51 protein-coding genes and 1 pseudogene (1 of these 52 running past the window's edge) are annotated in these 57,671 nt (G+C 70.8%); 16 read left to right on the top strand and 36 right to left on the bottom strand.

The window, feature by feature from the left end:
* The 4 genes and pseudogenes from ACIA8L_RS50330 to ACIA8L_RS50315 all read right to left on the bottom strand — a co-directional run.
* Positions 1 to 1,035: the 5' portion of a B12-binding domain-containing radical SAM protein gene (locus ACIA8L_RS50330; protein WP_395916473.1), read on the bottom strand. It extends 273 nt beyond the left edge of the window; the window shows 1,035 of its 1,308 coding nt (coding positions 1–1,035); it begins with the start codon at positions 1,033 to 1,035; the stop codon falls past the left edge of the window.
* A gap of 328 nt (positions 1,036 to 1,363) precedes the next feature.
* The gene (locus ACIA8L_RS50325) at positions 1,364 to 1,579 is read right to left on the bottom strand and encodes a hypothetical protein (protein WP_395916471.1); all 216 of its coding nucleotides are present in this window, start codon (positions 1,577 to 1,579) and stop codon (positions 1,364 to 1,366) included.
* 205 nt (positions 1,580 to 1,784) lie between these two features.
* Positions 1,785 to 2,138: a sensor histidine kinase gene (locus tag ACIA8L_RS50320; protein ID WP_395916639.1), complete on the bottom strand. Its 354-nt coding sequence runs from the start codon at positions 2,136 to 2,138 to the stop codon at positions 1,785 to 1,787.
* A 131-nt stretch (positions 2,139 to 2,269) separates the two neighbouring features.
* A pseudogene (locus ACIA8L_RS50315) lies at positions 2,270 to 2,425 on the bottom strand (histidine kinase dimerization/phospho-acceptor domain-containing protein); the annotation flags it as partial.
* A gap of 29 nt (positions 2,426 to 2,454) precedes the next feature.
* Here ACIA8L_RS50315 and ACIA8L_RS50310 point away from each other — a divergent pair.
* On the top strand, positions 2,455 to 2,733 hold the full coding sequence (locus ACIA8L_RS50310) for a hypothetical protein (protein WP_395916469.1): 279 nt from the start codon (positions 2,455 to 2,457) through the stop codon (positions 2,731 to 2,733).
* 189 nt (positions 2,734 to 2,922) lie between these two features.
* On the opposite strand, the gene ACIA8L_RS50305 is transcribed toward ACIA8L_RS50310, so the two are convergent.
* From ACIA8L_RS50305 to ACIA8L_RS50270, 8 genes are all read right to left on the bottom strand, one after another.
* Complete coding sequence (locus tag ACIA8L_RS50305) at positions 2,923 to 3,909, bottom strand: BTAD domain-containing putative transcriptional regulator (RefSeq protein ID WP_395916468.1); 987 nt, start codon at positions 3,907 to 3,909, stop codon at positions 2,923 to 2,925.
* 470 nt (positions 3,910 to 4,379) lie between these two features.
* Positions 4,380 to 6,680: an NB-ARC domain-containing protein gene (locus tag ACIA8L_RS50300; protein ID WP_395916466.1), complete on the bottom strand. Its 2,301-nt coding sequence runs from the start codon at positions 6,678 to 6,680 to the stop codon at positions 4,380 to 4,382.
* Between the two features lie 167 nt (positions 6,681 to 6,847).
* Entirely contained in the window at positions 6,848 to 8,146 is a 1,299-nt protein-coding gene (locus ACIA8L_RS50295) for a hypothetical protein (protein WP_395916464.1), read from the bottom strand.
* Entirely contained in the window at positions 8,143 to 10,383 is a 2,241-nt protein-coding gene (locus ACIA8L_RS50290; RefSeq protein ID WP_395916462.1) for a LysM peptidoglycan-binding domain-containing protein, read from the bottom strand. Before ACIA8L_RS50290 ends, ACIA8L_RS50295 begins: the two co-directional genes overlap by 4 nt.
* 288 nt (positions 10,384 to 10,671) lie before the next feature.
* A complete protein-coding gene (locus ACIA8L_RS50285) occupies positions 10,672 to 11,796 on the bottom strand; it encodes a glycoside hydrolase family 88 protein (protein WP_395916460.1) in 1,125 nt (374 codons plus the stop codon).
* Positions 11,793 to 13,892, bottom strand: coding sequence for a glycoside hydrolase family 2 protein (locus ACIA8L_RS50280; RefSeq protein ID WP_395916458.1), 2,100 nt, complete (start codon positions 13,890 to 13,892; stop codon positions 11,793 to 11,795). Before ACIA8L_RS50280 ends, ACIA8L_RS50285 begins: the two co-directional genes overlap by 4 nt.
* Before the next feature lie 84 nt (positions 13,893 to 13,976).
* Positions 13,977 to 14,975 carry a LacI family DNA-binding transcriptional regulator gene (locus ACIA8L_RS50275; protein WP_395916456.1) on the bottom strand — a complete coding sequence of 333 codons (999 nt, stop codon included), beginning with the start codon at positions 14,973 to 14,975 and terminating at the stop codon, positions 13,977 to 13,979.
* A 294-nt stretch (positions 14,976 to 15,269) separates the two neighbouring features.
* Complete coding sequence (locus ACIA8L_RS50270) at positions 15,270 to 15,515, bottom strand: hypothetical protein (RefSeq protein ID WP_395916454.1); 246 nt, start codon at positions 15,513 to 15,515, stop codon at positions 15,270 to 15,272.
* A 200-nt stretch (positions 15,516 to 15,715) separates the two neighbouring features.
* Here ACIA8L_RS50270 and ACIA8L_RS50265 point away from each other — a divergent pair, with 200 nt between their 5' ends.
* Together ACIA8L_RS50265 and ACIA8L_RS50260 are read left to right on the top strand one after the other, a co-directional pair.
* The gene (locus tag ACIA8L_RS50265) at positions 15,716 to 15,958 is read left to right on the top strand and encodes a GntR family transcriptional regulator (RefSeq protein ID WP_395916452.1); all 243 of its coding nucleotides are present in this window, start codon (positions 15,716 to 15,718) and stop codon (positions 15,956 to 15,958) included.
* A gap of 718 nt (positions 15,959 to 16,676) precedes the next feature.
* Positions 16,677 to 17,942 carry a PP2C family protein-serine/threonine phosphatase gene (locus ACIA8L_RS50260; RefSeq protein ID WP_395916451.1) on the top strand — a complete coding sequence of 422 codons (1,266 nt, stop codon included), beginning with the start codon at positions 16,677 to 16,679 and terminating at the stop codon, positions 17,940 to 17,942.
* 10 nt (positions 17,943 to 17,952) lie between these two features.
* Here ACIA8L_RS50260 and ACIA8L_RS50255 read toward each other — a convergent pair whose 3' ends face one another.
* Positions 17,953 to 18,333 (bottom strand): ATP-binding protein, encoded by a 381-nt coding sequence (locus tag ACIA8L_RS50255; RefSeq protein ID WP_395916450.1) that lies wholly within the window; start codon positions 18,331 to 18,333, stop codon positions 17,953 to 17,955.
* 158 nt (positions 18,334 to 18,491) lie between these two features.
* On the opposite strand from ACIA8L_RS50255, the gene ACIA8L_RS50250 reads away from it, so the two are divergent.
* Together ACIA8L_RS50250 and ACIA8L_RS50245 are read left to right on the top strand one after the other, a co-directional pair.
* On the top strand, positions 18,492 to 19,340 hold the full coding sequence (locus ACIA8L_RS50250; protein WP_395916448.1) for an MEDS domain-containing protein: 849 nt from the start codon (positions 18,492 to 18,494) through the stop codon (positions 19,338 to 19,340).
* On the top strand, positions 19,337 to 20,305 hold the full coding sequence (locus ACIA8L_RS50245) for an anti-sigma factor RsbA family regulatory protein (RefSeq protein WP_395916446.1): 969 nt from the start codon (positions 19,337 to 19,339) through the stop codon (positions 20,303 to 20,305). Before ACIA8L_RS50250 ends, ACIA8L_RS50245 begins: the two co-directional genes overlap by 4 nt.
* A gap of 306 nt (positions 20,306 to 20,611) precedes the next feature.
* Here the strand turns inward: ACIA8L_RS50245 and ACIA8L_RS50240 are convergent, their stop codons facing one another.
* From ACIA8L_RS50240 to ACIA8L_RS50200, 9 genes are all read right to left on the bottom strand, one after another.
* Positions 20,612 to 21,880 carry a low temperature requirement protein A gene (locus ACIA8L_RS50240; RefSeq protein ID WP_395916444.1) on the bottom strand — a complete coding sequence of 423 codons (1,269 nt, stop codon included), beginning with the start codon at positions 21,878 to 21,880 and terminating at the stop codon, positions 20,612 to 20,614.
* Between the two features lie 98 nt (positions 21,881 to 21,978).
* Positions 21,979 to 22,563 carry a TetR/AcrR family transcriptional regulator gene (locus ACIA8L_RS50235; protein ID WP_395916443.1) on the bottom strand — a complete coding sequence of 195 codons (585 nt, stop codon included), beginning with the start codon at positions 22,561 to 22,563 and terminating at the stop codon, positions 21,979 to 21,981.
* Positions 22,556 to 23,392, bottom strand: coding sequence for an alpha/beta fold hydrolase (locus ACIA8L_RS50230; RefSeq protein WP_395916441.1), 837 nt, complete (start codon positions 23,390 to 23,392; stop codon positions 22,556 to 22,558). Before ACIA8L_RS50230 ends, ACIA8L_RS50235 begins: the two co-directional genes overlap by 8 nt.
* A gap of 431 nt (positions 23,393 to 23,823) precedes the next feature.
* Complete coding sequence (locus ACIA8L_RS50225; RefSeq protein WP_395916439.1) at positions 23,824 to 26,841, bottom strand: fibronectin type III domain-containing protein; 3,018 nt, start codon at positions 26,839 to 26,841, stop codon at positions 23,824 to 23,826.
* Positions 26,842 to 27,077: 236 nt separating this feature from the next.
* Complete coding sequence (locus ACIA8L_RS50220; RefSeq protein ID WP_395916437.1) at positions 27,078 to 27,230, bottom strand: hypothetical protein; 153 nt, start codon at positions 27,228 to 27,230, stop codon at positions 27,078 to 27,080.
* A gap of 388 nt (positions 27,231 to 27,618) precedes the next feature.
* Positions 27,619 to 29,694 (bottom strand): ATP-binding protein, encoded by a 2,076-nt coding sequence (locus ACIA8L_RS50215; RefSeq protein WP_395916435.1) that lies wholly within the window; start codon positions 29,692 to 29,694, stop codon positions 27,619 to 27,621.
* 355 nt (positions 29,695 to 30,049) lie between these two features.
* Positions 30,050 to 30,208, bottom strand: coding sequence for a diguanylate cyclase domain-containing protein (locus ACIA8L_RS50210; RefSeq protein ID WP_395916433.1), 159 nt, complete (start codon positions 30,206 to 30,208; stop codon positions 30,050 to 30,052).
* A gap of 9 nt (positions 30,209 to 30,217) precedes the next feature.
* Entirely contained in the window at positions 30,218 to 30,376 is a 159-nt protein-coding gene (locus ACIA8L_RS50205) for a hypothetical protein (RefSeq protein ID WP_395916431.1), read from the bottom strand.
* Complete coding sequence (locus ACIA8L_RS50200; protein ID WP_395916429.1) at positions 30,331 to 30,960, bottom strand: hypothetical protein; 630 nt, start codon at positions 30,958 to 30,960, stop codon at positions 30,331 to 30,333. The genes ACIA8L_RS50205 and ACIA8L_RS50200 overlap by 46 nt, the downstream gene beginning before the upstream one ends.
* Between ACIA8L_RS50200 and ACIA8L_RS50195 the strand changes: the two genes are divergently transcribed.
* Positions 30,949 to 31,515 (top strand): glycosyl hydrolase 53 family protein, encoded by a 567-nt coding sequence (locus tag ACIA8L_RS50195; protein ID WP_395916427.1) that lies wholly within the window; start codon positions 30,949 to 30,951, stop codon positions 31,513 to 31,515. The two genes, ACIA8L_RS50200 and ACIA8L_RS50195, sit on opposite strands and share 12 nt — an antisense overlap.
* Positions 31,516 to 31,626: 111 nt before the next feature.
* Here the strand turns inward: ACIA8L_RS50195 and ACIA8L_RS50190 are convergent, their stop codons facing one another.
* Positions 31,627 to 32,370: a carbohydrate-binding domain-containing protein gene (locus ACIA8L_RS50190; protein WP_395916425.1), complete on the bottom strand. Its 744-nt coding sequence runs from the start codon at positions 32,368 to 32,370 to the stop codon at positions 31,627 to 31,629.
* Positions 32,371 to 32,632: 262 nt separating this feature from the next.
* Here ACIA8L_RS50190 and ACIA8L_RS50185 point away from each other — a divergent pair, with 262 nt between their 5' ends.
* Positions 32,633 to 33,655 (top strand): LacI family DNA-binding transcriptional regulator, encoded by a 1,023-nt coding sequence (locus ACIA8L_RS50185; protein WP_395916423.1) that lies wholly within the window; start codon positions 32,633 to 32,635, stop codon positions 33,653 to 33,655.
* A gap of 57 nt (positions 33,656 to 33,712) precedes the next feature.
* On the opposite strand, the gene ACIA8L_RS50180 is transcribed toward ACIA8L_RS50185, so the two are convergent.
* Genes ACIA8L_RS50180 through ACIA8L_RS50160 form a run of 5 tightly spaced genes read right to left on the bottom strand, consistent with a single transcriptional unit; the run spans position 33,713 to position 38,741 of the window.
* On the bottom strand, positions 33,713 to 34,996 hold the full coding sequence (locus ACIA8L_RS50180) for an ABC transporter substrate-binding protein (protein WP_395916421.1): 1,284 nt from the start codon (positions 34,994 to 34,996) through the stop codon (positions 33,713 to 33,715).
* Positions 34,997 to 35,037: 41 nt separating this feature from the next.
* Positions 35,038 to 36,036: a glycoside hydrolase family 5 protein gene (locus tag ACIA8L_RS50175; protein ID WP_395916419.1), complete on the bottom strand. Its 999-nt coding sequence runs from the start codon at positions 36,034 to 36,036 to the stop codon at positions 35,038 to 35,040.
* A gap of 37 nt (positions 36,037 to 36,073) precedes the next feature.
* Positions 36,074 to 37,027 carry an ROK family protein gene (locus tag ACIA8L_RS50170; protein WP_395916417.1) on the bottom strand — a complete coding sequence of 318 codons (954 nt, stop codon included), beginning with the start codon at positions 37,025 to 37,027 and terminating at the stop codon, positions 36,074 to 36,076.
* Complete coding sequence (locus ACIA8L_RS50165; protein WP_395916416.1) at positions 37,024 to 37,890, bottom strand: carbohydrate ABC transporter permease; 867 nt, start codon at positions 37,888 to 37,890, stop codon at positions 37,024 to 37,026. Before ACIA8L_RS50165 ends, ACIA8L_RS50170 begins: the two co-directional genes overlap by 4 nt.
* Positions 37,887 to 38,741: a carbohydrate ABC transporter permease gene (locus ACIA8L_RS50160; protein ID WP_395916414.1), complete on the bottom strand. Its 855-nt coding sequence runs from the start codon at positions 38,739 to 38,741 to the stop codon at positions 37,887 to 37,889. The genes ACIA8L_RS50165 and ACIA8L_RS50160 overlap by 4 nt, the downstream gene beginning before the upstream one ends.
* 335 nt (positions 38,742 to 39,076) lie before the next feature.
* On the opposite strand from ACIA8L_RS50160, the gene ACIA8L_RS50155 reads away from it, so the two are divergent.
* A complete protein-coding gene (locus ACIA8L_RS50155) occupies positions 39,077 to 40,138 on the top strand; it encodes a LacI family DNA-binding transcriptional regulator (protein ID WP_395916412.1) in 1,062 nt (353 codons plus the stop codon).
* 7 nt (positions 40,139 to 40,145) lie between these two features.
* Here the strand turns inward: ACIA8L_RS50155 and ACIA8L_RS50150 are convergent, their stop codons facing one another.
* The gene (locus tag ACIA8L_RS50150; protein ID WP_395916410.1) at positions 40,146 to 41,969 is read right to left on the bottom strand and encodes a cellulase family glycosylhydrolase; all 1,824 of its coding nucleotides are present in this window, start codon (positions 41,967 to 41,969) and stop codon (positions 40,146 to 40,148) included.
* A gap of 325 nt (positions 41,970 to 42,294) precedes the next feature.
* Between ACIA8L_RS50150 and ACIA8L_RS50145 the strand changes: the two genes are divergently transcribed.
* The gene (locus ACIA8L_RS50145; RefSeq protein ID WP_395916408.1) at positions 42,295 to 44,400 is read left to right on the top strand and encodes a LacI family DNA-binding transcriptional regulator; all 2,106 of its coding nucleotides are present in this window, start codon (positions 42,295 to 42,297) and stop codon (positions 44,398 to 44,400) included.
* A 15-nt stretch (positions 44,401 to 44,415) separates the two neighbouring features.
* Here ACIA8L_RS50145 and ACIA8L_RS50140 read toward each other — a convergent pair whose 3' ends face one another.
* The 7 genes from ACIA8L_RS50140 to ACIA8L_RS50110 all read right to left on the bottom strand — a co-directional run bounded on the left by ACIA8L_RS50140 (position 44,416) and on the right by ACIA8L_RS50110 (position 51,230).
* The gene (locus tag ACIA8L_RS50140) at positions 44,416 to 45,345 is read right to left on the bottom strand and encodes a zinc-binding alcohol dehydrogenase family protein (RefSeq protein ID WP_395916407.1); all 930 of its coding nucleotides are present in this window, start codon (positions 45,343 to 45,345) and stop codon (positions 44,416 to 44,418) included.
* Positions 45,342 to 45,839, bottom strand: a complete 498-nt coding sequence (locus ACIA8L_RS50135) for a flavin reductase family protein (protein ID WP_395916406.1) — start codon at positions 45,837 to 45,839, stop codon at positions 45,342 to 45,344. Before ACIA8L_RS50135 ends, ACIA8L_RS50140 begins: the two co-directional genes overlap by 4 nt.
* 52 nt (positions 45,840 to 45,891) lie before the next feature.
* Complete coding sequence (locus ACIA8L_RS50130; RefSeq protein ID WP_395916405.1) at positions 45,892 to 47,157, bottom strand: MFS transporter; 1,266 nt, start codon at positions 47,155 to 47,157, stop codon at positions 45,892 to 45,894.
* A gap of 111 nt (positions 47,158 to 47,268) precedes the next feature.
* Positions 47,269 to 48,495 (bottom strand): cytochrome P450, encoded by a 1,227-nt coding sequence (locus ACIA8L_RS50125; RefSeq protein ID WP_395916404.1) that lies wholly within the window; start codon positions 48,493 to 48,495, stop codon positions 47,269 to 47,271.
* Complete coding sequence (locus tag ACIA8L_RS50120) at positions 48,495 to 49,223, bottom strand: VOC family protein (protein WP_395916403.1); 729 nt, start codon at positions 49,221 to 49,223, stop codon at positions 48,495 to 48,497. Before ACIA8L_RS50120 ends, ACIA8L_RS50125 begins: the two co-directional genes overlap by 1 nt.
* The gene (locus ACIA8L_RS50115) at positions 49,223 to 50,455 is read right to left on the bottom strand and encodes a cytochrome P450 (RefSeq protein WP_395916401.1); all 1,233 of its coding nucleotides are present in this window, start codon (positions 50,453 to 50,455) and stop codon (positions 49,223 to 49,225) included. Before ACIA8L_RS50115 ends, ACIA8L_RS50120 begins: the two co-directional genes overlap by 1 nt.
* A 121-nt stretch (positions 50,456 to 50,576) precedes the next feature.
* Positions 50,577 to 51,230, bottom strand: a complete 654-nt coding sequence (locus ACIA8L_RS50110) for a TetR family transcriptional regulator (RefSeq protein WP_395916400.1) — start codon at positions 51,228 to 51,230, stop codon at positions 50,577 to 50,579.
* Positions 51,231 to 51,332: 102 nt separating this feature from the next.
* On the opposite strand from ACIA8L_RS50110, the gene ACIA8L_RS50105 reads away from it, so the two are divergent.
* The 7 genes from ACIA8L_RS50105 to ACIA8L_RS50075 all read left to right on the top strand — a co-directional run bounded on the left by ACIA8L_RS50105 (position 51,333) and on the right by ACIA8L_RS50075 (position 57,631).
* Positions 51,333 to 52,331, top strand: a complete 999-nt coding sequence (locus ACIA8L_RS50105; protein ID WP_395916398.1) for an amidohydrolase family protein — start codon at positions 51,333 to 51,335, stop codon at positions 52,329 to 52,331.
* A gap of 3 nt (positions 52,332 to 52,334) precedes the next feature.
* Positions 52,335 to 53,801, top strand: coding sequence for an LLM class flavin-dependent oxidoreductase (locus ACIA8L_RS50100; protein WP_395916396.1), 1,467 nt, complete (start codon positions 52,335 to 52,337; stop codon positions 53,799 to 53,801).
* A gap of 109 nt (positions 53,802 to 53,910) precedes the next feature.
* A complete protein-coding gene (locus tag ACIA8L_RS50095) occupies positions 53,911 to 54,837 on the top strand; it encodes a LysR family transcriptional regulator (RefSeq protein WP_395916394.1) in 927 nt (308 codons plus the stop codon).
* A gap of 148 nt (positions 54,838 to 54,985) precedes the next feature.
* Complete coding sequence (locus ACIA8L_RS50090) at positions 54,986 to 55,441, top strand: nuclear transport factor 2 family protein (RefSeq protein ID WP_395916393.1); 456 nt, start codon at positions 54,986 to 54,988, stop codon at positions 55,439 to 55,441.
* A 59-nt stretch (positions 55,442 to 55,500) separates the two neighbouring features.
* Positions 55,501 to 56,601 (top strand): LLM class flavin-dependent oxidoreductase, encoded by a 1,101-nt coding sequence (locus ACIA8L_RS50085; RefSeq protein ID WP_395916392.1) that lies wholly within the window; start codon positions 55,501 to 55,503, stop codon positions 56,599 to 56,601.
* Complete coding sequence (locus tag ACIA8L_RS50080; protein WP_395916390.1) at positions 56,598 to 57,119, top strand: NADPH-dependent FMN reductase; 522 nt, start codon at positions 56,598 to 56,600, stop codon at positions 57,117 to 57,119. The genes ACIA8L_RS50085 and ACIA8L_RS50080 overlap by 4 nt, the downstream gene beginning before the upstream one ends.
* Positions 57,116 to 57,631: an FAD-dependent oxidoreductase gene (locus ACIA8L_RS50075; protein ID WP_395916388.1), complete on the top strand. Its 516-nt coding sequence runs from the start codon at positions 57,116 to 57,118 to the stop codon at positions 57,629 to 57,631. Before ACIA8L_RS50080 ends, ACIA8L_RS50075 begins: the two co-directional genes overlap by 4 nt.
* Positions 57,632 to 57,671 lie beyond the last annotated feature (40 nt).

Raw genomic sequence — 57,671 nt, 5'->3', positions numbered from 1 at the left:
ATCCCGGTACGCCCGCCAGTACCCCTCCTCCAACTGCTCGGCGGTCATCCCGCGCGGCTGGTACACGACGTGCCGGGTGTCGTACCGCTCCCAGTCGCGGTGCACGATGCGCCCCTCGGCCTCGATCCGCCGGAACAGCCCGGTGCCCGGGTAGGGCGTCATGATGTGGAATGTGGCGGTCTCGATGCCCTGTTCGACCGCCCACGCGACGGTCCGGTCGAACACGTCGGGCTCGTCCTCGTCCATGCCGACCACGAAGCTGGCGTTGACCATCGCCCCCGCATCGTGCACGCGCCTGGCGACGGCCGCGTAGTCCCGCCCTACGTTCTGCCGCTTGCGCTGCGCCGTGAGGTTGCCCGCGTTGATCGTCTCGAAGCCGACGAACACGCTGCGCAGCCCGGCCTCGACCGCCGCCTCGAGCAGGTCCGGGGCGAGCAGCGCGTCCACTGTGGACGCCGCCTGGAAGACGCGGCCCGTCCCGCGCATCCCCTCGAACAGCTCGGCCGCGAAGCGCCGGTTGCCGAGCAGGTGGTCGTCGAGGAAGTACAGGTGCTTGCCCGGCAGCCGCTCGATCTCCGCGAGCGCGTCGTCGACGGCCTGGGTGTAGAACGACTTGCCCCCTTCGAAGAAGGCGTCTTTGTAGCAGAAGTCGCAGTGGTGCGGACACCCCCGCGTCACCACGATGGAGTTCGGAACCAGGTAGCGATGGCGCTGGATGAGGTCCCGACGGATCGGCGGCAGCTTCGCCAAGGACCGTTCCCGCGAGGTGTACCGCTCCCGCGGCGCCCTGCGCCGCCAGTCTTCGAGGAACACCGGCCACGTGTCCTCGCCCGGCCCCAGAAAGATCACGTCGCCGTGGCGGGCCGCCTCGTCCGGCAGCGACGTGACGTGCAACCCCCCGAGGGCGACGAAGACCCCGCGGGCCCGATACCAGTCCGCGAGCACATACGACCGTCGCGCCGACGTGATGTACACCTGGATAACCACGAGATCCGGCAGCGCCTCGCCGTCGTCCGGCTCGAACCGGCTCCACATGCTCGTCGACGATCCGTACGTCGGCGTCGCCGGGTAGGTAGGCCGCGAGCGTGGCCAGCCCCAGCGGCGGGAAGAGCGCGTACTTGATGGGCCGGAAGAGCGGACTCGTGGCCTCGGTCGGCGCCGGGAGGATCATCAGCACCCGCATGCCCTGACCGTAGGCGCCGCGGCCGGTGCATCGGGTGGTCGATCGGTGCAGATTCCGTGATGATCGCGCAGACCGCCTGCAGGCGCCGGCATCGTCGGTGTCGACGCAGCGACGGTCGTGCTCGGCGCCGGTCACCGATGCCGGCCGCGTACACTGGCGAGTTCCACCCGCGCCGGAGCGTCAGTGGCCTGAGAGGTGCGTGCGGTACCTGGACCAGATGAGGCCGAAGAGTATCAACGCCAGCCCGGCCGCTGCGAGGACGTACCACGGCCGCCATTCGTCGTCAGCCTGGAAAGCCCCGACGATGAGGTACGCGATGACCAGCACTTCCGCAACGACGAACGCGGCGAAGGCCCATCGCTTACGGGCCGCAGTCTGCAATTCCGAGCCGGCCATATTGCCGTCCTCCCCATGCGCCGATGCCTACGGTAAGCCTCGATACCCCAACCGTCGTGGATGCACACGCCGGGAGGCCACACCATGGTCTACTCGCGCCGATCAAGATCGATCGGCGCCGAGGGTTCCGCGGTCCCGGGCCCGACCGGTCGGTTGTACCGCGCGGTACCAGCGTTGTCGCCGAGCCGGGTCCGATGGTGGGTGCTTAACGAATTGCTGGCTGCGGCGTGATGCCGGCAGCGCGGGCGGCCATGCCGCGGGAGGCATCCCGAAGGACGTGGACAACGAACCGGGAACCGCGGGGCCGGTTCGGGGTGTAAGCGATACGCAGGCCGCCGGCTCCGGCGAGGCGGGCGACGAGGTAGAGGCCGAGGCCGGTGCCGGGTTTGGTGGTGGCGACACCGGTTACGGCGCGGGCGAACCGGTCGAACAGGTGCGGCACGAACGATTCCGGGAGGCCTTCCCCGCCATCGCACACCTCGACCCGGATCTCGTCCTCGCCGTTGACCACAACGATCTCGATGGGCGGGGCGCCGTACTTGGTGGCGTTGCCGAGCAGGTTGCCGATGACCAGCTACAGATGACCGTGATCCGTTCGCCGCCGACGCTGGTGTGCGCGGTGGCCGCCTGGCGCACGGCGTGCGCGAGGTCGAGGCGGATCGGCCGGGCGACCAACGCACCGGCGTCCAGCTGGGCGAGGGTGAGGACCTCGGTGACCAGGCCGGCGGCTCGGTGTCCGGCTGCGGTCATCCGCCGAACGTATTGCTGCCGGTCCGGTTCGTCGACGGTGTCCCAGTCGTCGAGGAGCACTTCGCCGAACGTGACCACGGTGGTGAGCGGGGTGCGTACGTCGTGGCATCGGTTTCGTTTCGACGGTGGTGTATTTCATCAACGCCCCCGTCCGCGACGAGTCCGTCCCCTCGAGCCTGCAGGGCCCACCGGGCTGGCTGCTGCTCCTGGGCACGATCGGCGCCCCACTCGTACTCATCGCCGCGTTCTCGTTCTTCGTCACCTACGACGGTGTGCGCATCCGGGGGCTGCCCCGCCGCAGGCACGCGGTCACCGCGAAGGCCCGCCACGTCAACGCGGCCCGCGAGCAGAAGGCTAACAATCCGGCCAAACCGCAGAACCGGCAGCGCCGCACTGACACATAGGCCTCACGCGCCGTCCGCGCCGGCGCGGACCTCCCGGTGTCAGCCGCGGTGAAGCCGCCGACATCGGGATGGCCGATGAGCGCTGATCACTTGATGGTGCACCGCAGCAGTGCAGTGGCAAGAAGATCTGGGCTGCGGCCCGGGCGACACCGCCTTCGGGCTCACCGCCCGGCACGGCGCGGCCGCCTCCTACGGCATCAGCAAGGCCGCCTCGAACGCACTGACCGCCACCGTCACCGCCGAACTGGCCGGCACCGGCATCCCGTCAACGCCGTCTACCCCGGCCTTACCGCGATCTGGCCCGGCGCCGAGGCCTTGGGCCGCCGCCCGGTCACCGACAGCGCCACCGGCGCCGTCTGGGCCGCGACCCCTCCCGCGACAGCCCAACCGGCGGGCTCTTCCGCGACGGCGAAACCGTTGGCCTGGCAGACGCGTTCCCCTAGGCGCAGTTCCCTGGGCTCGGCGGGCCTCGCCGTGCCGGCCCGCGGCGCTCAGCAACCGCACCAGGTCCAGATGGGCCCGCTCGTCATACGCGTCGTGGTGCAGCAGCCGCAGCAGGTACCGGGCGGCCTCGTCGACCCGGCCCGCGTGCCGCGCCAGCTCGGCCAGCTCGCGCACGACGTGCAGGTACGCCGCCCGGGCCTCCTCCCGGGCCGGGCCGGCCCAGTCGCCATACGGTTCGTCGGCCAGGAAGTCGCCGGTGTAGCGCTGCTCGGTCGTGGCCAGCACCGTGCGGGCCGCCTCTGGGTCGCCGTGCTCGCGCAGCCGCAGCCCGTACGCGGCGCCGGTCAGGAACGTCTCCAGGTCGACCGTGAGGTGGGTGACGTCCAGGGCCAGGCTGGCCTGGTCGGCCAGGACGAAGTGGTCGGCCGGGGCGAGACGCCGGGGGTCGAGCACAGCGCGGACGGTCGAGAGGGCCACCGACAGCCAGTGGGCCAGCCGGGCCGGCTCCTCCTCGTCGCCCCACAGCAGGTCGGTGAGCCGCTCCCGGGGTACCGCGCGGCCCCGCCGGCTGATCAGGATCCGCAGCAGGTCGCGGGCCTTGCGGGAGCGCCACTCCGGGGTCGGGACCGCGGCGCCGTCCACCAGGACCTCGAACCGGCCCACGGTCCGCACGGCGGCGCCGGGGGCCGGCTCCTGCGCCCGGCACCGCAGCGGCGTCTCCAGACCGCTCACGCCCACCGCCCTGTCCCTACGCTCAGGCTGATGATTCCCACCCTCCGCTGCGCGAACACGGTCACTGGGTGTGGGTAGTTGCTCATAGACTGACTGCATGCTGCGGCGTACGCGTCGGTTGATCTGGGTCGGACGGGCTTTGTGCATCGTGCTGGTCGCTGGGCTTGCCGTGTATCTGGTCGCGGTTGGCGTCGATCGAGCAGACAAGCTGGGGAGCGGCATATCGGCAGTCCTGGCCCTTGCGGCCTTGGTTGCGCCGTACCTGCTGCCGAAGCCTGAGCCGCAGTCGCGGTCGGTTACGGCAAGCGGGACGGGCTCTGTCAGTATCGGGAAAAGCAATTTCGGTCGTGTCAGTACCAGTGTCGCGGGGCCGGCCGAGCCCGGACCCGCCGCCGACAGCGGAGTGACGGCGTCCGGTGTTGGGTCCGTCGCAGTCGGCGAAAGCAATGCGAACTCGATCCGCACAGAGGTTACCGGCTCTGGAGACGGGCCAGGTAGCCCTGCGCCTTCACCGTGAGCGGGTGCTCATCGCCGAGCGTCTGGCGAAGTTCGACGATCAATGAGCGGAAGTCGTCCTGCACGGGCTGCCCCGCCTCGCCACACCATCTGGTGTGATTCAGCCTTGTTGTCAGTACATTCAAATTGCCCGGGCTCATGACCGCGTTCATGTCGACGAGGAGCTGTCCGAATGCCGCGGCCGCACCGGCGACGTCCCCGGCTTGTCCCTGGAAGAAGGCCAGAGTGCCACGAGCGGCAAAGGTGTCCGGGTGATGCGGTCCCAGCACCCGCTCGGCTTCGGCGACCCGCTCCTCCAGGGCGGTGATATCGCCTGTCTCGGCACGCCATCTGGCGAGTTGCGCGCGGGCGAGCAGAGTATGCGGGTGGTCGGGTCTGAGCAGGTCGGGGAGCTCGCCGACCAGTTTCGTGAGGTCGGCGGCGGCCGCTGCGGGATCGCCGGCTTCACCGCGCCACATCGCCAGGTCATGACGGCCGGTCAGCGTGTCGATGTGGTCGGGTCCGAGCGCGTTGGTGAGGTCCGGCAGCAGGTCGGCCAGGGCATCGCGGGCGGCCGCGGGATCGCCGGCTGCCCCTATCGATCGAACGAAGTTCGATCGGGCTATCAAGGTGGTCCGATCGTCTGGACCGAGTATCCGGATGCAGTCCGCTACGAGTGCTCGGAGGGCGTCGGAGGAGGCCGCCGGTTCGCCGGCGTACATGAGCCACAGGGCCGCTTCGAGCCGTGCGCTGAGCGTCTTGCGGTGCTCCGGGCCAGACACCCGTAACCGATCATCGACGATGCCGGCGAAGGCTTCCGCAGCGCCGCGGGCGTCACCGGCTTGTCCGCGCCATTTGGCGATTTCGTGGCGGACGGTCAACGTGTCGTCGGTGTCCGGGGCCTGCGATCGCTGCAGCGCGGCCAGCAGCGTCTCCAGGTCGTCGATCGCCTGGGAGAACATGTCCGCATCACCGTAGCTCTGCGATGTGCGCAGCAGGACCTGGTGAGCGGCAGGTTGCAGGAGGACCTCCCGGCCGACCTGGAACAGTGCCGTCGCGTTGGCGCGGAGCACTTGGCTGTATTCGGCGTCGCGTTCGACGTCGGGCCAGATCGCCTCCAGCGCGTCGGCGGCTGTCCGGACGGCCGCCGTGAACTGTTCGGACTCGAGTTCGTCTCGCACGGCTCGCTGGACCAGGACGTGGATCGCCACGGAGTCGGTGTCGGCGCTGAGCAGGCTGAGGCGGTGCAGGGATCGCAGTGCCGATCGGACGAGTGCGGGGTCGCCGGCCTCGGTGATCCGGTCGACGACTGCGGTGGTTTCGAAGAGCGCCGCCGGGATCGTGGTCCCCAGCGTGGCAGCTACGGCGAGAACCGCTCGGGCGAGATGGGGGCGGGTCCGGTCGGCCGCGTCGATGGCCAGCGACATGGTGGCGGGGATCGTGCGGCTGTAGTCGTCGGGGAGACTCTCTGGCTCCGGTACCAGCGCTTCGAGCGGTGTTCGACGCTCGGCGAAGCGCCGCCGGTACTCCGTGCAGGTGACCTGTTCGTCGATCATGAACGCGGCCGCCTGAGACAGTGCCAGCGGCAGTCCGCCAAGATCGCGTGCCACCCCGGCCACGTCGTCGGCGAGTTGCTTGTCGCCGGCCAAGCAGTGGTGCAGGTACCGGCCGGCTTCGTCATGGGTGAACGGCGGAATGACGATGCTGTCGCCGCCCGGCCGAGTCAGCGCTGCGTTCTGCAGCTGGGTGGTGACGACGATTCGGCCGGTCGGGTGAGTCGGCGGCCACAGACCCTGCAGATGGCCGGCGGCGACGACATCGTCGAGGACGATCATCCATCGCCGCGATGTGCCGGCGAGCCATCCGTGAAACTGTGCTGCGGCGTCTTCCGGCTCGCACGTCGGCAGTGCGATCGCGGCTGCGGCGTTGGCGTAGCCGGCGAGCAACGCGGCGCGAGAGGGCACTGTGATCCACACCAGCAGGTCAAGCTCGCCTTCGGCCATTGCCCGCGTTGCCAGGGCAGCAGCGAGCTGCGTCTTGCCGACCCCGCTGAGGCCGCACAGCACTGTCGTGTTCGTCGAGGCGGACACCACGCGCTCCTGGAAGGACGCCGCGCGCCTGGGAAGAATACCGACGCAGACCGGCCACGAAATCTCTGGCGGTTGGTTGATGGTGACCGGCGCTTCGTTGTTGCCGCCGATCGCCACGGACGCCGGCCCAGAGGCGACGACCCGCGGATCCGTCTGGCGCTTGCCGATAGGCACATCCGATTGCACCACAGAGTCCGCTCAACGCGGGAGCGGTTACCCGGCCGGATGACCACGCTCGCGGTGAAATCCCGGTCCTCTCCCTCCACCCACCACGGTGCAGGCCGCTCTTGGACGCCCCGCGACCAGGTCAATACGGTTTGACGGGTTCCACCAGTAGTCCCTCGGTCGCCCGATCATGTTGGCGGCGGTACCGCCGGGTCCACGTTGCGCTCCGGCCAGATGTCGACCGCGACGAGCGCCGGGTTGAGCCGGTAGTGGCCGCCGCTGTTGACGACCGGCTCAAGCCGCTGCGGGTCAATCGATCCGACGTTGTCGGCTGTCGCAAGCACGCCGCGGATGACGCTGCGCAGGTTGCTGAGGCATGTGAACAGCCGCTGGATCGCACGCTCCGGATCAACGTCAGGCCAGATGTGCGCGACGATCGCCGAGAGCTCCGCGCCACCGGGGCGGCCGGCCAGGTACACCATCACCTCGATGCTCTTGGCTCGCAGCCCTGGGACGGGCTGGCCGGTGCCGTCCAGGACAGCAGCCTCGCCGCTGGCGCGGATGCGTACCGGATCGACGACGGCCGGCGTCCGCTGCATCGGCGACGACTTGACGCGTCGTGGCCATCGTTTCCGCAGGTGTCTGGTGCCGCCGGCGGCTGAGCTGCTCCCGGCTGGGCCGAGGACGCGGTCGACGGCGAGTTCGGCGGTCAGTGCTGCGGTGTAGCCGTCGTAGTCGGCGCTGCCACGAAGGCGTTGCGCGACGGCGTCGATGTCCATCGTGTGCACAGCGATCCGGGCGAGCCGCCGGCCGGCCGTCCGGCGAATCCGCCGGCGCAGCACCGTGGCGAGGGCCCGGTTGCGGCGTTCGCGACTGATCACCACGGCGGCCGCCTGCAGGGAGCCGTAGACACCGAGTTGCGGGTAGGCGCGGGCGATACTGCGGGCTCGGATGGTGACGATGGGCCGGTGCAGCCAATGCTCGAACAGGTCATAGCGGGGCGGAGGCGGGGGCAGCTGTCCGTGGGCGCGGAGCCGGTCACGTCGCTGGTTGTCGCTGTCGAGCCACCAGGTGACGAAGCCGAGGATGCTCATCAGCGCGAAGAACCCGCCGAGCAGCCGGTCGGGGTGCGTCATGACGTTGAACGCGGCGGCCGCGACGGCGATGGCCGCGCCGAGCAGCCGGGATGTGCTCGCGGACTCGCCGAGGCGGCGGCGGGTGTCGGCGTTGGCGAGGAACACGGCCCCGCCGAGCTCGAGGGAGCCGACGGCGCCGACGGCGATCCACCACGGCAGGTGGAACGCGGCCGCGGCGCCGGTGGCGCTGCCGTACAGGGCGACGATCAGCACGGCGAGGTAGAAGCCGAGCCGCAGCCGTCGGGTGCGACGGACGGCGGCGGTCAGGTCGGTGTCAAGCTCAGCGGCCGCCTGTGGCACCAGGGGTGGCGTGAGCTGCTGCAGCAGGTCCGGTTCGAGGGCGGTGATCACGTTCCCTCCCCCGGTACCGCCGCGACCGTGCCGATCAGGGCGAGGGTCTCCGGTTCGGGTTCTTCGTCGATCTCGGCGAGCGTTGCGCTCAGCACCTGCCAGCGGGCCTGCACACGCGGGTCGTCGCCGACAGCGGTGAGGGCTTTGATCGCTTCGCGGGCGAGCTCGTCACTGGCCGGGTCAAGGTCCGCGGCCTGGTCGAGTAGGTCGGCACTCGTGCGTGGGTCGGTGTCCGGGTGTACGGCGAGGAGGGTTCGGGCGCGGATCGCCTGCCGGCGCAGTGCTTCGCGGGACGGTTCGATCCAGTCGCTGGTGAAGTCCGCGGCGAACCGGCCGGCCGGGACGGCGACAGCGGCGCGGAGACGTACCAGCCGTGCCGGGTCGTCCGCGCCGTGACGCTGGACGGTGTTGGCGGTGATCGCGTCGGCGAGATTCCAGGCGTCGACGTCGACGACATCTGGATCGAGCCGGTAGCGGCCGCCGGGGTTGAGGACCGGCTGGATGTGCGAGTCGCCGGCGGCGGTGCGGATGCCACGGCGCAGATTGCTCACATCGGTCTGCAGCCGTTGCTGGGCGCGGGCGTAGCTGGCGTCGGGCCAGAGCGCTTCAAGGATGTCGGGCAGGTCCGCGCCGCCGCGGTGGGCGACGAGGTAGGCGAGGAGTTCCCGGGCGTGCTGGCGGAGACCACCGACCGGGTGGCCGGTCTGATCATGGACGGTCACGCGGCCCAGCACCGTGATCCGGACCGGCACCGCCGGTGTGGTTTGGGTGTCGGCCACCGGCTCCGGGTCCGGTGCTTCGTCGTCACCTGACGGGCGCGTTCGGCGGGCCGGTTCGAGCAGGATGCCGTGGAGGTCCAGGTGTCCGGCGAGATCGAGCGATGCCGTCACGGTCGTGTCGAGGTCCGGGGCCAGTTCGGCGATGAGGACGATCGGGCGTAGCTGCTCATCGGTGTCGGGGTCCGGATGGTGGGCGCCGCAGCAGTGGTCGGTGTCGTACTGCTCGACCAGCCGGGCCCGGTGCAGGAGGAGCTCCTCGAGCAGCCGCAGCGCGGCGGCCAGGTCGGCGGTGACGGTGATCCCCGGGATCGGCTGGCTATGGCCGTTCGACGGCCGGACGCGTTGCCAGACTGGTGCTGGCACGATCAACTGGGCGGTGGCCGGCTCACCGGCGGCATGACCAGCGATGGCATCGGCGACGAACGCCGCGACGGCGCGACGGCCGGGCTCACCCGCGACGACCGCCGGATACAGCAGCGGATGCCGCAGCAACGCGCCGCAACCCGGATCGGTGGTCTCCTCCCCCGCCAGGGCCGCATCGGCCGCCTCTCCTCGCGGCGGCCTCGGCCGAGCGGCCCGGCGGGCCCGCAGCCGGTATGCGAGGACGCCGAGCGCGAGGAGCCCCGCGCCGAGAGCGGCCTCGGCCCACAGCGGGGACTCGGATGCGGGTGCGTGGGTGCTGGACGTCGGTGCTGGCGTCTCCGCGGCAGCGGTGGCGGACGGCCCGGCCGATGGTGGGGCGACGGAGGGCGCCTGCATAGTTGGGGAGGGTGCGGGCGGCGCTGGATCGTCGGCCACGCTGTCGTCCTCCTGTGCCGGACCGGCTGCCGGCGGCTGCGCCTGCGCAGATGGAGGCGGCAGATGCAGCTGCCAGCCCGGGAAGATCCGGTTCGGGTTGGTCAGCGTCCCCCCGACACCCGGGAAATGGCGACCTTTGTTGATCTCGAAGATCGCCGGCCAGGCGTCTCGGTCGCCGAGCTGCTCACCAGCGATCCGGGACAACGTGTCACCGCGGCGCACCGTATACGTCCGGTCGGTCTGGGCCATATCGACCGCAGGCAGGACCACCCGCGTCACCTGCGAGACCTGCCCACTCGGCAGGTCGACCGCAACGGCGGCAGCCGCGGGCACAGCCGGTGCGGCAGCACCCGCGGCCGCAGGTTGCACAAGGAGTGCCACGGCGCCGGCGATACTACTGACCAAGCCGGCCAGCGGCGCCGGCAGCTTCGGCACGACAGCAGCCCGGCGCACCGCTGCCAGTACGTCATGAACGACCGCGGCGACGAGCCACAACCAGGTGATCCACAACCCGCCCAGGACCGCGGCCACCAACAGGACCACATTGCCGTCGGCAACCGCCTCAGCCCAGTCGACGTCTGCCAGTACCACCCCCTGCACCCGCCACAGCGCCACCGGCGCACCGGCCAGCGCGGTCACCGCCAGAACCGCGACGAGCACGGCTCGCACGGGCCGGCGCCGTTGTCGGCGGCGCGCCCGCACCAGCGCCGAACGCTGCCGCCCAAGCCCAACACGTCGCCTCGAGCGTGCTCTCGTCTCGATCATCAGCGGGCCTCCGTCGTCGGACCAACACCTCCGACCGACCGTACGGATGGCCGTTCCACACCGCGTTCACAACAGTTCACACGACTTAACACCCCAGCTCAGACCGGGCACGACGAAGTACCAGCGCCGCCTGCGGGCGGGCACTGGGCCACCCGCGCAACGAAAGGATGGGCGAGCGCGGCGTCAGGAGGTGAGTGTGGCGACCTCGGCTCCGGCCATGAGGAACGCGCCCACTGCGTAGTCGGCGGTCCGGCCCGGGTCGACCGCGGCCGGTGCGGCCCCGACGTCCTGGCAGTAGCCCAGGAAGCCGTCGGCCCGCACCGCGGTCGTGACCATGCCGTTCCAGGCCCGGGCCAGGATCGGCAGGTACGTCGCCCGGTCGAGCAGGCCGGCGCCGATGCCGTAGGCGATGCCGAACGCGAAGAACGCGGTGCCGCTGGTCTCCGGGCCGCCGAAGTGGTCGGGGTCGGCGAGGTTCACGTTCCAGAAGCCGTCGGTGCGTTGCAGCGGGGCCAGGGCCGCGGCCATGGAGCGCAGCGTGTTCGCGTACTCCGGCCCGCGCTTGTTCGAAAGCGGGATCACCTTCAGCACCTTCGCGTGCGCGGCGATGGCCCAGCCGTTGCCCCGCGACCAGAGGACCGGCTTGCCCGACGGGCTCGCCTGGGCCGAGCCGTCGACGGTGTAGGCGCTGTCGCGGTACCACAGCGCCGTCGCCTCGGAGGCCAGGCCGGTCACCCGGCCCTGCTGGTCGGGCTGGAGCCGCTTGGTGGAGTGGTACAGCTGGTACATCGTCAGCCAGAAGCCGGTGTCGTTGCGCAGCGCGCCGAGCCGGGCGAACGGCGGCATCGCCATGTGCAGGGCGTCGACCCACCACCAGTCGTCGCGGGCGGTCGAGCTCACCATCCGGCGCAGGCTGTCCTCGATCGCGGCGATCTTGTTCGCGCCGCCCAGCAGTTCGTACAGGTCGAGGTAGGTCTGGCCGGCGCAGTGGTTGTCGGCGATCCGGGTCGCGTTGCCACCGTTGAGGCCGTAGGCGCTCTGCTCGGCCCAGGCCACCGCGTAGTCGAGGTACTTGCGCGTCCCCGAGGCCCGGTAATGGGCCATGTTCCCGGAGAAGTAGGTGGCCCGGGCCCACTGGTTGTTGCCGGGGTTGGTGTTGGCGGCGATCCAGTAGTCGTTCACCCGCTGCATGACGGCGAGCACCTGCGCCCGCGTCGGCAATGCGCTGGACGGGGCGGCCAGCGCCATGCCGGGGACGGCCGCGAGCCCGAGCGCGGACCCGGCCGCCAGGAGTGCCCTGCGGTTCATCCGAGCCTCCAGGTGACGGTGTCGGTCTGCGCGGTGCCATTCACAAACACGGTGACGATGTTGTCGCCCGGGCCCAGGGTCACGCCGGTCCAGGTGAAGATCCGGTCGGTGCTGGACCGGCTTCCCAGAACAACACCGTTCAGCGTCGCGGTGACCGTCGACGCATTGGAGTACACCTTGATTTCGGTCTCTGCAGAAGTGCGCCGCGTCCACCGCCGGCTCGTGATGTAGAGCGTCGGCGTGCTCGCCCAGTTCGCCTTGTACCAGTAGTAGGCGTCCTTGCGGATGAGGCGGTCGCGGGTGACCAGTCCCTTGTCGTTGATCCCCGGCTGGGCGCCCTCGTTGCGCCCGTCGGAGGCGAAGTCGAACATGTTCCACACGAACGTGCCCCAGATGTACGGTCGCGACGCGAGCTGCTTCCAGGAGGCCTCGTGCAGCAGCGACTGGTACTCCTCCGGATGCCACTGGCCGTCGGTCTGCGGCTTCGCCGGGTTGAGCTCGTGCTGGGTGACGTTGGCCCCGGCGCCGTACTCCGACAGCGCGATCCTCTGGGCCGGGTTCGCCGCGTGGCGGGCGTCGGCCCAGCCGCCGAGGTTGCTCGTCGTGCCGTCGTACCACCCGAAGTACTTGTTGTAGCCGGTGGTCTCGGCGTGCCCGGCGACCGCACTGCCGTCGGCGACGCAGCAGCTCGCGTACGTGGAGATCCGGTCCGGGTCCTCGGTGTCGGCCAGGCCGGCGAGCCGGTCGAGCAGTGAGTTGGTCGCGGCGTTGTCGGTGCGCTGCTCGTTGCCGATGCCCCAGAACACGATCGACGGGTGGTTGTAGTTCTGCCGGATCAGCTCGCGCAGCTGCTGCTCGGCGTTGGCGACGAACGCGGCCGAGGCGGTGTTGGCGTCCACGACCGGGATCTCGGCCCAGACCACGAGGCCCATCTGGTCGGCGAGGTCGTAGTCCTTCTGGTCGTGCTGGTAGTGCGCCATGCGGACCGCGTTGGCGCCCATGTCCCGGATCAGGGTCAGGTCCTCGGTGTGGTCGGCGTCGTTGATAGCCCAGCCCTTGCCGGCCCGGTCCTGGTGCAGGTTGACGCCGTGCAGCGCCAGGTGCGAGCCGTTGAGGGAGAAGCCGGTCGCGGCGTCGACGGCGTACGTGCGCAGGCCGAGCGGCTCGGTCACCACGTCGGCGACCCGGCCCGTGGCGGCGTCGATGAGCTCGACGTTCACCCGGTACAGATAGGGGTCGGCGGTGCCGTTCCACCGGTGCGGAGCGGGGATCGTGACGTTCTGCACGGTGATGCCGCCCGTGGCCGCCGCGAAGGTCTGCGCCGCGGCGCTCTGGTCGGCGACCACGACACCGCCGGCGTCGGTGACGACGGTGCGGACCCGGACCGAACGGGAGGCGGAGACGTTGTTCCAGAACTTCGTCGTGACTTCAACAGCAGCGGTGGTACTGCCAATGCTCCGTTGGCGCACATAGACGCCCGGACCGGCATTGTCGAGCATCCGGATGTTCAGCGGATCGACGGCCCACAGGCTCACGTTGCGGTAGATGCCACCCTGGAAGCTGTAGTCCGCCTGCAGCGGCGGGATGTCGGGGTTCGCGGCGTTGCTGACCCGCACGGCGATGACGTTGTCGCGGCCGACGCCGAGCGCGGACGTGGCGTCGAACCGGAAGCGGGAGTAGCCGCCTCGGTGCACGCCGAGGTACGTGCCGTTGACCCACACGTCGGCGACCTGGTCGGCCCCGGCGAACTGCAGGAAGAGCATCTTGCCGGCGAGCGCGGCGGGCACCGTGTAGTGGCGGCGGTACCACCCGGTGCCGCGGTAGTAGTCGCCGCCCCCGTCGCCGGCATCGGCGGCGTTCCAGGTGTGCGGGACGGTGACCGACGACCAGGCGGAGTCGTCGAAGCCGGGCGCCTCGGCCCCGGCGACGTCGCGTTTGACGAACTTCCAGCCCGCGTTGAGGTCGACGCGCTGGCGGGCCGCCGGCGGGGTGTAGGTGGCGGCCGAGGCCGGCGCGGCCGAGCTCAGCACCGCCCCGGCCAGGGCGGTGATGACGAGGGTCGCGGCGGCGACCCACCGTCTGACGGCGATTCGCATGCGGTGCGCTCCAGATGTTCCGTATCGAAGGCCTCCGATGGGTTCTTCGTGGATGCAAGGGTGGGCGACGGACTGGCAGGTTAGCTATCTGTTGCCATAAGTTGCCGCGGCGGTGGAGCCGCGGACCACCAGCCGGCACGGCAGGCTGACCGGTTCGAGGACCGGCGAGCGGGTGCCCCGCACGATCGCCAGCAGGTGCTGCACCGCCGTCGCACCCATCGCCCGCAGCGGCGCCGCCACGGTGGTCAGGCCGGGCGTGACCAGGTCCGCGGCGAAGATGTTGTCGAAGCCCACGACACTGAGCTCAGCCGGGAGGCGGACACCGGCGCCCGCGAGGCCCCGGATGATCCCGATCGCGATGAGGTCGTTGTACGCCACGACGGCCCCGACCGGCCGGTTTCTTAATTCGGCGGCCGCGCCGGCGCCACCGGCGACGGTCGGCGAGAACGGCCCGATCCGCCGGGCGCGCACGCCGAGCTCGGCCGCCGCCTCGCGCAGCGACCGCCAGCGGATGCCGTCGGCCCACGACGCCTCCGGCCCGGCCGCATACGTCACCCGCCGGTGCCCCAGCCCGGCCAGGTGCTCCACGGCTTGCCGGATCCCGTGCCGATTGTCGGTGATCACGGACGGCACGTCGGCGACGGCCCGATTCAACACGACGACCGGCCGCTGCTTGGCCATCACCCGGATCGCCGAGTCCGGCATCCGGGACGTGGCCAGCACGATTCCCGCAAGGCTCGGCAACGCCCGCTCCAGCGTCCGCCGCTCAAGCGCACCGGACTCCTGGGCGTCGGCGATCAGCACCGTGTAGCCCGCCTCCGCCGCCGCAATCTGGGCACCCAGGATGATCTCGTTGTAGAACGGGTTGCCGATGTCGGAGACCATCACGGCAATCATCAGCGACGCCCCGACCGGCGCGACACCGGCCAGCGAACTGCTGCGGTAGCCGAGCGCGGCCGCGGCTTGCCGGACCCGCTCGGCCGTGGCCGCGTTCACCCGACCCGGGCGCGAGAACGTCCGGGACACGGTCGAGGAGGCGACACCGGCCGCCTTCGCCACGTCGTAAATCGTCGGCGGCCGCATGCTTCGAACTCTATGCCCGGGCAAGCCGCCCGCGCCTACCAAGGACGACGCAGGCCAGCGCGCGGACGATCTTAATTTAGTGCTGCCCAACAGCTGTCCGTCCCCGGCTCGAGCCACCTGGGTGGCAGATGCCGTTGTCACCGCTCCGTCCGAGAATGTCTCGCCAAGCAACTGACCGGCACAGCCGTCTGGCCTCGCTTTCCGCGGCCGCTGAGACCGTCTAGGAAGCAGGTCAAGTTTCGACTTTCGCAGCCGCGTTCCCGTCATCCTGTCGGCCGACAGGATGCGGGAGCATCAGGCCAAGGCTGCCAGCGCATTTCGCGCGGCATCTGCCGACGCATGTGGGATGAGAATTTCGCGGCCACCGATCGGCTCGGTGAGGTACCAGACTTCCTGCGGGGGCGCCTCGAGCTTGGCGACGGTCACGAATTCGCCCGTGCCGTCCGGATCGGCCGTGCGGTACAGGTACAGGGCCGTGGCTCCATCACCGCTCGCGATCACCACTGGCTCCGACCGGTGCACCGGCTCCATGTCTTCCAAGTAGGCAGTGCACGCGTTTCTCGAGCACCAGCCCGGATGCGTCTCAGCGGTCATCGTTCCCCCTGTCAGCGGTAGAGGCACGCACAAGCAGGTCGGACTCCGCCGCCGCTCCCCCGCCTACGATAACGCAACTCGTTCCTACTCGTCCATACTCGCCCCGTGGCGATTAAAGACGGGTGGCGACGAATAGTTTCCTGGTCATGGTCGATCCCGACGGCCCTACACCGCTCTATGTGCAGCTCGCCGATCTCATCGAGGGCTTGATCCGGGACGGCACGATACCGGCCAACCGGCCTATCCCTTCCGAGACGACGCTGCAGCAGCAGTACGGCGTTGCCCGCGGCACCAGCCGCAAAGCCGTTGAGCTGCTCCGCGAGCGCGGGCTTGTCTTCACCGTGCACGGTAAAGGCACCTATGCCGTCGAGACACTACCGCCGGCCTGACCGAACAGCCGGGTCGCCGAGTTAGAACGGATACCACTTGAGGGTGCCGTCGCCACTCGTGGTGCGGTAGCCGAGCGCGGCCGCGGCCCGCCGGACCCGCTCGGCCGCATGCTCCGATCCCTATGCCCGGGCAAGTCGCCCGCGCCTACCACAAACGGCGCAGGCAGTGCGCGGACGATCTTCAGTGCCGCCGCTCAGTGAGCTGTCCGTCTCGGCTCGAGCCGCCCACCCATCGGTAAGGCCGACCGCGACGGCATACCAGCGCAGCCAGACATACACCGCGGCGCGGCTGAGCCCGATCCGTTCCCGGCCGAGGCAGCCCGGCGCGGCGTCAGCTGCTGCGGAAGGTCCGGATCGGGCCGGTCGACCAGCCCCCGCGGAACCCGGCCGGCAGCGATGCGGCGGGCCCGCCGCCCTCACGGCCCAGCGTCGGGCCCAGGGCCCACGATGAGGCTATACCGCCTTGGACCTGAGCGTCACCGTGCCATGATCGACAGCGAGCACACCGGTCCACGACAGCCGCCGAACGGGTGATGCCGCAGGCGGCTGTTCGGGCGGAATACCTCGTCGTTCGCCTTGCGCCGCGCATCATGTGCGCAAGTCCGCTCCGCCGCAGTTGGGGTTTACCGAGCGGCGTGCGCACTATGGGACGCTGGCACACCCCGGGCCGGCTCCGAACCCGCGCCACGACACGAGAGGCACGATGGACACGGCAGGCATGAGCGCCCTGAACACCCTCGCCGGGCGACTGCACCACGCCAAGCCGGAAGACCTGCCAGGCATCGCCGAGGACGCGGCGATCAGCCTCGGCGCTACCGCCACCACCCTGTACCTCGTCGACTACAGCCAGGTCGACCTGCTGGCGCAGGTCCCGGCGAACCGGCCGGCACCCGACCCGATCCCGATCGACGGCACGGTCGCCGGGCGCGCGTACAGCACTGGCGTCCCGACCCGCATTGCGGACCTCCAGACGGGTGGCGATCAGTTGTGGCTGCCTGTCGTGGACGGCGCTGAACGCGTCGGTGTCTTCGCGGTGACCTTGAGTGCTGCAGCGGCCGCCGACCCTGCTGTCCAAGCCAACCTGCAGACCTTGACCACCCTGCTCGGACAGATCCTCGCTGCCCGGCACGGCTACGGCGACGCCCTGGAGCGCACCCGCCGCCGCCTGCCCATGCAACTCGCCGCCGAGATCATCTGGACCCAGCTGCCGCCACTGACCTTCGCAACCGACCGCGCCACCGTGGCCGCGATCCTCGAGCCTGCCTACGACGTCGGCGGCGACGCGTTCGACTACGCAGCCAACGGCGACACCCTCCACGTCGCCCTGTTCGACGCCGTCGGCCACGGCATCGAGGCCAGCTCGCTGACCGCCCTGGCGCTCAGCGCCTACCGCAACGCCCGCCGCTGCGGCCTCGACCTCAGCGATACCTACCGTTCCATCGACAAGTGGGTCAACGCCCAGCACCCCGGCAGCTTCGTGACCGCCGTCCTCGCCGAACTCGACACACCGAACGGCACCTACCGCAAAATCAGCGCCGGACACCCCGGCGAGCTACTGCTGCGCAACGGCCGGTGCATCGCCGAACTCCCGGCTCCGACCGCCATGCCCCTCGGCCTGGGCAATCTCGTCGACCCAATCCCCGGCATCACCGAGATCACGCTCGAGCCCGGCGATCAGCTGCTGCTTTACACCGACGGTGTCGTCGAGGCCCGCACCGACGCCGGCGACCTCTTCGGGGTCGAACGCCTCACCGACTTCGTCACCAAAGCCCTCGCCGACCAGCTCCCCGCCGCAGAAACCATGCGCCGGCTCGTCCACGCCATCCTCGCCCACCAACACGAGCGACTCCAGGACGATGCCACCGCCGTCCTCGTCGAATGGAACGGCGCGCCGGTGCCCGCCGCCACCGATGCGCCGCCTCCGAGCTTGATCAGCAACCGATCCCTCCCGGCCCCTGACGCGCTGACCGTCCCGTCGCACTAGCAGGTGCGGATCACGGGCAGGGCGGCAGCCGGACCCAGACCTGCTTGCCGTAGGCGCGGTGGGCAGCACCCCAACTGCTGCTCAGATGATCGACGATCCACAAGCCGTGGCCCTTGGCGCGATCCGGTCCAAACAGTTGCGGTCGGTGCCGGGAGGGGTCGGCAACCGCGACGGTCACCGAGCCGGCCGTGAGGCCGACCGACACGGACAGGCAGCCGCCCGCGTGCTGCACCGCGTTGGACACCAGCTCCGACACGATGAGCTGCACCTGATCCAGCCAATGCTGGTCAACGCATCCCCGGGCGCGCAGGGCGGCCACCGCAGCATGCCGGGCAGCGCCAGGGGCACCGGCCCCGGCGGCACAGTCCAGGTGAATGTCGATCCACGGCACAGCGCATCAGATCCCGGAAGATACGAGGAGCGGACCCCTGCACCGTACCGCCGGGCAGCGCCGTGCAGCACGTCCAAGCGCCCCGGACCGGCATCGTCGCTCGGCTCGGGTGCCGCCGCCGAGAATCGGTCGGGCCGTGGTCGATGTATCGTCGATGCGTGGAGATATCGTCCACTGCGCCGACGACCCCGACGGCCACACATGATCACCGCTGTGTCGTCTTCGACGACCTGGCCGGCTTCCGCGCGCACGCCGGCGGGTTCCTCGCCGAAGGGATCACCGACGGGCAGCAGGTGATCTACGTCGGCGCAGACCACCCCGACCGGCTGGCCGCCGACATGGCCGGCGTGCCCGGTTTCCGCGCCGCCCTGCGCACCGGGCAGGCGAGCGTCGCCGCACTGGACTCCCTGTACACGCTCGGGCAGGCCTTCGACCCCGAACAGCAGGTGAGTGTGTTCGCCTCCACGGCCGACGCCGCGCTTCGACGGGGGTTCACCGGGCTGCGGGTCGCGGCCGACATCACCGCCCTGGCCGCGGACCCCGCCCTGGCCGGCGGATACGCACGGTATGAGCATCTCGTCGACCGGTTCATGAGCCGGCGCCCGGTCACCGGCATGTGCGGGCTGCGGCGCGGCACGCCCGACGCCGCGACGGTGACCGCGCTGGCCTGCCTGCACCCGACGGTCCGCAGCGTCCAGGTGCCGTTCCAGCTGCACAGCTCCGCCGACGCCCAGGTCAGCGCCGTGCTCACCGGCGAGATCGACACCACCTCACATAGGCTGTTCGCCGCGTCGCTGCGCCACGTCGACCTGCCACAGGTCGACGGTCACGTCGTCCTCGACGCTCGCGGCCTGTCGTTCATCGACCACCGGGGGCTGCTGCACCTCGCCGACCGGCTCCGCGCGCAAGGCGCCACAGGCACCCTGCTGACCGCGGCGCACGGCGAAGTCCTGCGGATATTGATCGACCTGCTCGACCTCGGCGACCTGCGGGTGGTCACTCCATGAGGACCGGCGCCGCCGCTGCGCACCGAGGCTACTTCCACGAGACCGGCTTCTACAGCTCTGACCAGGAGTTCCTGAATCTGGTCGGGCCGTTCTTCACCGACGGGCTGCAGGCCGGGGAACCGGTCGTGTCCGCGTGCGCGCCGCACCACCAGCAACTCCTCCGCGACGTGTTCGGCCCGAACGCCGGCATCCGGTTCGTCGACGGCGACGGGCAGTACCAGCGCCCGGCCGGCGCCATCCGCCAGTACCAGGCCATGTTCGCCGACCTGGTGGCCGACGGCGCGACGCAGATCCGCGTCGCCGGGGACGTGCCGCACCCCGGCGTCGGTGCGCTGTGGGACGGGTGGGCCCGCTACGAGGCCGCCGTCAACATCGCCTATGACGACTACCCCGTCTGGGGACTGTGCCCCTACGACACCCGCAGCACACCAGCGCACGTCCTGCACGACGTGCGCCGCACCCACCCCCACATCGCCACCGCGACCGGGCACCACCCCAACCCGGCGTTCCAAGACCCGGCCACCGTCCTGGCCGAGGCGCGTACCGGCTGGCGCGACCCCCTCGAGCAGCACCCGCCGCACGACGAGCTGGACGACCCCAGCCCGGCTCGGGCCCGTGCCGCGATCACCGCACTCGCCGCCGCCACCCAGCTCAGCCGCCACGACGTCGACGGCCTGCTGGTCAGTGTGAGCGAGGCGGTCAGCAACGCGGTCCTGTACGGCGCGGCCCCCATGCGGGTGCGGATCTGGGCCGCGTCGCAGCGCATCGTCGTCGCCGTATCCGACGGCGGCCCGGGTCCGGCCGACCCCTTCGCCGGGCTCCTGCCGGTCACCGCCCTGCACGCCGGCGGGCGCGGGCTGTGGCTCATGCACCAGCTGTGCGCCCATGTGAGTCTGCAGCGCGAACCCGACGGGTTCACGGTGCGGCTCGTCGCCGGCAAGCCGCCACCGGCGTTGCCATCCTGACCGCCGCCGCTGGCCACGGCTGTACGGTGCCCGTGGTGGCAGCCGGCCTTTCCTGACCCGAGGCCCGGGCGCTTGTGCGCTCGACCGGGGATGGCCTCTGTCGGCGGCCCCGGCGACGTACGGGATGACGGGCTTTGCGGGTAAAGCCCGCTTTGACGATCAGGTGACACGTTGCCTGGAGGCGATGCAGTGCGCTGCGCGACGTTGGGACCGGCGCCGGACGTCAACCCGACGAGCGGACCGCCGAATGATCGGGTTGTGCCGGCACGGGCACTTCAGGTGCGACGGTTGGTTCTCTGGAAGAGTTCATGAGGCGCTCGGCGCGGCCGGTGGCGCTTCATCGGTGGCTGCGGCCTGGATCGGCGTCAGTCGTCGTTCGAACCAGAGGTGGGCGAGCACAGTCAGGGCGAGGTAGAGCACGAGTGTTCGGCCGCTGGCGGCGGTGGCGAGCAGGCCGAGCAGGAGCGGTGCCACGACGCCGGTGATGAGCCGTGAGACCGTTCTGAGCAGGTCGGAGCTGTGGCTGGCCACACCGGTGGCCACGCCGAGGGTGAAGTAGGCCGCGACCGCGCCGCACAGCAGCCAGCGACCTGGGCCGGGCAGTGGGTCGGAGCCGTGCTGGACCACCGTCGAGAGCGGCAGGGCGATGGTGGCGACGACGCCGGTGATCAGGCAGTGCAGACCGAGAGCGGCGCGGATGGGGACGCGGCCGGCGCGCAGGTGCGGCAGGCCGGCGTGTCCGTAGACCACGGACAGGCCGAACATGCCGGCCAACAGCGCGAAAGACGCGATTGCGGTGGCCAGCAGGCCGATGCCGTATTGCGCCTCGCTTGCGGCCGCGACGACCTGCAACACCGATTCGCCCAGCACGATGATCACGAAGAGTCCCAGCCGCTCGGCGAGGTGGGCCGGGTCAACCGAAACTCCGTGCATGACCGGCCCGGTGCCGGCGGGGCCTGCTGCTCGTGGCCGACGCCGAGTCCGTTCCGGCGCGGTGAGGTACGACTGGACGCGCTTCAGGATGCTGCTGCCGGACAGGACCAGGATCAGGATCAGGTCGAGGCCGACTCCGGCGGCCCAGAGCCCGAGCTTCCAGTGTTCGCCGGTCCAGAGCGACGCGAACCAGGGCAGCAGTCCGGCCGAGTACTGCACGACCGGGAAGTCCAGCAGTACTGCGCCACGCTGCCACAACTTGGACCCGTAGACGCGGGTGGCGATGTATGCGATGGCGAAGACGTTGAGCGGCAGGATGTCGCTGCCGTGCCCGAGCACGGTGTGCGCCACGCCCGGCACGGACGCGGCCATGACGCCGAGGCCGAACATGCCGACCATCAGCCGTAGCACGCGGGTCTGGCCGGCGGCGACGTTGCCGTACAGCATGAACGTCGTCCAGGACAGCCACAGCGCCAGGAACAGCAGCGCGTAGAGACTGAGCGCCGCGGCGTCCAGTTCAGGCCCGAGCACGTGGGCCAGGGCGGCCACACCGGCCACCGCTACCAGGTCGAAGAAGAGCTCGGCCCAGCTCGCGTGCCGCTCGACCCTGGTGTCGTTCGCCTCTTGGTCGATGGTCACCATCAGTGACCGCCGGATGGCGGGGTCGCGGAGATCGTGAATGCCCGGGTGGTGCTGATGTCGGTCCTCCGGTGTGAGGTGGTCGGGTCGGCGACGATCCGTCAGCCGCTGCTGGCGGCGATGGTGTGCAGGCCCTGGTCGAGAAAGGTGATCATCCAGGTGAAGCTGTCGTCAACCGATGCGTCGATCCGGAACCCGCCGGAGGCTTCCAGGGTCGAGAACCCGTGCAGGGCGCTGCGGAGCATCCGAAGAGCGTGAATCTCCTGGCCGGCGTCCAGGTGGTAGCCGCGCAGCATGGCCGCCCAGGAGGCGATCACCCGCGCAACGGCGGGGATGATCGGGTCGTCGGGTCCGGTCGCGCGGGAAGCGGCAGCATCGGCGGCCGCGTACCGGCCGGGGTGTTCCCGCACATAGGTCCGCATCGCCTGCGCGCCGGCGGCGAGGGCCTCGCTGCCGGCCCGGCCCTGGATGGCGTCGCGAATGGCGTCAGCGAACTCGACCATGGTGATGATAGCGATGCGGTGGACCAGATCGGCCTGGCTGGTGACGTGTTTGTAGAGCGCGGGGGTCTTGACGCCGAGTCGCTCGGCGACCATGCCCATGCTGAGGTTCTCCAAGCCGATCTCGTCGACCAGAGCGGCGCCGGCCTCGGTGACCGACAGCGGGGTGAGCCCGGCCCTAGGCATTCGCCAGCGTCTTGTCCAGGAACGGCCGGGCCAGTTCGAGGACCCGATCCGGGGTCTGAGCGTGCGCGTAGTGACCGGCACCCTCGATGACGGCGAGCTCACCGAGGCCCCTGGGCAGATCAGCGAGAATCTTCTCGCCCTCGACGCGGGGGTCGGCCCAGTCGGGGTCCAGGCTGCCCTCGATGACCAGCACCGGGCAGGTTACGTTGACCAGCTGCGCCCCCGCGTCGGTCGGGCTGGCCTTGCACATGGCCTGCAGGACCTTCATCCGGCCGGGCTCGCTCAGCTTCGCCTCGATGCGCGCCAGTTCCGCGCTCCAGTCGGCGGGCTTGACCGGGTACGCCACGTCGAGGTATTTCATCCAGCTCGCCAGACGCCCCAGAAACATGACCTGGCCCATCTGGCTGTAACCGGTCCGGTAACGTTTCACCCGCATCAGCCCGCCGAGGTCGAAGGGCTGTACGCGGGTGAACGGCGCCAGCTCGATGACGCCGTTGATCAGGTCGGGCGCGGTGGCGGCCGCGATGGTCGCCGCGCCGCCGCTGATCGACTGGCCGATGATCACGGCGGGACCGCCGAGGTGGCGCACGACGGCGACGAGGTCGCCCGCGATGTCGGTGCGGCTGTATCCGTCCCAGCCCAGACTGGAGTCGCCGCAGCCGCGGATGTCGACGTTGGCGACCCGGTACCCGGCGCCGGCCAGGGCCGGAGCGAGGAAGCGGTAGGAGTGCCGGCTGTCGCCGATACCGTGCGCCAAGACGACGAGCGGGCCCTGTCCGGACACCTCGTAGGCGAGGGTGTTACCGCCGATGTTCAAGAACTCGGTCACGACGACCTCCACAGCATTGGTTAACGGTGCTTGCTTGGAGGTTAATTGCATTAACTACGCGGGTCAAGCGATCTTCCTCGTCGGTTCGATCCCTGAGGACCAACGACAGTGAATCCGCCGCTCAGCCTCGATCCACCGATGAACATCGAGATGTGTGGTGCCGTCGACGCTGGGGTCGTTCCTTCGGTTCTTCACGTAGGGTCGCGCCCTGCAGCTGGAGGCCGCTCAGCTGTCGCGCGAAAATGCGGCTGCTGCCGACGGTGGCCAAGAGCAGTACCCAGGCGACCGCACTGAGCTGCCGTTGCGTCCTGCGGTCCCCGGCCCGCCAGACCTTGCAACCGACAAGGAGGCGGCGGCCAGGGCCAGCGCGACACAGATCATCCACACGTGGTGAGCGCGATCCCCGCCGCCCGACCCGACGCCGGGATGCGTCAACTGAGCCGCTGCGAGCGGGGTCGGCGGCCGGCCAGGGTCAGGGCCGTGCCCGCCGCCATCGAGGTGAGCGCCGCGGTCAGCATGCTGCTCACCGCCATCCCGGTCACCGGCAGCGACGACGAGCTCGCCGCGACGGTCACCGCGACCGAGACGGTGTGCGACGCGCCGTTCGCGTCCACGCCGAGCGCGACCAGGGTGTGCGTGCCGGCGGCCAGGTCGGCCGGAATGGTCACCTCCTGCCGTACGTCACCGCTGGCGTCGGCCACGGCGTCGACGAGCACGACCGGGGACGAGAACATCGAGATCCGCACGGTGGAGTACGGCGCGAAGTCGTGGCCGAGCACCGTGATCTTCTCGCCCGGCACGGCGGTGCTGATGGCGCCCTTGTCCGTGGTGAGGGTGGCGTCGGCCGCCGGTGGGGTCGACGGGACCGGCGGGAGCGCGGGTGTCACGCTGCCCGACACGCCCGCGGCCGAGTTGCGCCCGTAGACACCCTTCGCCACCACGGTGACCGTGTACGTGCGGCCGGCGGTCGCGCCGAGCACACAGCCGCCGCCGGACGGGCCGGTCTCGCAGGTCGCCGGGCCCGGGTCGGCGGTCACCAGGTAGCCGCCGATACCGGAGCCGGCCGCGCCCGCCACCCACGTGACCGCGATCGAGGCGTTGCCGGCGACGGCGGTGACGGCCGGCGCGGCGGGCGCGATGCTGGGCGTCGCCTCCTGGGTGGTGCTGGGGCTCGAGGCGATGGTCCCGCCGGCGACCGCGGTGACGGTGACCGTGTAGCCGGTGCCGTTGGCCAGTGCGCTGATGGTGCACGAGGTGCCCGGCGAGGCCTGCGTGCACTCCACGACGGGGGTCGACTGCCCGGTCGGTACCGCTGCCGCGTGGTAAACCACGGTCCCCGTTCCCGTGGCCGGGACCCAGGTGACGGTGAGGGTACCGTTGCCGGGCTCGACCGTCGCGATCGTGGGGGCGCCGGGTCCGGCCACGGCGGCCAGCGCCGACGACGGCGACGAGGGAGTGCCGGAACCGGCCCCGTTGACGGCGATCACCTTGACCTCGTAGGAGGCGCCCGCCTCCAGGCCGGACAGCGTGCACGGGCTCGCCGACGGCGCGGCGCAGGGCCCGCTGGCGATACTCGTGTACGAGCCGCCGTTCTTGGCCACCTGCACCTGGAATCCGGTCGCAGGTGCGAGCGGGTCGGGCGTGAGCGTCCAGGTGACCTGCAGGGCCCGGTCGGCGTTCGCGCTGAGCGTCGGCGTCGACGGCTGGCCCGGGGCGTTGACCGCGGTGACGGCCGACGACGGAACGGATTGGGCGCCCTCGATGCCCGACGTCACTGCGGCGATCGTGAATCGGTACGGCGTCCCGGCGGTCAGTCCGGTGACGGTGCACGGCGACGTGGTGGGTGTCCCGGCACAGGTGCCCGCGCCGACCGGGACGTACGACCCGCCCGAGGCCGAGACGTAGACCTGATAGCCGGTGACGCTCCCGGCCGGTGCGGTCCAGGCGACGGTGATCTCGCCCGGCGCGGTCACGGACACCGGGCCCGGCGTCGGCGCGCCCGGGGCGGCGAGCGCGATGAGCGGCGTCGACGGGCCGCCGGCCGAGCTCGTCCCGGCGGCGTTCACGGCGAGCACCTTGAACTGGTAGGAGCTGCCGGCGGTGAGCCCGGTGACCGTGCACGGGCTGGTGACCGTGCCGGACGAGCAGGTGCCGGCGGGGACGGCGGCGTACGATCCGCCGCCGACCGAGACCTGGACCTGGAAGCTCGTGGCCGGCGCGGCGCTCGTGGACGGATCGGTCCAGGACACGCTGATCTGTACGTCGCCGGTCACCTGCGACTGCACGTTGGTCGGGCCGCCCGGTGGCTCGATCGCCGTGAGTGTGACGGCGCTCGACTTGTCACCCTCGATGCCGCTCTGCACCGAGGCGACCGCGTAGTAGTAGGTCTGGCCAGGCGTCAGCCCGCTGAGGCCGCAACTGACCGCGGTCACCACACCCGAGCACGCGCCGGTGGACACCGCGGTCCAGGGCCCGGAGGCCGACGTCGACTGGTACACCAGGTAGGAGTCGGCGCCACCGGAAGGCGCGTCCCACTGCAGCGTTCCCGCGCCCGGGCCGGCCGCGGCCGAGACGGACACGTTGTCGGGCGCGGCCGGGCCGAGGGTGGTGATGGTGACCGTACCGGCGGAGTAGTTGTCGCCGTCGGAGTAGCTGGCGGCACCGTCGAGGGCGGTCGGGTCGGCCCAGCTGGTACCGCCCCCGCCGGGGCCGCCCTTCGTGCCCGGGGTGGAGGTACCGCCGCCGCCTCCCCCGCCGTAGCGCCCGCCGCCGCCACCACCGCCGGCCTGGTCGGCCGAGGGCGCCCCGCCACCGGCACCACCGACGCCGAGGGTGCCGGCGCCACCACTGAGCCCGACGCCGACCGCGGCCCCGGCCGATCCGCCCGCGCTCTGCGTGGCCGCACCGCCGCGGCCGCCGAACCCGGCGCCGGGCAGTGACATGTTGTAGGCCGGCTGCGGCGTGTTGCCCCCGCCACCGCCGCCATAGACATCGCCGCCGCTCGCCCCGCCTCCGCCGCCGGCGATCACGATGCGGTCGGACAGGCCGCAGGCGCTGGTCGCCGCGCAGCCGCCCTGCCGGATGTCGGTCGCCCCGCCACCGCCGTAGCCCTGCGACGCGGTACCGCCGCCGTTCCAGCCGGCTGACGCAAGGCCACCCTGGCCGCCCACCATGACCTGGAGCTTGTTCCCGAGCCCGGCCGGCGTGGTGATCACGGCGGTGACGGCGCCGCCCGGCCCGCCGTTGCCGCCGCCGCCCGCCCCGCCCTTGATCGTGACCTGGAGCTTCGTCGTGCCGGCTGGGATCGTGTACGTCTGAGCCGAGCCCGTGTAGGACAGCGTCGTGGAGGCGGCGTAGGCGGGCTGCGCCTGCGCCGCCACGAACAGACCGGTGCCGAGCGTCGCGGCGAACGCCGCGCCCAACAGCCGCGAGACCCGACCGAATCGCACGAGACCCCCCATAACCCTATGTACTTGTACAGTAGCAATAAGTAATCACACAGTTCGCGATTCACCCCCGTGCGCTCTGTTTGCTCGGCAGTGGGTCCGCCACCGCCGCACGGTCCGCAGCGCCACTCCGGCGTCGCTGGGCACGCGGCCGGTGGCCACCCGGGATCGCCGGGCTGTCCGGGATGATGGAGGGGCGCCGATCCGGGAGCGTCCGATGCTCCCGGATCAGCGCTTGGCTACGCCGCCTGCACGCTGAAGCGCTGCCGTTCGGCGTCGATCGCGAGGATCCTGACCGAGACGTGGGCGCCGACGGGCCACATCTGCTGATGCGCCAGGCCGGTGAAGCCGTCAGACTCCACGAACGAGCCGAACGGCACCTGCTGGGTCACGACACCGTCGATGACGGCACCTACCGGATGGCGAGTGAGAAACTCCGCCCACATCTATGACCACGCCAATAACATCGGCCCCACCGTTTGGTGGAACGGCGAAATCATCGGATCCTGGGCGTGCCTCACGGACGGCATCCGCACCCACATCCTCGCCGACCGGGCCGAGCAGCAAGAGCCGCGGTCGAAGAAGTCGCTGCCGACCTGCACGCCCGCCTCGGCGGCGCCGTCATCGTCCCCGCTGTGCGCACCGCGTGCGAACGCCACCTCAGCGACACCCGGTGAACCAGGCTCGTGCATCTGGTTCAGGTGCTCGAACCGCCGCCACGGCGGGCCTCGGAGACCGGCCCCAGGCGGCGCAGCTGTTCGACGCCGTCGGTGTGCGTGACTACCCGGCGACCGGCGCCGGCCGCGGTGTGATGCCCGCCCCCCGTCCCGAGCCGCTCTGGGCGGCGGCGCGGGGAATGTTGAGGATGAATCGGGCGCCGCGGGGCCGGTTCGGGGCGTAGATGATCTGCAGGCCGCCGGCCTCGGCGAGCCGGGCGACGAGGTAGAGGCCGAGACCGGTACCGGGTTTGGTGGTCGCGACGCCGCTGCCGGCGCGGGTGAACCGGTCGAACAGATGTGGGACGAACGGCTCGGGGACGCCTTCGCCGCCGTCGCAGACCTCGACGCGGATTTGGTCGGTGGCGTTGACCACGACGACCTCAACGGGTGGGGCGCCGTACTTGGCAGCGTTGCCGAGCAGGTTGCCGATGATCAGCTGCAGGTGGGCCGGGTCGGCCCACCCGATCGTCTCGTCCGGCGCGGTGATCACGATCCGTTCGTCGCCGACGCTGGTATGGGCGGCGGCCGCCTCCCGGACCGCGTGGGCGACGTCGAGGCGGATCGGCCGGGCGACCAGGGCACCGGCGTCCAGCTGGGCGAGGGTGAGGACCTCGGTGACCAGGCCGGCGGCGCGGTGCCCGGCGACGGTCATGCGCTGCACGTACTCCTGCCGATCGCGGTCGTCGACATCGTCCCAGTCGCCGAGGAGAACTTCGCCGAACGTGACGACAGTGGTGAGTGGGGTGCGCACGTCGTGGCTGAGCATGGCCATGAAGTCATGGACCTGCGTGTTGGCGCGCTGGAGGGCGGCGGCGCGTTCGGCGAGTTCCACGCGGTGCTGCTCACGGTCCCGTTCCAGGGCCCGCTGGGCGGTGACGTCGATGACCTGCATCGCGACATGCTCGACGCGGCCGGTCTGGTCGTGCAGCGAGGTGCAGGTCGTCGACACTTCGACGACCCGGCCGTCGGCGTGGCGGAACCGGCGGTCCCGGTCTCGGCCGCAGTCCCCGGCCACCGGGTCCGGGGGGCCGGGATCCTCCGGGTGCAGCAGGTCGGTGAGGTGCTGGCCGACGAGGTCGTCCCGGCCCAGCAACCGCCGCACCGCCGGGTTGGCCCGCACGACCCGTCCGCTGGCGTCGATGAGCAACATGCCGATGCGGGACTGCTCATACATGCTGCGTAGCCGCTGCTCGCTCAGCTGCAGGGCCCGCCGGTTGCGCCGCGCCCGCGTGGTCGCGGCCACCACGAGCAGCCCGACCACGCCGGCCGCGGCGACCGCGGCCTGCCCGGCCAACTCGGGGCCCGCGAGGGACGCGAACAGCACCGGCTCGCTGACCGCGGTCGACAGCCGCCACGGTGTCCCGGCAATCGCCTGGGACGTGTAGCGCCACCACACACTGCCGCGGTGGAACCGGCCTTCCCCATTGCTCTGCAATGCTGCCGCGAGTGGTCGGTCAGCCCGTTCGAGGGTCGGCGCCGCCGGGTCGAACGTGCGGTTCGCCGCGACGATGCCGCCCGTGGCGTCGACGAGCTGTACAAGCACGCCGGGCAGCGAGATCGCGGAGCTCAGATACTCCGACAGGCCGCTGCTGGCGACGGCGACGGCGCCGGAGAACACCCGCCGCCCGGACGGGGTCGGGAACGGCACCGCGAACGCCGCCACCGGCACACCACGCGCCGCCGACGGCACCGCCCCGGACACCGCCGGGCGGCCGTCGACAACCGCGGTCCGCAGATGGGCGTACCTGACGGTCAGATCGGCGCCGAGCATGTCCGGCTGGCGCGGGGCGATCTGCAGCACTCGCCCGTGCTGGTCGAGCAGCACCGCAGCCGGGTAGCCGAACGCGCCGACCGATCGCAGGAAATCCCGCTCGCTGACGGTCGGGTCGGTCAGGAACGCCTGGGCCTGCACCTGCTCGCGCTCCAGCAGGTCGGCGACGTAGCTGACGACGAAGTCGCGCATCAACACCGCACGGGCGGCGAACCGCTGGACCGCCGCGTCCCGGGCCCGCTGCTGCAGATAGAGCACACCGCCGGTGCCGGCAGCAGTCGCCACCAGCCACACCACCAGCGGCACCGCCACCAGACGCCACGTCCACCACGGCAGCTGGGTGCGCGCCCATGTCAGCCGCACCATTCCATGATCATCACCTTTCGGTCGGAGCGGGCCCGTTCCGCCAATTCCGCAACCGGCCGTTGAGGTGGCAGCGGTCCCATCGCCGGAGAGCCTCACCCCCGGAGGAAATCAGAGGGTTCGTCACCGGAAAACGGGAGCTCAGGTGGTGCCGGGCGCGACCGGCTCGGCCTGTTCGAGCGCGTCGGCGAAGCCTTCCGCTGTGGCGACGGCCGCCCACCCGATGGAGCCCTCGACGCCGGCCGCGTCGAGTTCGCCACAGATGCGCGCGATGACGGTGGGCGCGTCGTCATCGGTGCAGCGGTCCAGCAGGAACCCGAACTCGTCGCCGCCGAGCCGCGCGACGATGTCCGAACCGCTATAGTGCCCGGCGCATCGCCGTCGCGGCCGCCCGCAGATTGGCGTCGCCGACGGCGTGTCCCTCGCTGTCGTTGACCAGCTTGAGCCCCTCGATGTCAAGCATGGCGACCACTGTGGTGTCGGCGAGGCGTTCGTAGCGGGTCCAGGCCCCGGCCACGAGCTGGTGTCAGGCTTGCCGGTTGGGCAGGCCGGTCAGTGCGTCGGTCTCGGTGCTGCGTTCTTCCCGCCGCAGCGCGCCGGTGACCCGGTCCTGGGCCCGGTCGCCCGCCAGTGCTGCCGTCAGGAGCCGGCCGAGCGGCGCGAGCAGCGGCTCGGCGTCGGCCATCCGGGGATGGTCGAGGTAAGCCCGCGGGTCGAGGCCGCAGATCGCGCCGAACAGGGAGCCGTCGGGTTCGGCGATGACCGCACCGGCGTAGGTGCCGATGCCGATGAGCTGGTTGACGCCGGCGGCTGCGTACGCCGGGACCCTGCTGGGCGTCGCGGGCGACTGTCGGTGTTGCGCCGGCCGCCATGTGGATGCAGAAGCTGGCTTCCCAGGGGTGGCTCTGTCCTTGCCGAAGGCCGCATCCGTTGTCGGCGTCCAGGTACAGGTATGTTTGGCGGCCGTTCTCGACGCGGGTGACCGCCCCAGAACGCCCGCGGCATCCGGTCGTGGAGGAATTCCAGGACGAGATGCGCGGCGTGTTCGAACGTTACGGCCGCTGGCATGGCGGCGTTCGGAGCGTCCGCCATGGTGTGGACAACGTCCGGCCCGTGCATCGGCGCGGCCGTCTCGGACTCGGCCGGGACCGGTTCGGCGGCTTCGACCTCCGTGCGGCTGTCGGCGTCCGCGGGCAGGCCGAAGGTCATGCGGGTCCCGGAGCCGGTCGGATTCCCGGTGGCGTAGATGGTGCCGCCGTGGCGCTCCACGATACGTTGGCAAATACCGAGGCCGAGGCCGGTTCCGACGACTTCGAGTTCACCCGGATCGTCGCCGGGCACGGCGGGTCGATGCCCGTCGGCGGCGACATCACCTACCGCCGGATGACCGCGGCGGCAGACGGGCGCTGGGCCGACAGCAGTGGCGTCCAGCGCGACGTCCTGGACATCCTCGCCGCCCGCGGCGTCAACCTCGCCCGCATCCGGATCTACAACCAGCCCGGCAACACCGTCAACGTCGACGGCACGAACTACCGGCTGCAGCCGGGCTGGCAGAACGGGCTGGACGCCGACGGGCTGGAGAACTACGGGGCCACCCCGGACGGGCAGCTGCGATACATGCGCGAGTACCTGCGCGCCATGGCCGCCACCGGCAACGTGGCCGCCGTCTCCTACTGGGATCCGATCTGGATCGACCTTTCAAACGGGGCCGACGCCAACGGCTGGGTCGTCGGCGGTGACAACTCGGTCGAGGACACGACCTTCTTCGGCTACGGCAATCCGCACCGGGAGCAGCCCGGTCTTGCCGCCTTCGGCACCTGGTGACCGCGGCGGTCACGGGCTGATGCAGCGTCTGGGTCGGGTCATAACCGGTCATTTCCCGCTGCAGTGCGACGAGCCGGTCACCGCAGCGGTGACCGGCTCGGAGGCGGTGGGTCAGATGGCGGGGACTTCGACCCAGAAGCGGGTGTTGTTGCTGCGGTTGGCGGAGTTGCTGTTGATCTGGTCGCGAATCCAGTAGACGGCGGTCTTGTAGCGCTGGATGTCGCTGGTGTTGGGGTTGCTCAGCCCCGATGAGCCGTTGCGGTGCCCGGCGAAGAACCGGTCGATGCCGTAGTAGCTCTGGCTCTGGTTCAGGCACTGCACATCGGCGGAGAGGTTGCTGTTCAGTGCCGAACCGTTGTTCCAGCTGCTCGTCGACTGGCCCTGGAACCGGCTGCAGGCCTGGCGGAGCATGAGCCAGTTCTGCTTGAAGATGCCGAAGTTGGCGGCGTCACCGGTCTTGTTGTCACCGTAGGCGTAGCCGGTGCCCATGTTCTCGGTCTCCAGCATGGCGATGGCCAGATCGAGGGTGTCGGCCCCGGCGTTGAGCACCTGCTGCTTGCGGGAGCCGAGGCCGCTGACCGAGTACGAGCCGCAGCGCAGGCCGGACGGGCACGCGCTGCTGCTGCCGCCGCCACCGCTGCCCGCGTTGGGATCGGCCCGGCTTCCCCGCACGACGCAGGACTGGTTGTTCTCCCAGCCCCAGCCGTCCCCGTCGGGGTCGCTCGCGGAGCCGTTGTTGCAGTAGGGGTACCCGTTCGGGGCATTCTCGGCCGCGGCCGGTGATGCGGCGAGGCCCAGTGCCGCCAGCGCGACGACCGCCATAGCGGCCACGCTCGCGATGCGTCTTCCTACCACCTGTCCTCCTTCCAGTATGAATCGAAGGACAGCAATATATCACTGAACCGGTTAAGCTACAACGCCGACCGCGGAGCATCAAAAGTCGCCTACCTGCGAATGATCTTTATGATGCGGTTAAGTTAAGCCTCGTCCGCTGCGCGGGCAACCGCGGCCGCGGCGGGCCGATCCACGTCCGCGGGCCCGCGCGTGAACCGGTACAGTGCACGAGGTGAGCGCCGCACATGACGGAGACTCGAGCCGGACTCCCAGGCCGAGCCGCATGACCATCCGTCAGCTTGCGGTCAGCATCGGCGTCTCGGAAGCGGCCGTCTCATACGCGCTCAACGGCCGCCCCGGCGTCTCCGCCAAGACCCGGGACCGCGTGCTCGCCGCCGCCCGGGAAGCCGGCTGGACACCCAACATCGCGGCCCGGTCATTGGGCACGTCACGGGCGAACGCCGTCGGCGTCGTCATGGTCCGGCCACCCCGCCAGATGATCATCGACTCGTGGTTCACGCAGATGCTCAACGGGACCGAGGCCGAACTCAACCGCAGCGGCATCGCGCTGGTGCTGCACCTCGTCGAGCGCATCGAGGACACCGTCGACGTGTACCGGCGGTGGTGGGCCGGGCGGCACGTCGACGGCGTGATCCTGACCGACCTGCGGCGCGACGACCCGCGACCGGACGCGCTGATGCAGATCGGGTTGCCGGCGGCCATCATGGGCGGCAACCCCGGCGCCCGCGATCTGAGCACGGTCGACGCCGACGTGACCGGAACCGCGGAGGCCATCATCGGCTACCTGCGGGTCCTGGGCCACCGGCACGTCGCCCGAGTCGCGGGCACGCCGGCGGTGGTGCACACCGGGCAACGCGACACCGCGTTCCGGGCGGCGATCGCGGCGGCCGGGATGGACGTCGAGCGCTATCGCGTCAAGTACACGGACTACAGCGCGCTCGACGGCATGCGGGCCATGCGGGAGCTGATGAGCAGCGCGCAGACCCCCACGGCGGTCGTGTTCGACAACGATGTGATGGCGGCCGCCGCGCTGCGAGTGACCCATGAGCTCGGCCTGTCCGTGCCGGATGACGTCTCGATCGTCGCCTGGGACGACTCGGACCTGTGCCAGATCACGGTGCCGACGATCACCGCGGTCGAGCAGGCACCGGCACACCAGGCCGAGCTGACCGCCCGCGCGCTGCTCGCCGTGATCGACGGCGGAGAGCCGACGCATACCCTGCTGCCACCCGGAACGCTGGCACCACGCCAGTCCACCCGGCCGCTGCGCCGCGGCGCGCGATGACCGCACGGTGCGGGCGGGCGTGCCCGCCCGCACCGTGCGGCATTGTGGTCGGTCAGGTCACTTCAGTTTGGCCTGCGCGGTCGACCACTTCTTGTTCAGGTTGGCGAAGATCTGCTCCTTCGACTCCTTCTTCGCACCGCGCGCCGCGTCGACGATCTCCTGGCGGTACTTGCCGTCGTAGAGGGCGATCTCAGCCGAGTTGCCGATCTTGTCGGCCAGGCCCTCCTTGCCCTTCGGCGCCGGGTTGAGCTCGATGAGCTCGGTTTTGGCGTCCGTCAGCCCGGCCAGCGTCGCGGGCATGGGCGCGCTCTTGAGCGCCGAGACGCCGCCCTGGTCGGTGGCGTAGTTCGACTCGTCGGTGAACCAGTCGATCCAGGCCCGCGCGGTCGCCTTGTTCTTCGAGTTGCGGTTGATGGCGTTCTTGTAGTCGCCGCCGATGACCGAGTGGAACTTGCCGTCCGCCTGCGCCGGGAACGGCCAGTAGCCGATGTCGTCCTTGCTCGTCGCCGCCTGCTGCATCTGCACGATCGACCACGAGCCGAGCATCATCGTGGCGATCTTGCCGGTGCCCAGCAGGCCCTTCGACTGCTCCCAGTTGGTGGTCGTCGGGTCGGGCTCGGTGTAGCCGCCCTTCACCGCGTCGAACAGCACCGAGTCCAGGACGTAGTGCTCCTTGCCGGGGCTCCACGGCGCGTCGTCCGCGGCCAGCTTCGTCGCCGCGTCCGGGTCACCGCTGATGCCGCCGCGCGCGCCCTCCCACTGCCCGAGAGGCCAGCCGTCCTTGTAGTTGGTGTACAGCGGGATCGCGCCGGTCTTCTCCTTGATCGCCTTGAGCGCGGTCAGGAACTCCTCGGGCGTCTTCGGTGGCGTGGTGATGCCGGCCTGGGTCCAGAGTTTCTTGTTGAACACGTAGCCCTGCGCGTTGCCGGTGATGGCCAGGCCGTACACCTTGCCGTCGAAGGTCTGCTCGGTGCGCACGAAGCGGTACTTGTTCTGCAGTTCGTCGACCGTGCCCAGCGGCTCGAAGAAGTTCGGCAGCTGGTCGGCGGTGACGGAGTTGGGGATGAGTAGCACGTCGCCGTAGTTCTTGGTGTTCATCCGGACCCGGACTTCGCCCTCGTAGTCCGTGATGGCCTCGAACTTGACGGTCGTGCCGGGGTACTTCGCCTCGAACTTCTTCTTGTAGTCCTGGAAGACGGTGTTGACGATGTCGGTGCGCTGGGTCAGGACGGTGATCTCACCGGAGATCTTGCCGTCACCGCCACCGGTGTCGCTGTCGCCGCAGGCGGCGGCGCTCAGCATGAGCCCGATCGCCAGGAGCCCGGCGGAGAGTCGTTTCACGAGCGTTCCTCTCTCAATGTGGGGTGTTGGGGGTGTGCGTGTCAGGTCAGGGGCCCGCGCATGAGCTCGAGCAGGTTGCGGTCGACGAGGAAGCCGTCGCGCTGTTCGAACACGGCGCCGGGGCGGCGGTGTCCGACGATGCCGAAGGGCCCGGCGAACTCCCACAGGGCGAATCCCCAGCCGAACTCGGCGAAGACGGTGAACAGATCGGCGAACCACGCCCGGGCGACCTCGTCCGGGGTGTACTCGTAGCAGCCGAACTCGCCGACGTGGACCGGGACGCCGAGCGCCTCCAGGTCGCGCCACGGCTGGTAGAACTCGCGCAGGCCGGAGACGTCCCAGCGCCGGCCGTCGTAGTCGGCCGGATACCGCGGCGGGCCGAACGACCGGCTCGGCGGCCACCACTCGGCGCGGTAGTGCGACACCGTCATCGGCTGGTAGCCGCGGACGCTCTGGGTCAGTGAGCCGGCCCGCCGGCTCAGGTCGGCGAGCTCAGGCATCGCCAGGTTGCCGCCGTCGAGTCCGTCGATGACGAGTGCACGCTGCGGGTCGATCGCGCTGATGGCGCCGACCGTGGTACGGATGACCGCCTCGTGCGCCGCCCGGGTGAAGCCGCGCAGGCCCAGGGCCGGCGGCTCGTTGACGAGGTCGAAGCTGAGCTCGGCGGCCGGGATGCCCTGATAGCGGCGGGCGAAGCGCTCCCAGGTGGCCACGAACGCACGCTGGGCCGCCTCGTCCGCCCACAGGTTGTACGGCTCCGTCTCCCAGCCGGTGATGACGTACCCGGGCGCCCGGTGCAGGTTGAGCGACAGGTGCAGACCACGCGCCCGGCACGCCGCGAGAATGTCGTCGATGCGCTGCAGGACCGCCTCGTCGGTCCGGTGCGGATCACCGCCGACGCTCCACAGGCGATAGTCGGTCGGCAGGCGGATGAAGTTGAAACCCCATGCCGCGACCGCGTCCAGCAGCCGCTCGTCGGGACCGTGGGCGCCCTGCCCGAGCTGGTACATCCATTGCACGTTGAACCCGTAATGCGGCATCACGCGGACTCCTGGCACTGAACCGGACGGGGGACGATCAGCGGACGCGCCGTGGCGGCCCGTCATGCGGCCGCCGGTCGGCGGCAGTGCGGGGCATCGTGCAGGCCAACGCGACCGCCCCGATCACACCGGAGTCGTCGCCCAGGTCCGGCGACACCAGGAAATCATCGATCCCGGCACTGACCTCGTGCAGCGCCAGCGCGCCGGCGAGCCGGCCCACCGTCGCGGCCCGGACGGCGTCCAGCAGCCCGGGAAGCTTCAGCACACCGCCGCCGAGGATGATGCGTCGGGGCATGAGCAGGTACACCACCGAGGCGACGAGCTGCGCGAGGTAGAAGGCCTCGAACTCGACGACCTCGCGATGCTGCGCCGCGGACAGCGTGGTCGCCGGCCGGTCGGCGCGCTCCTCGATCGCCGGGCCGCTCGCGAGGCCTTCCAGGCAGTCGCCGTGGTACGGGCAGACCCCGGCCAGCGGGTCGCCGGGGTGCCGGCGGACGTGCAGATGGCCCATCTCCGGATGCAGCAGACCGTGCAACGGCCGGCCGCCGACGACCGCACCCCCGCCGATGCCCGTGCCGACGGTGATGTACACCAGGTCGTCGTGCCCGCGACCAGCGCCCCAGCGGTGCTCGCCGACGGCGGCTCCGTTGACGTCCGTGTCGAGCGCGACCGGCACGCCGAGACCCTGCGTCAACGTACCCACCAAATCCGTGTCTTTCCATCCGGGCTTGGACGTCGTCGTGATGTGCCCGAACGACGCCGATCCGGGCGCGAGGTCGAGCGGGCCGAAAGATGCCACGCCCAGCGCCGTGATGTCGTGGCCGGCGGCCCGCTGCGCGGTGAAGTAGTGCACCACACCGTCAAGCGTCTCGGACGGGGTTGTGGTCGGGATGGTGATGCGGTGCCGCAGGCTCGCCGAGCCGTCACCGATACCGCACACGACCTTCGTGCCGCCGGCTTCGACGCCCCCGTACAGCCGCGCCGCGCTCACTTCGTCGCTCCGGCGGTGAAGCCGTTGTAGATGAAGCGCTGCAGCGCGATGAAGACGATGAGGGTCGGGATGATGACGAGGATGACGCCGGCCGAGATGACCTCCCACTGGGCGCCGAAGGGTCCCTTGAAGCGGAACAGGGACGTCGAGATCACGCCCAGGTCCTGCGACGGCATGTACAGGAACGGGATGTAGAACTCGTTGTAGATCGCGATGCCCTTGATGATGACGACGGTGGCGATCGCCGGCTTGAGCAGTGGCAGGATCACCTTGCGGTAGATGGTGAACGGACCGGCACCCTCCATCGCCGCGGCCTCGTCCATCTCCCGGGGTATGCCTCGCAGGAACTGCTGGAAGATGTAGATCGAGATGATGTCGGTGCCGAGGAACAGCACGATGGCCGACCAGCGGGTGTCGTACAGCTGCAGCGCGTCGACCACCTTGAACGTCGCCACCTGGGTGGTCACGCCCGGCACCAGGGTCGCGAGCAGGAACATGGTGACGACCAAGCCCCGCAGCCGGAAGGTGAACCGGTCGATCGCGTAGGCCGCCATCGACCCGATGAGCACGGTGCCGACCAGCGAGATCACGAGGATCACCGACGTGTTGACGAAGCCGCGCAGCATGTTGCCTTTGGTGAAGGCGGTGACGTAGTTGTCAAGGTCGAAGTGGTGCGGCAGGTCGAAAGGGCCCGTCGTCGCGTACTCGTCGTGGGTCTTGAGCGAGGCGATGACGAGGACGAGGGGCGGCAGCAGCACGACGATGGAGGCGCCCACGAGCGAGAGGTACTTGCCGAGCACGGCGAGCCGGCTCATTGCTCCGTAACCGTCCTGGGCCGTGTTCCGCTGCGCGTACACCGTCATGACAGGTTCACTTTCTCGTCCGGCGCGACGCGGCGCTGCAGCCAGGTCACGAGCAGGATGATGACCAGCAGCACGACCGCCATCGCGGAGGCCAGGCCGACCTTGTAGTACTTGAACGCCATGTCCACGGTCTGGATGACGAAGGTCTCGCTCTCGTTGGCGCCGCCGGTCATGATGAACGGGATCTCGAACACCGACAGCGAGCCAGAGATGGCGAGAATGAACGACAGCCCGACGATCGGCCGGATGCCGGGCAGGATGATGTGCCGGAACTCGTCCCACCGCGTCGCGCCGTCGAGCTCGGCCGCCTCGTACAGGTGTGCCGGTATCGACTGGATCGCGCCCAGGAACAACACGAAGTTGAGTCCGAGGTACCGCCAGATCGACGTGCCGGCGAGCGAGTAGTTCACGACCCCGGGGTCCCCGAGCCACTGCTGCTGCGCACCGCCGAGTCCCACCGCGTTGAGCGCCGAGTCGAGCGTCCCGCCGGGCTGGAAGAAGAACAGGAAGATCATGCCGATCGCGACGCCGTTGACGAGGTACGGAAAGAAGATGATGCCCTTGAACAGGTTGCGGAAGCGCGTGTTGAAGCTGAGCACGGTGGCGAAGTACAGCGCCAGCAGGATCTGCACCACCGAGGCGCCGATGTAGTAGAGGCTCACCTTGAGCACGCCGAACAGCTCCGGCCGGGTGAAGATCTCGACGTAATTGCCGAGGCCCACGAACTGCCGCGACGGGCTCAACCCGTCCCAGTCGGTCACGCTGTACCAGAACATGTTCACCACCGGCACATAGGTGAACAGCACGAGGAAGCCGAGCGCGGCGACCAGGAACAGGTACGGCGTGATCACCCGACGCCGGCTACCGGAGCGGCGCGGGCGTGGCCGGACGTGCGCCGTCACGCCTTGATCACGTCCGGAGTGCGCGGACGGAAGTCTCGTGCGAGTGGCCATCTCAGGTAACGCCTTCCAACTGCGCGCTGGGTCGCCGGTGCGGCGAACTGGCGGTTGAACGAACTGAACCGGATAAGTTCGCCACAACTTATGGCGGCACACGGCCGCTGTCAATGGATCGGCCGGAGCAGACGAAGTTACTGTTGGGCAACGATCGTGGAGCTGTGGCCCTAGGGCGACGCAACTTCGACAGGCATACTGAACCGGTTAATCTTCAACGAGGAGGAACGCCCGTGGACAAGCGGCCCACGATCGCCGACATCGCCCGGGAGGCCGGCGTCTCCAAAGGCGCCGTCTCCTACGCGCTGAACGGCCAGCCCGGCGTCTCGGCCAGCACCCGCGAGCGGATCCTGGCGATCGCCGAGCGGGTCGGCTTCAAGCCCAACCTGGCCGCCCGCGCGCTCTCCGGTGCCAGCGCCAACGCCATCGGGCTCGTGCTGTGCCGGCCCGCCCGTGTTCTCGGCGTGGAACCGTTCTTCATGGAGCTCATCGCCGGCATCGAGCTCGAGCTGTCCGCCCGCTCCTACGGCCTGACCCTGCAGGTCGTCCCGGACCACGCGAGCGAGATCGCGGTGTACGAGCGCTGGTGTGCGGAGCGGCGGGTCGACGGGGTCCTGCTGGTCGACGTGTACCGCGAGGACACGCGGTTCGAGGCCGTCCGGCGGTTACAGCTGCCGGCGACGGCCATCGCGGGGCCGGGCGAGTTCGACGGGGTGCCGGCGGTGTGGTCGGATGACGCCGCGGCGATCGGCGAGGCGGTCGAGTACCTCTTCGCCCTGGGACACCGCACGATCGCCCGCGTCGGCGGGCTGCCCCACCTGCTGCACACCGCCATCCGCACCGGCGCGTTCGAGTCGGTGTGCCGCCGCCTCGGTGTCGAGCATGCCGTCACGGTGCCGTCGGACTACACCGGCGAGGCCGGCGGCCGCGCCACCCGGCGCCTGCTCAGCGCCGACCGCCGCCCGACGGCCATCATCTACGACAACGACGTCATGGCGGTCGCCGGTCTGGCGGTCGCGCACGAGATGGGCGTCGCCGTGCCGGCCGACCTGTCGCTCGTGGCCTGGGACGACTCCATGCTGTGCGGGGTGCTCCATCCGCCGCTGACGGCACTGTCGCGAGATCTCGTCGCGTACGGCGCGAACGCGGCCCGCACGCTGCTGACGGTCATCGCGGAGGGCCGGGCGGAGGATCTGCAGGATGTCACCGCGCATCTGGTCACGCGCGGCAGCACCGCCCGGACCGGCACGCCGATCGGCGCGTCCGCCCCGGTGGACGGGGCGGCCGCGCCGTGAGCCGGGACTACTGCGCCCGGAGGTTGTCGACGTCGTAGGCGCCGCCGCCGGAGAACCACAGCCAGATCGCGCGCACGTCGGCGAGCGCCGTACCGTCGCACGACATCTGGGTGGTCAGGTCGACTTCGACGGTGGTGGTCGTACCGGCGTTGACGTAGCCGAAGGCGGACTGGCACCACGTGTAGGTGTCCCCGGTCTGCACCGCGATGCTGGTCGAGGTGCCAGCCGCGGCCGTCCTCAGGTCGTAGCGCAGCACCGCCTTGGCGGACAGGTCGACCGGCTGCGGCAGTGTCGCCACGCCGAACCAGCCGCCGTCGGCCGCGGTGACACCCAGTCCAGCGGCGCCCTGCGTATGGAACTGCGTCGTCGCGGCGACGGTGCCGGCGTTCGTCTGCCAGCTCGCCGGGCCCCATCCTTCGGTGCCGTTCTCGAAGCCGGCGATGAGGACCGCGTCGCCCGGCCGGGGGCGGACGGTGACCTCGATGCGGGCGGTGTTGGACAACCGGCCGGCCTCGTCGCGGATCGTGTAGGTGGTGGACGCCTTGCCCTGGAAGCCGGCGGCCGGAGTGAACGTCACCGCGCCCGTGGCCGCGTTCAGCGCGAAGGTGCCGCCGCTGGTCGACGTGGCGCCGAGGCGGATCGTGGAGGGCTTCACCCTGGTGCGGTACGCGATGTCGTTCGCAGCCGGCAGCAACGTGACCGCCGCATCCCGGAGGGTCTGCGCGGCGTCGTCGTCGGCGACCGGCGGGCGGGACCGCTGGCCGTTGCGCAGCTCGTCGCCCGCGTTGGCGATGGTGGTGCAGACGGGGCCGGGGCAGTACACCGTGAAGCCGTCATAGTCCGGGTAGTTATTGCCGTCGTCCTGCACCCCGGAGAGGATCCAGTACAGGAACCCGTCGAAGTTGTCCCGCACCGCCTCGTCGAGCCACGCCTTGTAGGTCAGGTTCCGCGTCGCCTTGTCCTTGATCCCGAACTCGCCCAGCATGATCGGCTTGTGGACCCGGTCGGCGATCTGCGCGTGCGTGCGGATCCACTGGGTGCCCCAGGCCGCGTCCTTGCCCCAGCCGTCCGGGTACAGGTGGAACGAGGCCAGATCGACGCCGGGCAGCGCGGCCAGGGCGGCCGAATCGACGCCGTCGGCGCAGTTGATCGTCCAGTCGGAGCTGGTCCGGTCGGTGCACAGGAAGCCCTCGTCGCCGACGCCGACGAGATGGTTGCGGTCGACGCCGTGCATGAACCGCGTCATGTCATCGGCCCAGCCGACCAGCGTGCGGTCAGTGCAAATCGCGGATCTCGGTAGTTGTCCCGACCCGCCGCAGCGGGGCTCATTCGCCAGCTCCCACGCCAGGATCGTCGGATCGTTCTTGTACTGCACCCCGGTGAGCGAGTTCGTCCGGTTCAGCACGTGCGCGACCCAGTCCTGGTACCAGCCCCGGATCACCACATCGGTGTAGAAGTCGTCGTGGTGGGTGCCGCCCCGCCACTTGACGTACTGGTCCATGCCGCCGAAGTCGCTCCAGTTGTTCGTCAGCGGGATGACCAGCCGCAGTCCCTTGTCGTGCGCGGCCTTGATGACGTAGTCCAGGCGCTGCAGGCCGTCCGGGCCGTCGTTGGCGACCGGTTTCGTGCCGTCGAACGACAGGAACGACACACCGTTCTGCCCGGACTCCATGAAGCCCCACGTCCGCAGCACGTTGAAGCCGGCCGCGGCCGCATCACCCAGGACGTCATCGACCATCCTCGGCGACTGGTAATGCAGGTAATAGTTGTTCGACCCGGCAAAGCGGAAGGCCTTGCCGTCGAGTCGCAGATCGGCGCCATGCCGGGTCACGAAGCCGATGGGGCGAGCCGCGGCGGACGCCACGCTCCCACTCCCCACCAGCGCGAAGCCGACGAAAGCGGCACACAACCGCACGAGGTGTCGTCGCATCGTTGCCTTTCCGGTGCAGATGGTCAGCCCGGGGGTCGAAGGCGGGAGCCCGCGGAGCGCTGACGACCAATGGCAAGATTCACGTAACCGGTTAAGTTAACCACACCGTACGAGGTGTCCTCTTGGTCGTCAAGGCGACGCTGAACTGCTTAAAGTTACGCACTTGCACGCCTCTTTCTTGACTTATACGGTTAACCACGCCTCTTCGTTCGCTGGAGCTGCCGCAATGAAGCGACCGACCATCTTCGACATCGCGCGGCGCGCGGACGTGTCGATCGCCGCCGTCTCCTTCGCGCTGAACGGCCGCGGAGGCGTGTCGGCGGAGACGCGCCGCCGCGTGCTGAGCATCGCCGCGGAGCTCGGGTGGCGCCCCAGTCACCAGGCTCGCGGCCTGGCGACCCGGCGTTCGTCCACCGCGGGACTGGTGGTGCTGGCGACGCCCAACCAGCTCGCCGGCGCCTCGGCGTTCGGCGCGTTCGTCGAGGGTGTCCAGGCCCGTCTCGGTGCGGACGGGACCGAGACCATGCTGCGCGTGCTGCCCGCACCGCAGGACGCGGCGGACCTCGTCGCGAAGTGGCGAAGCGAACAGCGCATCGACGGCGTCATCGTCGGTGAACTGGCCGGTCGCTGCGGTCCGGAGCTCGCCGCCGCGGTCCACCGCCAGCCGGACCTGCCGGCCGTCGTCGTCGGTGTCGCGGCCGGGGCCGAGCACGACAGCCAATGGTCCACGTGCCGGCATCTGGTGTGGGACGAGGCGCAGTGCGTCCGGCTCGCGGTCTATCATCTGGCGGAGCTCGGCCACCGGCACATCGTCCGCTGTGCCGGGCCGCGTGAGCGGCGGTACACCACGCTTCGCAACACCGCGTTCCGCACGGCCGTCCAGGAGCTCGGGCTGCCACACCCCGTCATCGCCTCCACCGGTCCCACCGCCGAGCATGTCCGGGCCGCGGTCGAGCGTCTGCTCACCGCGCCGGTGCCGCCCACGGCCATCCTGTTCGACGATCCGCTGCAGGCGGCGGCCGGGCTCGACGCCATACGCGAGCTCGGCATCGCCGTCCCGGCGGAGCTGTCCGTCATGTGCATCGGCGAGGACAGCCACACCCATCTGCTGCAGCCTCCGCTGACCGCGGTCACCCGCGGCGACTACGAGCTCGGCCGGCGCGCCGCCGAGGCGCTGCTGGGGCTGATCGACGCCGGTGACGCCGAGCGTCCGGCCGCCCCGCCGCCGCGAGTCCACATCCGCAGCAGCGCGACGCCACCCCGCGGCCACCAGCCCCCGTCACCCGCGCGGACCGCCGCGGATTCCGGACCCGTTGCCGGTCCGCCGAGCCGCGGGGTTCGCATGCGCGACATCGCCGCAGCCGCGGGGGTGTCACGGGTGGCCGTCTCCTATGCGCTCAACGGCCAGCCCGGGGTGTCGGCCCGCACCCGCGGCCGCATCCAGCAGCTCGCGGCCGCGGCCGGATTCGTCGCCAACGCCACGTCGATCCAGCTGCACGGCCGGTCCACGCACTGCATCGGCCTGATCGTGCCCCGATCCGCGGCCGCGGGCACGACCTTCCGCCGCCAGGAACTCCTGCTCGGCGGGGTCGAGGAGGTGCTCGCGCCGGACGGCTGGACGCTGGCGTTGTACTCGGCCGCCGATGTCGCCGAGGCCGCCGCGATCAGCACGGAGTGGCACGTCCGCGGACGTGTCGACGGTGTGCTCGTGGTGGCCGACGGCAACGACGTTGCGACGCTCGCGGCCGTGGAGGCACCGATGGTGGTCGTCGGCCCGCGCAGTGATGACCACCGGCTGCTGTCCGTCTCCGTCGACGACCACGCCGCCAGCCGGCAGATGATCGGACACCTCGTCGAGCTCGGTCACCGCAATGCCGCCTGGGTCCCGGGGCTGCAGCGTCCGGGGGCCGGCGTCGCCCGGACGGCACTGGCCGCGAGGCTCGGCCTGCACGTCACCACGCCCGGGCGACGGCTGCGCCCCCTCGGGCCGGCCGAGTGCGCGCGCCTGGTGCGCTCGGCGCTGATCGGCCGTCCCCGTCCGACCGTCCTGTTGTGCGGCGACGACCTGGCGGCCATCCGCGCGGCCGCGATCGCCCGCGAGGTCGGGTTGAACGTCCCCGACGACCTGTCCATCGTGGCCTGGAGCGACGGCTCAATGCTGGCCGCGGGCGCGTTGTCGATCACCGCCATCGACCGCGACGAGCGGGAGCAAGGCGCCGCGGCGGCTCGCACACTGCTCGCGGTGCTCGACCACCACTCGGCCGCGAACGAGCTGCTCGAGGCGACACTGGCGATCCGGCGCAGTTCGGTGCCGCCGCGGCCGACACCGTGAGCATGGGCAACCGGTTCAGGGTTTTCCCATGCGCACGCTGACCTTGCCGGGCGTGCCGGCCCGCACCGCCCGCAAGGCCGCCGGAAGATCGGCGAACGCGAATGTGTCGGTTCTCGGCACGGCGAGCCGGCCGGCCGCCACGTCCTGCGCCAAATCGTTCAGCACACCCAGATCCGGGCGGCCCAGCACCGAGCGGACGTCGACGTCGGGCCGGCCGGCGTCGGCCGGGCCGGCGTGCAGCAGCGACACCAACCGCCCGCCCGGCACCACGCAGCCGGCGGCCCGTCGGACCTCCCCGCCCAGATGCAGCACCACGTCGTACCGCAGGTCACGGCCGGCCGGTGCCTCGGTCAGGACGTCATGGACGCCGAGGTCGCGCAGATGAGCGGCGCCCCGCTCGGTGCGGGTAACCGCCGTGACGCGCGCGCCAGCCCGCGCCAGCAGCTGCACGGCGTACGAGCCGACCCCACCGGAGGCACCGACCACGAGGGCCGCCCAACCCGGCCGGGGGCGCATCGCCGTGACGGCCCGGACCGCCGCCACCGCAGCCGTCGCGAGCGCGCCGCCGTCCTGCATACCGATCGGGTCCGGCAGCGCCGCCATCCAGGTCGCCTCGTCCGGGGCCGCGGCCGGCACGGTGAGCTGTTCGCAGAACGCGCCGTCACCGACGTACGGCCGGGCGGTCATGCCGAACACGCGATCGCCGGCCGCGAAGCGCCGCACGCCGGCGCCGGCCGCGGTGACGACCCCGGCGAAGTCCCTTCCGAGGATGACCGGATAGCGGTGCTCGAGGGACCGCAGCCGGCCGTCGAGCACGGCCAGGTCGAAGGCGTTGACCGACGAGGCCTCGACCCGGACGGTGACCTCGTCGTCGGCCGGCGGTACCGCCGCGACCTCGGCGAAGACGGGCGTGCTGCGCGCCGCGGGCAGCACGAACGCCCTCACGCCGACTCCGGGCGAAGGTGGCGGTAGCGGCTGCGGAAGTACAGCAGCGGCTCGGCCTGTGCGCTGTTCTCGTGCAGCCGCTCCACCCGGCCCAGGACGATCTCGTGGTCGCCGCCGTCATACACCGCTTCCAGGACGCACTCGATGTGGGCGACGGCGTCGCGCAGCAGCGGCGCGCCGCGGTGCCCGGCGGTCCACGCGATGCCCGCGAACTTATCGCCGCGGCGGGTGGCGAACGCGTGGCTGACCGCCTGCTGGTGAGCGCCGAGGATGTTGACGGCGAACGACCCCGCCGACCGCACTCGCGGCCAGCTCGTCGACGTCCGGCTCACGCTGAAGACCACCAGCGGCGGGTCCAGGGAGAGGGAGGTGAAGGACTGACAGGTCAGACCGGTCGGCCCGGCGCCGTCGGTCGCGGTGACGACGACGATGCCGCTGCAGAAGTTGGACAGGACCCGGCGGAAGGTGGCCGGGTCAGGTGTCGGTGTCGTCATGGTCGTTGACATCTCCAGGCTCCAATCAGCGTTGACTGCCGTGCGGTCGCGATCAGCGGGCGCCCTTGACGGCCAGCACACTGGCTCCGCTGAGCACGGCGAAGACCGCGCCGGCTATGAACAGGGCCGTGTAGTTGCCACCGGCGCCGACGGCCAGCAGCAGCGGTGCGATCGCCGGCGCCAGCGACTGGGGCAGCGTGTTGGCGACGTTGATGACGCCGAGGTCCTTCGCCGCGTCCTCGTGCCGGTTCGGCAGTACGTCGGCGACCAGGGCCAGGTCGACCGCGAAGTAGGTGCCCTGGCCCAGCCCCGTGAACACCATGGCGAGCAGGTACTGCTGCTCGTCCGCCGCGACGGCCAGGATCAGCAGTCCCACCGCGGTGACCGCGGCGGCCAGGCACACGAAGATGCGACGGCGACCGAAGCGGTCGGACAGCCAGCCCGTCAGGTTGCTGCTGAGTACCACCGACACGGTCTGGACGAGCACGCCGATGCCGACCATCCGGGTCACGTCGTCGCCGCTGAGCTGCAGGCGGTCCTGCAGGTAGTACACCTGGTAGTTGAGCACCGACGCGATCGCCATGAAGATCATGAACCGGCTGACCCAGGCCCAGGCGAAGTCCGGGTATCGCCGCGGGTTGACCCAGAAGCTGCGCAGCAGGTCGCCGAGGCGCAGTGGCGGCCGGTCGGCCGGGTCCAGCCGCCGGTCCCGCAGCTGGGTGAACAGCACGACAGCGGCCAGGACGGCGACGAAGCCGGGAACCGTGAACATGAGCAGCGGGCGGTTGGACAGACCGCCGGCGATCCCGGTGGCGACGATCGCCGCGAGGGCCTGGCCCACGCCCAGCGTGCCCGACACCATGCCGCGCCGGTGGGGCGGCACCTGGTCGGGCAGCACCGGCATCAACCCGGCCAGCAGTCCGTTGTAGCCGAGCTGCACGATGCACCAGCCGACGAGCACGCCGGGGACGGAGGAGGCTTCGGCGACGACCGCCAGGCCGGCCACGCCGACGATCGAGCTGGCCAGGATCCAGGGGCGGCGCATGCCGAACCGCGAGGTCGTGCGGTCGCTCAGCCGCCCGCAGAGGGGGTTGGCGAGGAGCCCGAGCAGGGCGCCGGCTCCGAGCACGAGCGAGAGGCTCCGCTCCTTGTGAGCCGGATCGATGTGCTCGATGTGTAGTTGCAGCGACACGATGATCGGGGCGAGCAGCGCGACCCAGAGTCCGAAATTGGCGAACGCGTAGGCGAACAGGAACCGGGCGCCAACCTTGAGCCGGGCGGGCGCGTCCGCGGTAGGCGGATCGATGATGGCCGACATGGCAAACCCTTTCGGGCCGGGGGTGTGTGGCGGCAATGTCTCAGCCGGGCGCCGAGACCGGGAAATGGATGGCTCGTATGGCGGGGATCGGCGGGCTGGATGACCAATCGCTCATGCAGCCGTCGGCCAGCGCACCGGCAGACGGCTGAGCCCGTAGTGGAATCCCGGGATTCGGTGCTCTTCGCGGTCGGCGAGCTCGAGGCCCGGCAGTCGGTCGAGCAGCGTCTCCAGGGCGATCCGGGATTCGAGGCGGGCCAGGGGTGCGCCGATGCAGAAGTGGATGCCCTGCCCGAAGGTGACGGACCGGTTCAGATCCGGCCGCGCCGGGTCGAACTCGTCGGGTCGCTCGAACACGGCCTCATCCCGGTTGGCGGACGGGAAGAACAGCAGCACGAGGCTGTCCTTGCGCACCGGGCAGCCGGCGACGGCGGTGTCCTCGGCCGCCGTCCGGGGCAGACCCTTGATCGGCGGGACCAGGCGCAGCGTCTCCTCGACCGTGTTGGGCAGCAGACCTCGATCCGCCTCGAGCGCCGCATAGCGCTCCGGGACGCTGAGCAGCAGGTACATCAGGTTGCCGAGGAAGTGCGTCGTGGTCTCGTTGCCGCCGATGAGCAGCTGGCAGACCACGGCGGCGACTTCGAGGTCGGTGAGGGCCGGCGCGTCGTCGACGCGGGCGTGGACGAGCTCGGAGAGCAGGTCGTCACGGGGGTGTACGCGCCGCTGGGCGATGAGCTCAGCGAGCACGTCGGCCAGCTCGGCCTGGCGGAGGGCCCGCTCGATGCGGTGCGGCTCGGACAGGAACGGCAGGCCGAGGTCGAAGGACTCATCGGTCCACTGCTTGATCCGGGCGACGTCCGGTGGCAGTCCGAGGATCCGGGTGATGACCAGGATCGGCAGCGGCACGGCGAAGTCGGCGACCAGGTCCGCCTGTCCCCGCTCCGCAATCGCGTCGACGAGCTGGCCGGCGATCTCGCGGATCATCGGTTCGCGGCGCGCGATCGCCCGGGCGCTCAGCGCGCCGGTCGCCAGCCGGCGGATGCGGCTGTGCCCCGGTGGGTCGTTGTTGAGCAAGGCCGGATGGTCGAACGGGTAGCCGTTGGGCAGACGGTCGCGCACCGCGTCGGGCACGGTGGCCAGGCTGCTGCGGGAGGAGAACTGCTCGACGGACCGCACGACGTCGACGACGTCGGCATGCCTGGTGACGAGGAACGCGAACCCGCCGGCACCGTAGCCGGGCGGCTCCTCGCGCAGCCGGGCCCAACCGGCCTGCGGGCACTGGGTCTCGTCGGGCGACAGCGGATCGTAGGAGGCGGCGAACGGCTGCCCACTCGAGCTCATCATGACTCCTCTCGGGTCGTGAGCAGCTCGACGAGGCCGAAGACGGCGCCGGCGGGATCGGCCAGGATCGCGCGCCGTCCGGCTGTCCGCTCCAGACACGTGCCTCCAAGACGGACTGCCGCATCGGTACTGGCGGCCACGTCCTGGGCCCCGAAGTAGGGCAGCCAGCCGGCCGGAACCCCGTCCCGGACGGGTCGCACCGGTGGTGCCGTGCCGTCGTCCGGCCAGCCGAACAGCTCCGCGTAGAAGCGCGCCGCGCTCGCCGGCTCGACCGTGGTGAGCTCGGTTGCGGCGACGGCTCCCGGCTCGTGCAGGAGCGACGCCCCGATGCTGTCGCCCGCCCGCCACAGCGCGAAGCCGTGTCCGGCCGGATCGTTGAGCATCGCGAGGCCGCCGACCTGGCCGCCGTCCGGGCTGAGCACGTCGATCGGGCCGAAGATGCCGGCACCGCCGAGGCCGGTCCCCCGGGCGACCGCGGCCGGCAGGTCGGTGACGGTCAGGTAGCTGTCCCAGTGGGGGGCGACGGCCTCCGCCGGCAGCTCGTTGATGGAGGCGGTCGTCTCGCCGTCGCGCCGACAGATCGTGAAGACGTGACCGGGACCGACGAGAAGCTCCTCGTAGGACCAGCCGAGCAGTTCGCCGTAGAACGCCCGGGCCACGTGCCGGTCGGGGCAGACGAGCCCGGCGAAGCTGAAGGTTCCCGGTGCGTGAGCGGTGTACCGCGGCATCAGACCACCCGCCACGTCGACCACAGGGCTCCCGGCGCTCGGAAACCGAAGCCCGTGAACGACCACGGCCGGGCCGGGTCGAGGGCCAGGTCCGGCAGCTCACGCAGCAGGCCGAGCAGGCCGGCTCGGATCACCGCCCGCCCGAAGGACGCGCCGGCGCACATGTGCAGACCGCCACCGAAGGCCAGCGGGGCGAACCGCCCGGTGAGGTCGCGGTCCGGACGGAAGTGCGCGGCGTCGGCGCCAAAAACGGCCGGATCGTGGTTGGCGCCCTGCAGGGACAGGTTGACCCACTGGTCCGCGGCGATCGACACCCCGCCCAGCGTGGTGTCGACGGCGGTGTAGCGGCTGATCGCCTGCACCGGCGGGCACCAGCGCAGGCCTTCCTCGATGGCGTCGCCGAGGCCGTCGTCCGGGTCGTTGAGCAACCGCGACCGCACGTCGGGCGCGGTCAGGATGCCGGCGAGCACCGAGCTGCCGGCGTGGCCGGGCTCCTGTTCACCGGCCCCGATGAGGATCTTGATAGTGGGCAGGATGTCCGCCGCCCGTTCCTCGAGCGTGGCGCCGGCGGCCATCGCCAGCAGGTGGGCGACGAGGCCGTTGTCGGGGTGTTCCTCCAGCTCGCGCATCCGGGGCAGCAGCGTCGCGTCGATCTCCTCCGAGGTCGCGCGGGCCTGCTCGGCGGTGCCCTCGTCGTGCATGAAGTTGGCGGCGCCGAGGGCGAGGCTGTGGTACCACCGGCGCAACGTCGCCTCGCCGAGGTCGTTGGCGCCCAGGAGCCCGGCGAAGCAGCGTACGGCGACGGGTTCCCAGAAGTCGGCGACCAGGTCCGCGGCACCGCGATCCCGGAGAGCGGCGATGGCCTCGGCGACGACGGGCGCGATGATGCGGGCGGTGTGCCGGCCGATAGCGGCCGGTTTCAGGGTGGGGGCCATCGCCCGGCGGTACCGCCGGTGATGTTCGCCGTCGTCGACGAGGACGTTGCGGCCGGACAGGTAGGTGATGTGGTCGAGCATCCGGCTGCCGAACTCGCCCGGACGCGACAGGGCGTCCAGGACTTCCGCGTGGCCGGTCACCCACCACGACCGCATCGCGGGCACGTAGACGACTGGAGACTGGGCCCGCAGCCGGGCGAGCGCGGCCGGCGGGTCGGCCAGCATGTCCATCGGGTCGACATCGGCGGTGTATTCGGCCGATGTCGTCGCGGGTATCGATTGTCGTGGGGCGGTCACGAGTGCCTGCTCATGTGGGGCCTCCGCGTCGGGGCAGGGACGATGCCCTGCGTGCCGGTAACATACTGACTCGTCAGTCAGTTGTAAAGGCGATGGCATTCGCCTCCGCGGAGCGGCTGGGTCAGTGCGCGAGTTCGGGCAGCGCGTCCACGAAACGGCGGAACGCCGCGTGCGTGTCCAGCTGCGGCTGCAGCAGCCACGCCTTCTGCAGGCCGTTGATCGTGGCCGCCACGAGCGTCACCAGGCGCTCGAGGTCGGCGTCGCGTGGCAGGTCGCCGCGCGACTGGCAGATGCGCAGCCGGGTGAGGATCTCCCCGCGGACCAGGGCCGTCCGGCTTCGCACGTAGTCGGCGGCCGCCTCGTTCCCGGCCAGCGCCTCGCCCTCGAGGACGTGGATCAGCTGCAGCGGGATGCGGGCGTCGTCGCCGCCACCGAGGAAGGCACCCAGCTCGCGGACGGGGCCGAGCGGACCATCGCTGACCGCGGCTTGCGCCCGGTGCTCGGCCCAGACGCGCTCCTGCTCGAGCACCGCCCGGAACAACGCCTCCTTCGAGGCGAAATGGTGCAGGATGCCCGGCCGGGTCAGGCCGACCAGCCGCGCCACCGCGTCCAGCGTGGTCTGGGCATAACCACGCTCGGCGAAGGCCGTGGCGGCCGCACGGACGATCGCGGCCTTGAGCTCGGCACTCTCGGCGATCTGGCGCTCGGACCGGTTGCGCGGGCGGCGCTGGGTCCCGAGCGAGGCGGCTACTGACGGTTCAGTCGGTTGTCCCATGGTGCCGATCGTAAGCCAGCCCTTTCCAGTCATTGACTGACTGACGAGTCAGTCGTTAACTTGCGCACATCGTTGTCGCCCAGTCACCTCGTTGGAGCAGCCTTGCGAATCGACGTCCATGCCCACTACTGGGCCAGCGCCTACATCGACCTCCTGGTGGAGCTCGGCCGGCGGGATCTGGCATTCGCCGGCCGCCAGGTCGACGACCTTGATCAGCGCGTCGCCGAGATGGACGCCGTCGGTGTCGACGTGCAGATCCTCAGCGCGATCGGGCTGAACACGGAAGTGCCCGATGTATCCGGTGCGCGCCGCGCCGCGGCCGGCATCAACAACATCTACGCCGGCGTCGTGGCCCGCTACGGCGGCCGCTTCGCCGCGTTCGGCAGCGTGCCGCTGCCACACGTCGACGAGGCGATCGCCGAATCGGACCGGGCGCTCGGCGAGCTGGGGTTCGCCGGGATCGCCCTGCCCTGCACGGTCGACGGACGTCCGCTGGACGACCCGGCGTTCGAGCCGTTCTGGGAGAACCTGGACCGCCACAACGCCGTCGTCTACATCCACCCCGTCGGCAGCAACTCGGCCGGCCACCCCGGGCTCGCCGACTGGGGCCTGCACACCGCCTACGGCAGCCCGCTGCAGCTGGCCACCGCCGCCACCCGGATGGTCTTCTCGGGGCTCACCTTCCGCCACCCGGGCCTGCGGTTCGTCTTCGCCGTCTGCGGCGGCATCCTGCCCTACCTCTGGCCCCGCCTGGAACGCAACCTGCGGCGGGCGTTCGACCACTCCGCCGACCGGGCCGTCGGCGCCGGATACTTCGACTGGGTCCGCGACCTGCCGCTCGACCCGGCCGACCCGATGAGTGCCTTCCGCCGCTTCTGGTACGACTCGAGCGTCCAGGAGACGCCGATCACCATGCAGCTCGTCCAGGAGACCTTCGGCGTCGACCGGCTCCTGCTCGGCAGCGACGCGATCTTCGCCTCGCTCACCGAAGCCGTCGGCTACCTCGAGGCCTCGCCGTACCTCAGCGTGGAGGACAAGCGCGCGGTGCTCGACCACAACGCCCAGCAGCTGCTGCAGCTACCCGTCCCGGCGAGAGGCTGACCGTTGTACGTCTCCGTCTTCATGGGCCCGTTCTCGATGAGTGCCCAGCAGGACCTGCCCAACATCGAGCTGTGCCTGCGGCAGGCTGAAGCGGCCGCCGCGGCCGGCTTTGCCATGGTCACGTTCGGCGAGCAGCACTTCAACAACTACGAGCCGTACTGCAACCCGTTCCTGATGGCCGCCCGGCTGGCGCCGAACCTCGGCGAGACCTGGTTCGGCACCACCATCGTCCCGCTCGTGCTGCACCACCCGTTCCGCCTGGCCGAGGACAGCAGCGTCGTCGACCTGCTGCTGCGCGGCCGGTTCATCATGGGCATGTCCGCGGGCCGCGTCGGCTTCTCCCCCGACTTCCAGAACTTCGGCCTCGATCCGGCCCGCCGCCACGAGATCTTCGAGAGCAAGCTGGACCTGCTCCAGCGCGCCTACGCACACGCACCCGGCGACCAGCCCATCGTCATGGACACCGAATGGGACCGCGGCGAGCTCAACGGCCGGCTCATGCCCGTCTCGTGGCGGGCCGGCGGGCCGCTGCTCGCGGTCGGCACCAATACCGACGCCACGATCGAAACCACCGCGGGACGCGGGCTCGCGGTCTTCCTCGGCCCCTGTCTGCGGTTCGAGGCGGCCGCCAAACTGGCGCGATACCGCCGGGTCCTCGCCGACGCCGGCCACGACCCCGACACGATCGAGACGATGGCCGCCCGCTGCCTGGTGACCAGGCACGTGATTGTCGACCGGACGGATGACGAAGCCTGGCAGCGCGCGGAGGTGATGGCCGGCCGCAACCCGCTGATGGATCGCAGCACCGACACGCGATCGCTTCGCGAGCTCGCGCAGGTGGACCTGTCCTCCCCCGACGCCGTCCGCGACCCGGCCAACCGCAACGCCGTGCACGTCCAGTCCTGGATCCTGGCCGGTACCCCCGACAGCGTCACCGCCCAGCTGCGCGCCTACGCCGACGCCGGGGTGCCGCAGGTCCTGACCCGATTCACCGTCGGCGCCTACGACCCGCAGCGCATCGCCGACTCGTTCCAGCTCTTCGTCGACGAGGTCCTGCCGAACCTCGACGCCCAGCGCTTCCCCGCCCCGACCGGCAACGAGATCCGCGCCGAACATCGTCCGGCCGACGACCGTCCCGCCGACATCAACGTGACCGACCGAAAGGACAATCCCATGAGCGCCAGCGGCACCTGGAACGCGACCATCGACACCCCGATCGGCAAGCAGCAGGTCGTGCTGCAGCTGAGCGTCGACGGCGCGGCCGTGACCGGCACCGCGACGCAGAACGGCGCCACCAATCCGCTGCTGGACGGCGCGGTCGACGGCGATGACCTCACCTGGAAGTCCGCCGTGCAGCAGCCGTTTCCGATGACCCTGACCTACAAGGTGTCCGTGAGCGGCGACGAGATGTCGGGCACCGCCCAGGCCGGGCAGTTCCCGCCGGCGCGGCTCACCGGTAAGCGCGCCTGACCCGACCCGGGATCGGGTCACCGCACCCGCGCGGCGATCCGATCCCGGCTCCCAGCGGCATTGCCGTACGGGAACCTGATGCCGGCCGAGACGCGCGCGGAGGTGCTGGTTGAAGACGGCAAGCCTGGACCTCAACCTGCTGCTGGCCCTCGACGCGCTACTCACGGAGCGGCACGTCACCCGAGCCGGCCAGCGCATCGGGCTGAGCCAGCCGGCGATGAGCGACGCCCTCGCCCGCCTGCGCCGTCACTTCGGCGACGAGCTGCTGACCCGGGTCGGCAACCGATACGAGCTCACGCCGCTGGCGTCGGGCCTGCGGGCGACCTCCGCGGCCGCGATGGAGCTCATCGAACAGACCTTCGGCGCGGCCCACGAGTTCGACCCGGCCGACTGCGACCGCGAGTTCGTGCTCATCGCCTCGGACTACGCGACCGAGATCCTCGGCGACGCGTTGATCACGCTGATCCGCCGGCAGGCGAAACGGGCGCGGCTACGCATGGAGCAGCTGCCCGCCGAAGGCGCGCTCGGCGCGATCATCGCCGAGGCCCGCCGGGTCGACGGGTTCCTGCTGCCGCGCGGCATCGCGGTGCCGGGCTTCCCCGGGGTCGACCTGTTCCGCGACGGCTGGGTGTGCCTGGCCGCCGCCGACAACCCCGCGATCGGCGACGCCCTCACGCTCGAGACCATGGCCGGCCTGCCGTGGGTACTGCACCGGCTCACCGAGCGGCGCAACCCCATCGTCGAGGGAGCCCGCGCCCGCGGCTACGACCTGGACGTCGAGCTGGTCGTGGACTGCTTCCGCCTGCTGCCCGAGCTCATCCGCGGATCGACCCGCATCGGGGTGGTGCAGCGCCGCTGGTTCGAGCAGCGATGCGACCCGACAGGGTTGCGGACCCTCGATCCGCCGTTCGAGGCCGCGCCGGTGGTGGAGGCACTGTGGTGGCATCCTGCCCTGACCGGCGACGCCTCCAATCGCTGGCTGCGCTCACTCATTGTGGCGGCGGCACGGGACTTCGCGACCCGCCGCACCGGCTGAGCGCACCGGCCCGCGACGCGCGCGCTTCGGGCATCCGCGCCATACGCGCTATACGGATTGCCGATCCTCGCGACCGGCCATTTCGGCCTGCGCGGTCTCTACGCTCGCTCTGCTCACACCCCGACGTAATCACGAATGGAGACGTCGCATGCCGGTAGCACCGGTTCCATCCGACAGCGTCGCTCAGTTGCAATGGCTCGTCGACCGGGCCGCGATCGCGCAGCTCGTCGACACGTTCGCCCGCTCGATCGACCGGCGGGACCAGCCGACGTACACCGACACGTTCACCGACGACGCCCGCCTGAGCCTGCCCTTCGGCACGTTCGAGGGGCGCGAGCAGATCGCCGCCATGCCGACCGCGCCGCCACCGATGGCCTCGCACCACGTTGCCGCCAACGTCGGCGTCCAGGTCGACGGGGACGGCGCGACGGCCCGATGGAACGTGATCGCCACGCACATCTTCAACGGCGCCGACCCGAACGGCAACGCGCAGGCCGGCGGCTGGTACGACGCCACGCTGCGCCGGACCCCGCACGGATGGCGGTTCAGCTCGGTGGCGCTCACGATCGCGTGGGCCCGCGGCACGATGATCCCGGAGGACTGATACCGATGACAGCCCGAGTTCCGGTCACCGATTCCCGCCTCCTGAACAGCCCACACCGCATGAAACTGGCCACGTTCGGCTTCAACGCCCAGGGCGGCACCACCATCACCGCCGCCGACGGCCCGCCCGACACCGACTGGGCCCAGCAGGTCCGCATCGCCCAGCTGTCGGAGGCGGCCGGCATCGAGGCGCTGCTGCCGGGCGCCCGCTGGCTCGGCTACGGGGGCAGCACGAACTTCCAGGGGCGCAGCTACGACACGTTCACCTGGGCGGCGGGCATCGCGATGGCCACTACCCGGTGCCAGGTCTTCGCGACGTTTCACCTGCCGACCGCCCACCCCGTCCGCGTGGCCAAGATGATCAGCACCATCGACCACATCTCCGGAGGCCGCTTCGGCCTCAACATCGTGGCCGGCTGGAACCTCGACGAGCTGGCGATGTTCGGCCTGAGCCAGCGCGACCACGACGAACGCTACGACTTCGGCGACGACTTCATCGCCGTCCTCGACGACCTGCTGAACCGCGACGGCTTCTTCGACCACGCCGGGCCGTACTTCAAGCTCGACCGGCTCTACAGCGAGCCCAAGCCGATCCAGTCGCCGCGCCCCGTCTACATGGCGGCCGGGCTGAGCCCGCGCGGCCGGCAGTTCGCCGCGCGCAACGCCGACATCAGCTTCGTGACCGTGCAGGACGTGGACGCCATCAGCGCGGCGATCCGCGAGACCAAGGACATGGCCCGCGGCTACGGCCGCGAGCTGCTCGCCTTCGCGCAGGTGCCGATCGTCTGCGCCGACACCGAGCGTGAGGCCCGCGAGCTCCTGCGGTACTACGTCGACGAGATGGGCGACTTCGAGGCCGCCCACAACATGGTGTCCACGCTGTTCGGCAACACCCTCAACACCAGCGGCGAGCAGCGGCCGATCCCCTCGGAAGGGCCGATGCGGGAGTTCCTGCGGATCGCGATCGCCGGGCACGGCGCCAGCCCCCTGGTCGGCACGCCGGAGCAGATCGTCGACGGCCTGCTCGCCCGGGCCGACGCCGGTATCGACGGCGCCACCCTGACCTGGCTCGACTTCGAAGCCGGCCTGGTGCAGTTCCGGGAGAAGATCCTGCCACTGATGATCCAGGCCGGCCTTCGCGTCGAGGAGCCCGCGCCATGAAGGTCCTGGCCATCGACGGATCACCCACCGGACCGGGCCGCACCGCCGCCGTCCTGAGCGCCGTACTGGCCGGCGCGGCCGAGGCCGGGGCCGAAACCGGTCTCGTCTCGCTGGGCGAGGACCCGGACATCGCCGCGGCCGACGCCTACGTGCTCGGCAGCCCGGTGCACCGCGCCTCGTTCGCCACGCCGCTCAAGGCCTTCCTGGACCGGCTGCCCCGCGGCATGTGGGGCGAGACCGAGCACCCGCTGACCGGCAAGGCAGTGGCGATCGTGCTCACCGGCGCGAGCTGGCAGCACTTCCTCGCCCTCAACGACCTGCGTTCGGTCCTGGCCGGCTTCTTCGCCGCCCATGTCCTGCCCCCTGGCCTGTACGTGCCGGGCGACGGTTTCGACCAGGCCAAGCAGCCGACCGAGGCCTTCGCGACGCTGGCCCACGGCCAGGGCGTCGCGCTCGTGGACCTGGCCCGCGCGGTCGCCGCGTCACCCGCGCTGTCGTCGGTACGGCCGCAGGCGTGAACGGCATCCGCACCGCACTCGTCGTCGGTGCGGGGCCGGCCGGGCTGACGTCGGCCCTCGCCCTGCGCCGGGCCGGCGTCGAGGTCACCGTCATCGAGCGCACGCCCGACTGGGCCGCGGTCGGCTTCGCCTTCACGCTGCAGGGCCCCGCCCTGCGGGTCCTGCAGCGGCTGGGGCTGCTCGAGGCCGTCCTGCGGGCAGGGCACGGCGGCGCGGGCCCGATGGGTCGGCCGCCGCTGCTCGGGCCGGGCTTCCCGGTTTCGGTCGGAATCAAGCGGCCGGTGTTCAACGCGGTCCTGGCCGAGGCGGGCGACATCCGGCCCCGCCTCGGCGCCGGGATCACTGCGGTCGACGGCACCGAGGTGACGCTGACCGACGGTTCCATCGACCGGTACGACCTGGTGATCGGCGCCGACGGCCTCAACTCCACGGTTCGCCGGTTGGCATTCCCGGCCGCACTAGTACTGCAACGGCGGGTCGTGTCCTACGGCGGTTCGAGTCGTTTGCGGTAATGAGCGGCTCGGGCCTGTGCTTGCCTGCGTCTACGCCATC

The sequence above is a fragment of the Dactylosporangium sp. NPDC051541 genome (genome assembly GCF_044454505.1).
Lineage (GTDB): Bacteria > Actinomycetota > Actinomycetes > Mycobacteriales > Micromonosporaceae > Dactylosporangium.
Note: the sequence above shows the minus strand (reverse complement) of the source record. Positions and strands in the feature narration are given on the sequence as shown.

Bases quoted from the DNA above. Each gene is read 5' to 3' on its own strand.
- ACIA8L_RS50325 (WP_395916471.1), bottom strand. From the start codon at position 1,579: ATGGCCGGCTCGGAATTGCAGACTGCGGCCCGTAAGCGATGGGCCTTC.
- ACIA8L_RS50285 (WP_395916460.1), bottom strand. From the start codon at position 11,796: ATGAACCGCAGGGCACTCCTGGCGGCCGGGTCCGCGCTCGGGCTCGCG.
- ACIA8L_RS50280 (WP_395916458.1), bottom strand. From the start codon at position 13,892: ATGCGAATCGCCGTCAGACGGTGGGTCGCCGCCGCGACCCTCGTCATC.
- ACIA8L_RS50275 (WP_395916456.1), bottom strand. From the start codon at position 14,975: ATGCGGCCGCCGACGATTTACGACGTGGCGAAGGCGGCCGGTGTCGCC.
- ACIA8L_RS50265 (WP_395916452.1), top strand. From the start codon at position 15,716: ATGGTCGATCCCGACGGCCCTACACCGCTCTATGTGCAGCTCGCCGAT.
- ACIA8L_RS50260 (WP_395916451.1), top strand. From the start codon at position 16,677: ATGAGCGCCCTGAACACCCTCGCCGGGCGACTGCACCACGCCAAGCCG.
- ACIA8L_RS50245 (WP_395916446.1), top strand. From the start codon at position 19,337: ATGAGGACCGGCGCCGCCGCTGCGCACCGAGGCTACTTCCACGAGACC.
- ACIA8L_RS50240 (WP_395916444.1), bottom strand. From the start codon at position 21,880: ATGGTGACCATCGACCAAGAGGCGAACGACACCAGGGTCGAGCGGCAC.
- ACIA8L_RS50235 (WP_395916443.1), bottom strand. From the start codon at position 22,563: ATGCCTAGGGCCGGGCTCACCCCGCTGTCGGTCACCGAGGCCGGCGCC.
- ACIA8L_RS50215 (WP_395916435.1), bottom strand. From the start codon at position 29,694: ATGGTGCGGCTGACATGGGCGCGCACCCAGCTGCCGTGGTGGACGTGG.
- ACIA8L_RS50205 (WP_395916431.1), bottom strand. From the start codon at position 30,376: ATGGCCGACGCCGAGCCGCTGCTCGCGCCGCTCGGCCGGCTCCTGACG.
- ACIA8L_RS50185 (WP_395916423.1), top strand. From the start codon at position 32,633: ATGACCATCCGTCAGCTTGCGGTCAGCATCGGCGTCTCGGAAGCGGCC.
- ACIA8L_RS50175 (WP_395916419.1), bottom strand. From the start codon at position 36,036: ATGCCGCATTACGGGTTCAACGTGCAATGGATGTACCAGCTCGGGCAG.
- ACIA8L_RS50165 (WP_395916416.1), bottom strand. From the start codon at position 37,890: ATGACGGTGTACGCGCAGCGGAACACGGCCCAGGACGGTTACGGAGCA.
- ACIA8L_RS50145 (WP_395916408.1), top strand. From the start codon at position 42,295: ATGAAGCGACCGACCATCTTCGACATCGCGCGGCGCGCGGACGTGTCG.
- ACIA8L_RS50135 (WP_395916406.1), bottom strand. From the start codon at position 45,839: ATGACGACACCGACACCTGACCCGGCCACCTTCCGCCGGGTCCTGTCC.
- ACIA8L_RS50130 (WP_395916405.1), bottom strand. From the start codon at position 47,157: ATGTCGGCCATCATCGATCCGCCTACCGCGGACGCGCCCGCCCGGCTC.
- ACIA8L_RS50125 (WP_395916404.1), bottom strand. From the start codon at position 48,495: ATGAGCTCGAGTGGGCAGCCGTTCGCCGCCTCCTACGATCCGCTGTCG.
- ACIA8L_RS50120 (WP_395916403.1), bottom strand. From the start codon at position 49,223: ATGCCGCGGTACACCGCTCACGCACCGGGAACCTTCAGCTTCGCCGGG.
- ACIA8L_RS50110 (WP_395916400.1), bottom strand. From the start codon at position 51,230: ATGGGACAACCGACTGAACCGTCAGTAGCCGCCTCGCTCGGGACCCAG.
- ACIA8L_RS50090 (WP_395916393.1), top strand. From the start codon at position 54,986: ATGCCGGTAGCACCGGTTCCATCCGACAGCGTCGCTCAGTTGCAATGG.
- ACIA8L_RS50085 (WP_395916392.1), top strand. From the start codon at position 55,501: ATGAAACTGGCCACGTTCGGCTTCAACGCCCAGGGCGGCACCACCATC.
- ACIA8L_RS50080 (WP_395916390.1), top strand. From the start codon at position 56,598: ATGAAGGTCCTGGCCATCGACGGATCACCCACCGGACCGGGCCGCACC.